Annotated in this window: 54 protein-coding genes, 2 tRNA genes and 1 other RNA gene (1 of these 57 running past the window's edge); 15 read left to right on the plus strand and 42 right to left on the minus strand. The window is 55.3% G+C overall.

What is annotated here, in order from left to right; translation table 11 throughout:
• Both AAC019_RS12710 and cysM read right to left on the minus strand, forming a co-directional pair.
• On the minus strand, window positions 1–277 hold a 277-nt coding region (locus AAC019_RS12710; protein WP_339899340.1), incomplete at its 3' end, for a TRAM domain-containing protein.
• Window positions 274–1,173, minus strand: a complete 900-nt coding sequence (gene cysM / locus AAC019_RS12715) for a cysteine synthase CysM (RefSeq protein WP_339899342.1) — start codon at window positions 1,171–1,173, stop codon at window positions 274–276. The genes cysM and AAC019_RS12710, both read right to left, overlap by 4 nt.
• A 167-nt stretch (window positions 1,174–1,340) precedes the next feature.
• On the opposite strand from cysM, the gene AAC019_RS12720 reads away from it, so the two are divergent.
• Complete coding sequence (locus AAC019_RS12720; RefSeq protein WP_339899343.1) at window positions 1,341–4,103, plus strand: response regulator; 2,763 nt, start codon at window positions 1,341–1,343, stop codon at window positions 4,101–4,103.
• A gap of 15 nt (window positions 4,104–4,118) precedes the next feature.
• Here the strand turns inward: AAC019_RS12720 and recO are convergent, their stop codons facing one another.
• The 6 genes from recO to lepA form a co-directional block, all read right to left on the minus strand.
• Window positions 4,119–4,814, minus strand: coding sequence for a DNA repair protein RecO (recO, locus tag AAC019_RS12725; protein WP_339899344.1), 696 nt, complete (start codon window positions 4,812–4,814; stop codon window positions 4,119–4,121).
• A 4-nt stretch (window positions 4,815–4,818) separates the two neighbouring features.
• Window positions 4,819–5,721 (minus strand): GTPase Era, encoded by a 903-nt coding sequence (gene era, locus AAC019_RS12730; protein ID WP_339899346.1) that lies wholly within the window; start codon window positions 5,719–5,721, stop codon window positions 4,819–4,821.
• A 2-nt stretch (window positions 5,722–5,723) separates the two neighbouring features.
• A complete protein-coding gene (rnc, locus tag AAC019_RS12735; protein WP_339899348.1) occupies window positions 5,724–6,401 on the minus strand; it encodes a ribonuclease III in 678 nt (225 codons plus the stop codon).
• 1 nt (window position 6,402) lies between these two features.
• Window positions 6,403–6,807 carry a DUF4845 domain-containing protein gene (locus tag AAC019_RS12740; protein WP_339899350.1) on the minus strand — a complete coding sequence of 135 codons (405 nt, stop codon included), beginning with the start codon at window positions 6,805–6,807 and terminating at the stop codon, window positions 6,403–6,405.
• A 65-nt stretch (window positions 6,808–6,872) separates the two neighbouring features.
• Complete coding sequence (lepB, locus tag AAC019_RS12745) at window positions 6,873–7,730, minus strand: signal peptidase I (RefSeq protein WP_339899352.1); 858 nt, start codon at window positions 7,728–7,730, stop codon at window positions 6,873–6,875.
• A gap of 17 nt (window positions 7,731–7,747) precedes the next feature.
• Entirely contained in the window at window positions 7,748–9,550 is a 1,803-nt protein-coding gene (gene lepA, locus AAC019_RS12750; protein ID WP_339899354.1) for a translation elongation factor 4, read from the minus strand.
• A gap of 156 nt (window positions 9,551–9,706) precedes the next feature.
• Here lepA and dapE point away from each other — a divergent pair, with 156 nt between their 5' ends.
• On the plus strand, window positions 9,707–10,849 hold the full coding sequence (gene dapE / locus AAC019_RS12755) for a succinyl-diaminopimelate desuccinylase (protein ID WP_339899355.1): 1,143 nt from the start codon (window positions 9,707–9,709) through the stop codon (window positions 10,847–10,849).
• Here the strand turns inward: dapE and AAC019_RS12760 are convergent.
• On the minus strand, window positions 10,846–11,724 hold the full coding sequence (locus AAC019_RS12760) for an ABC transporter substrate-binding protein (protein ID WP_339899356.1): 879 nt from the start codon (window positions 11,722–11,724) through the stop codon (window positions 10,846–10,848). The two genes, dapE and AAC019_RS12760, sit on opposite strands and share 4 nt — an antisense overlap.
• Before the next feature lie 145 nt (window positions 11,725–11,869).
• On the opposite strand from AAC019_RS12760, the gene AAC019_RS12765 reads away from it, so the two are divergent.
• The 3 genes from AAC019_RS12765 (at window position 11,870) to AAC019_RS12775 (ending at window position 14,720) form a co-directional block, all read left to right on the plus strand.
• Window positions 11,870–13,165, plus strand: coding sequence for an MFS transporter (locus tag AAC019_RS12765; protein WP_339899358.1), 1,296 nt, complete (start codon window positions 11,870–11,872; stop codon window positions 13,163–13,165).
• Window positions 13,166–13,239: 74 nt separating this feature from the next.
• The gene (locus AAC019_RS12770) at window positions 13,240–13,986 is read left to right on the plus strand and encodes a DUF1461 domain-containing protein (RefSeq protein ID WP_339899359.1); all 747 of its coding nucleotides are present in this window, start codon (window positions 13,240–13,242) and stop codon (window positions 13,984–13,986) included.
• Entirely contained in the window at window positions 13,983–14,720 is a 738-nt protein-coding gene (locus tag AAC019_RS12775; RefSeq protein WP_339899360.1) for a dienelactone hydrolase family protein, read from the plus strand. The genes AAC019_RS12770 and AAC019_RS12775 overlap by 4 nt, the downstream gene beginning before the upstream one ends.
• Before the next feature lie 345 nt (window positions 14,721–15,065).
• Here the strand turns inward: AAC019_RS12775 and AAC019_RS12780 are convergent, their stop codons facing one another.
• Together AAC019_RS12780 and AAC019_RS12785 are read right to left on the minus strand one after the other, a co-directional pair.
• On the minus strand, window positions 15,066–18,134 hold the full coding sequence (locus tag AAC019_RS12780) for an efflux RND transporter permease subunit (protein WP_339899361.1): 3,069 nt from the start codon (window positions 18,132–18,134) through the stop codon (window positions 15,066–15,068).
• Window positions 18,135–18,143: 9 nt separating this feature from the next.
• Window positions 18,144–19,220, minus strand: a complete 1,077-nt coding sequence (locus AAC019_RS12785) for an efflux RND transporter periplasmic adaptor subunit (protein ID WP_339899363.1) — start codon at window positions 19,218–19,220, stop codon at window positions 18,144–18,146.
• A 251-nt stretch (window positions 19,221–19,471) separates the two neighbouring features.
• Here AAC019_RS12785 and AAC019_RS12790 point away from each other — a divergent pair, with 251 nt between their 5' ends.
• Window positions 19,472–20,089 (plus strand): TetR family transcriptional regulator, encoded by a 618-nt coding sequence (locus AAC019_RS12790; RefSeq protein WP_339899364.1) that lies wholly within the window; start codon window positions 19,472–19,474, stop codon window positions 20,087–20,089.
• A gap of 9 nt (window positions 20,090–20,098) precedes the next feature.
• Here the strand turns inward: AAC019_RS12790 and AAC019_RS12795 are convergent, their stop codons facing one another.
• From AAC019_RS12795 to AAC019_RS12815, 5 genes are all read right to left on the minus strand, one after another.
• Window positions 20,099–20,566 carry an NADAR family protein gene (locus AAC019_RS12795; protein ID WP_339899365.1) on the minus strand — a complete coding sequence of 156 codons (468 nt, stop codon included), beginning with the start codon at window positions 20,564–20,566 and terminating at the stop codon, window positions 20,099–20,101.
• Window positions 20,567–20,663: 97 nt separating this feature from the next.
• Window positions 20,664–21,614: a DUF5655 domain-containing protein gene (locus tag AAC019_RS12800; protein ID WP_339899366.1), complete on the minus strand. Its 951-nt coding sequence runs from the start codon at window positions 21,612–21,614 to the stop codon at window positions 20,664–20,666.
• Window positions 21,615–21,705: 91 nt separating this feature from the next.
• The gene (locus AAC019_RS12805) at window positions 21,706–22,455 is read right to left on the minus strand and encodes an abortive infection family protein (RefSeq protein ID WP_339899367.1); all 750 of its coding nucleotides are present in this window, start codon (window positions 22,453–22,455) and stop codon (window positions 21,706–21,708) included.
• A gap of 94 nt (window positions 22,456–22,549) precedes the next feature.
• On the minus strand, window positions 22,550–23,098 hold the full coding sequence (locus tag AAC019_RS12810; RefSeq protein WP_339899368.1) for a hypothetical protein: 549 nt from the start codon (window positions 23,096–23,098) through the stop codon (window positions 22,550–22,552).
• Window positions 23,099–24,289: 1,191 nt separating this feature from the next.
• Window positions 24,290–25,897 (minus strand): YdiU family protein, encoded by a 1,608-nt coding sequence (locus AAC019_RS12815; RefSeq protein WP_339899369.1) that lies wholly within the window; start codon window positions 25,895–25,897, stop codon window positions 24,290–24,292.
• A 173-nt stretch (window positions 25,898–26,070) separates the two neighbouring features.
• Here AAC019_RS12815 and AAC019_RS12820 point away from each other — a divergent pair, with 173 nt between their 5' ends.
• A complete protein-coding gene (locus tag AAC019_RS12820) occupies window positions 26,071–26,817 on the plus strand; it encodes a proteasome-type protease (protein ID WP_339899370.1) in 747 nt (248 codons plus the stop codon).
• Here the strand turns inward: AAC019_RS12820 and AAC019_RS12825 are convergent.
• From AAC019_RS12825 to AAC019_RS12840, 4 genes are all read right to left on the minus strand, one after another.
• Entirely contained in the window at window positions 26,814–27,863 is a 1,050-nt protein-coding gene (locus AAC019_RS12825; RefSeq protein ID WP_339899371.1) for a putative zinc-binding metallopeptidase, read from the minus strand. The genes AAC019_RS12820 and AAC019_RS12825 overlap by 4 nt on opposite strands.
• The gene (locus AAC019_RS12830) at window positions 27,860–28,816 is read right to left on the minus strand and encodes an alpha-E domain-containing protein (RefSeq protein WP_339899372.1); all 957 of its coding nucleotides are present in this window, start codon (window positions 28,814–28,816) and stop codon (window positions 27,860–27,862) included. Before AAC019_RS12830 ends, AAC019_RS12825 begins: the two co-directional genes overlap by 4 nt.
• Window positions 28,816–30,264, minus strand: coding sequence for a circularly permuted type 2 ATP-grasp protein (locus tag AAC019_RS12835; protein ID WP_339899373.1), 1,449 nt, complete (start codon window positions 30,262–30,264; stop codon window positions 28,816–28,818). The genes AAC019_RS12830 and AAC019_RS12835 overlap by 1 nt, the downstream gene beginning before the upstream one ends.
• Before the next feature lie 91 nt (window positions 30,265–30,355).
• The gene (locus AAC019_RS12840) at window positions 30,356–31,021 is read right to left on the minus strand and encodes a 2OG-Fe(II) oxygenase (protein WP_339899374.1); all 666 of its coding nucleotides are present in this window, start codon (window positions 31,019–31,021) and stop codon (window positions 30,356–30,358) included.
• A gap of 119 nt (window positions 31,022–31,140) precedes the next feature.
• Here AAC019_RS12840 and AAC019_RS12845 point away from each other — a divergent pair, with 119 nt between their 5' ends.
• Complete coding sequence (locus tag AAC019_RS12845) at window positions 31,141–31,407, plus strand: hypothetical protein (protein ID WP_339899375.1); 267 nt, start codon at window positions 31,141–31,143, stop codon at window positions 31,405–31,407.
• On the opposite strand, the gene AAC019_RS12850 is transcribed toward AAC019_RS12845, so the two are convergent.
• Both AAC019_RS12850 and AAC019_RS12855 read right to left on the minus strand, forming a co-directional pair.
• Window positions 31,397–32,206, minus strand: coding sequence for a class I SAM-dependent methyltransferase (locus tag AAC019_RS12850; protein ID WP_339899376.1), 810 nt, complete (start codon window positions 32,204–32,206; stop codon window positions 31,397–31,399). The genes AAC019_RS12845 and AAC019_RS12850 overlap by 11 nt on opposite strands.
• A gap of 126 nt (window positions 32,207–32,332) precedes the next feature.
• Window positions 32,333–32,980 carry an OmpA family protein gene (locus AAC019_RS12855; protein WP_339899377.1) on the minus strand — a complete coding sequence of 216 codons (648 nt, stop codon included), beginning with the start codon at window positions 32,978–32,980 and terminating at the stop codon, window positions 32,333–32,335.
• A 96-nt stretch (window positions 32,981–33,076) separates the two neighbouring features.
• Between AAC019_RS12855 and AAC019_RS12860 the strand changes: the two genes are divergently transcribed.
• Window positions 33,077–33,619, plus strand: a complete 543-nt coding sequence (locus AAC019_RS12860) for a leucine-rich repeat domain-containing protein (protein WP_339899378.1) — start codon at window positions 33,077–33,079, stop codon at window positions 33,617–33,619.
• Between the two features lie 28 nt (window positions 33,620–33,647).
• Here AAC019_RS12860 and AAC019_RS12865 read toward each other — a convergent pair whose 3' ends face one another.
• The 10 genes from AAC019_RS12865 to queE form a co-directional block, all read right to left on the minus strand.
• Window positions 33,648–33,914, minus strand: coding sequence for a PilZ domain-containing protein (locus tag AAC019_RS12865; RefSeq protein ID WP_339899379.1), 267 nt, complete (start codon window positions 33,912–33,914; stop codon window positions 33,648–33,650).
• A gap of 123 nt (window positions 33,915–34,037) precedes the next feature.
• Window positions 34,038–34,820 (minus strand): MBL fold metallo-hydrolase, encoded by a 783-nt coding sequence (locus AAC019_RS12870; protein ID WP_339899381.1) that lies wholly within the window; start codon window positions 34,818–34,820, stop codon window positions 34,038–34,040.
• 44 nt (window positions 34,821–34,864) lie between these two features.
• Entirely contained in the window at window positions 34,865–36,031 is a 1,167-nt protein-coding gene (gene bamC / locus AAC019_RS12875) for an outer membrane protein assembly factor BamC (protein WP_339899382.1), read from the minus strand.
• A gap of 18 nt (window positions 36,032–36,049) precedes the next feature.
• Window positions 36,050–36,925 carry a 4-hydroxy-tetrahydrodipicolinate synthase gene (gene dapA / locus AAC019_RS12880; RefSeq protein WP_339899383.1) on the minus strand — a complete coding sequence of 292 codons (876 nt, stop codon included), beginning with the start codon at window positions 36,923–36,925 and terminating at the stop codon, window positions 36,050–36,052.
• Between the two features lie 132 nt (window positions 36,926–37,057).
• The gene (gene nadA, locus AAC019_RS12885; protein WP_339899384.1) at window positions 37,058–38,116 is read right to left on the minus strand and encodes a quinolinate synthase NadA; all 1,059 of its coding nucleotides are present in this window, start codon (window positions 38,114–38,116) and stop codon (window positions 37,058–37,060) included.
• A gap of 163 nt (window positions 38,117–38,279) precedes the next feature.
• Window positions 38,280–38,397: non-coding RNA, RtT sRNA (locus tag AAC019_RS12890), on the minus strand.
• Between the two features lie 13 nt (window positions 38,398–38,410).
• Window positions 38,411–38,486: transfer RNA gene (locus tag AAC019_RS12895), tRNA-Lys, on the minus strand.
• A 92-nt stretch (window positions 38,487–38,578) separates the two neighbouring features.
• Window positions 38,579–38,654, minus strand: a tRNA-Lys gene (locus AAC019_RS12900).
• A 174-nt stretch (window positions 38,655–38,828) separates the two neighbouring features.
• The gene (gene queC, locus AAC019_RS12905; protein WP_339899385.1) at window positions 38,829–39,503 is read right to left on the minus strand and encodes a 7-cyano-7-deazaguanine synthase QueC; all 675 of its coding nucleotides are present in this window, start codon (window positions 39,501–39,503) and stop codon (window positions 38,829–38,831) included.
• A 29-nt stretch (window positions 39,504–39,532) separates the two neighbouring features.
• Window positions 39,533–40,183 (minus strand): 7-carboxy-7-deazaguanine synthase QueE, encoded by a 651-nt coding sequence (queE, locus tag AAC019_RS12910; protein ID WP_339899386.1) that lies wholly within the window; start codon window positions 40,181–40,183, stop codon window positions 39,533–39,535.
• Between the two features lie 76 nt (window positions 40,184–40,259).
• Between queE and AAC019_RS12915 the strand changes: the two genes are divergently transcribed.
• Complete coding sequence (locus AAC019_RS12915) at window positions 40,260–40,586, plus strand: hypothetical protein (protein WP_339899387.1); 327 nt, start codon at window positions 40,260–40,262, stop codon at window positions 40,584–40,586.
• A gap of 25 nt (window positions 40,587–40,611) precedes the next feature.
• On the opposite strand, the gene AAC019_RS12920 is transcribed toward AAC019_RS12915, so the two are convergent.
• The 3 genes from AAC019_RS12920 to lpxL all read right to left on the minus strand — a co-directional run bounded on the left by AAC019_RS12920 (window position 40,612) and on the right by lpxL (window position 43,834).
• Entirely contained in the window at window positions 40,612–41,715 is a 1,104-nt protein-coding gene (locus AAC019_RS12920) for a phosphoribosylaminoimidazolesuccinocarboxamide synthase (protein WP_339899389.1), read from the minus strand.
• A gap of 156 nt (window positions 41,716–41,871) precedes the next feature.
• Window positions 41,872–42,825 (minus strand): magnesium/cobalt transporter CorA, encoded by a 954-nt coding sequence (corA, locus tag AAC019_RS12925; protein ID WP_339899390.1) that lies wholly within the window; start codon window positions 42,823–42,825, stop codon window positions 41,872–41,874.
• Window positions 42,826–42,874: 49 nt separating this feature from the next.
• Window positions 42,875–43,834: an LpxL/LpxP family Kdo(2)-lipid IV(A) lauroyl/palmitoleoyl acyltransferase gene (gene lpxL / locus AAC019_RS12930; protein ID WP_339899391.1), complete on the minus strand. Its 960-nt coding sequence runs from the start codon at window positions 43,832–43,834 to the stop codon at window positions 42,875–42,877.
• Window positions 43,835–44,031: 197 nt separating this feature from the next.
• Between lpxL and AAC019_RS12935 the strand changes: the two genes are divergently transcribed.
• Window positions 44,032–44,382, plus strand: coding sequence for a hypothetical protein (locus AAC019_RS12935; RefSeq protein WP_339899392.1), 351 nt, complete (start codon window positions 44,032–44,034; stop codon window positions 44,380–44,382).
• Between the two features lie 79 nt (window positions 44,383–44,461).
• Here AAC019_RS12935 and grxD read toward each other — a convergent pair whose 3' ends face one another.
• The 4 genes from grxD to AAC019_RS12955 all read right to left on the minus strand — a co-directional run bounded on the left by grxD (window position 44,462) and on the right by AAC019_RS12955 (window position 51,374).
• On the minus strand, window positions 44,462–44,791 hold the full coding sequence (gene grxD / locus AAC019_RS12940) for a Grx4 family monothiol glutaredoxin (RefSeq protein ID WP_339899393.1): 330 nt from the start codon (window positions 44,789–44,791) through the stop codon (window positions 44,462–44,464).
• A gap of 477 nt (window positions 44,792–45,268) precedes the next feature.
• Entirely contained in the window at window positions 45,269–47,335 is a 2,067-nt protein-coding gene (locus AAC019_RS12945; protein ID WP_339899394.1) for a TonB-dependent receptor, read from the minus strand.
• Window positions 47,336–47,361: 26 nt separating this feature from the next.
• Window positions 47,362–49,818 carry an ATP-dependent helicase HrpB gene (gene hrpB / locus AAC019_RS12950; RefSeq protein ID WP_339899395.1) on the minus strand — a complete coding sequence of 819 codons (2,457 nt, stop codon included), beginning with the start codon at window positions 49,816–49,818 and terminating at the stop codon, window positions 47,362–47,364.
• Complete coding sequence (locus tag AAC019_RS12955) at window positions 49,818–51,374, minus strand: hydantoinase B/oxoprolinase family protein (RefSeq protein WP_339899396.1); 1,557 nt, start codon at window positions 51,372–51,374, stop codon at window positions 49,818–49,820. The genes hrpB and AAC019_RS12955 overlap by 1 nt, the downstream gene beginning before the upstream one ends.
• 264 nt (window positions 51,375–51,638) lie before the next feature.
• Between AAC019_RS12955 and AAC019_RS12960 the strand changes: the two genes are divergently transcribed.
• The 4 genes from AAC019_RS12960 (at window position 51,639) to AAC019_RS12975 (ending at window position 55,852) form a co-directional block, all read left to right on the plus strand.
• Complete coding sequence (locus tag AAC019_RS12960; RefSeq protein WP_339899397.1) at window positions 51,639–52,799, plus strand: aspartate aminotransferase family protein; 1,161 nt, start codon at window positions 51,639–51,641, stop codon at window positions 52,797–52,799.
• A gap of 23 nt (window positions 52,800–52,822) precedes the next feature.
• Window positions 52,823–53,758: an ornithine carbamoyltransferase gene (argF, locus tag AAC019_RS12965; RefSeq protein ID WP_339899398.1), complete on the plus strand. Its 936-nt coding sequence runs from the start codon at window positions 52,823–52,825 to the stop codon at window positions 53,756–53,758.
• A gap of 133 nt (window positions 53,759–53,891) precedes the next feature.
• Window positions 53,892–54,935, plus strand: a complete 1,044-nt coding sequence (locus tag AAC019_RS12970) for a hypothetical protein (RefSeq protein WP_339899399.1) — start codon at window positions 53,892–53,894, stop codon at window positions 54,933–54,935.
• Window positions 54,936–55,015: 80 nt separating this feature from the next.
• Window positions 55,016–55,852 carry an HDOD domain-containing protein gene (locus AAC019_RS12975; protein ID WP_339899400.1) on the plus strand — a complete coding sequence of 279 codons (837 nt, stop codon included), beginning with the start codon at window positions 55,016–55,018 and terminating at the stop codon, window positions 55,850–55,852.
• Window positions 55,853–55,930: 78 nt separating this feature from the next.
• Here the strand turns inward: AAC019_RS12975 and AAC019_RS12980 are convergent, their stop codons facing one another.
• From AAC019_RS12980 to AAC019_RS12990, 3 genes are all read right to left on the minus strand, one after another.
• Entirely contained in the window at window positions 55,931–56,887 is a 957-nt protein-coding gene (locus AAC019_RS12980) for a DUF4862 family protein (RefSeq protein ID WP_339899401.1), read from the minus strand.
• Between the two features lie 63 nt (window positions 56,888–56,950).
• On the minus strand, window positions 56,951–57,526 hold the full coding sequence (locus tag AAC019_RS12985) for a DUF6151 family protein (protein ID WP_339899402.1): 576 nt from the start codon (window positions 57,524–57,526) through the stop codon (window positions 56,951–56,953).
• Between the two features lie 17 nt (window positions 57,527–57,543).
• A protein-coding gene (locus tag AAC019_RS12990) for a dienelactone hydrolase family protein (protein ID WP_339899403.1) crosses the window boundary here: on the minus strand, window positions 57,544–57,671 show its final stretch. It continues 772 nt past the right edge of the window; only the last 128 of its 900 coding nucleotides appear in the window; the start codon falls outside the window, past its right edge; it ends in the stop codon at window positions 57,544–57,546.

Raw genomic sequence — 57,671 nt, forward strand, 5'->3', positions numbered from 1 at the left:
GCTCGCTGGGCGTTATAACCGCAACCAGCTGCGCCTCACTAAAGCAGCTGGACTCCTGAACCACTCTGGCCTCTACCCGCTCACCCGGTAAGGCGCCCGCGACAAAGACAACTTTGCCCTCATGCTTGCTAACGCCACGGCCGTCATGCCCCAGGGCAGTAATATCGAGCGTTAGTGGCGGGCCAACGGGTGCAGGGCGATGGGGCTTATTGCGCCGGGAGCGATTGCGCTGGGATTGTGCTTGCGAGCGCCCGCGCGGCGGAGGCCGGCGACTCATAGTGCCGCCGTATCGAACAACCCGGAGGATAAATAGCGATCCCCCCGATCACAAATAATGGCCACAATGACAGCGTTCTCGACGCTCTGCGACAACTCTAGGGCCGCCGCAACCGCACCTCCCGAAGAAACACCACAAAATATGCCCTCCTCCCGCGCCAGCGCGCGCATCACCTGCTCGGCCCGACTCTGGCTCATACTCACGATGCGGTCGACACGATTCGCATCGTAAATAGCGGGTAAGTACGCCTCGGGCCAGCGGCGGATACCGGGTATGCTGGCGCCATCTTCCGGCTGCAAGCCAATAATTTCCACCTCGGGGTTTTGCTCTTTTAAATAGCGCGAGCAGCCCATAATGGTACCAGTGGTGCCCATAGAGCTGACAAAATGGGTAATACGGCCATGGCTTTGCTGCCAAATCTCCGGACCGGTCGTGCGATAGTGCGCATCGGGGTTATCCAAGTTGCCAAACTGGTCGAGCACTTTACCCTCGCCGTCAGCCTGCATCTTTAGCGCGAGATCGCGCGCGCCCTCCATGCCTTGCGTTTTGCTGACTAAAATAAGGCGGGCGCCATAGGCGGCCATCGAGGCTTTGCGCTCGGCGGTACTGTTATCGGGCATGATTAACGTCAGCGGGTAACCTTTTATGGCGGCCACCATGGCAAGCGCGATCCCGGTGTTGCCACTGGTCGCTTCGATCAAGCGATCACCCGGGGCAATATCACCGCGGGCCTCGGCGTTTTCGATCATTGCCAAAGCCGGCCGGTCTTTAACCGAGCCCGCCGGGTTATTGCCCTCAAGCTTTAACAGCAAGGTGTTGCTGCTCTCGCCCAACAAACGCTGCACCCGTACCATTGGGGTGTTGCCCACGTACGCGTCAATAGTTGGGAAATCCATGCTTACCTCACTGCCAAATTAAACACACAGGCACCACGCTTGCAGCACCGTACAAAAGCCGTCTATTCTACTCGGCAAATGAAACGCGGGAAACAGGCGCAAAAGGCTAAAATAACGGCAAAGCCCACGACCTGTCAGCTCACACAAACAAAGCGATACCCGGGCCCATGAAACCAAGCAGCGTAAAAACTGAAGTCTGGCGACTTATCCTACTCCCTGCCATCAGTATCACTGTGCTGCTGGCGGCCACTTTGACACTGCTGTATATCTCTAAACTCAACAGCTTTGTCGAGCAGCGCGGCTTACTATTAACCGAGAAAACCGCCCACCTGGTGCACGTAGCCTTAAGTAATAACGAGCCGCAACTGTTGCAAAGTTTGGTACAGGCGACCATTGAAGAGCCTATGGTACGCGCCGTACATATCTATGACTCGCGCCGCAACCACCACATCCACAGTGGCCCCCGGTTTGAAAACCAGCAAGAGATAGACACCAGCAGCAACAGCATTACCCGCACCGAATTCGGTTACCGCTTTCGCGCGCCGGTGGTCGATCTCAATAAGCAACAAAATCTCGGCTGGTTGGATATCGAGCTGGTGCTGTCGGCCTACTGGATAACAGTCTATCAAATGCTGCTTATCGTGGTGCTGGCTACCACCGCCTGCCTAGCACTGGCAGCCTATATGGCGATAAAACTACACGGCAATATTATCCAGCCGTTGGCCAGTATTGGGCAGGTGATCGATCAGCTGAGCAAAGGGCAATTAGATGCCCGGGTGAAAGGCAGCTTTGCCAACGAGTTTCAGCGTCTGGCCACGGCCGTAAACGCCATGGCCGACACCCAGGAGCATGCGCAACAAGATATGCAGCTGCATATTGATCAGTCGATGGAGGATTTGCGTGAAACGCTCGAGACCATTGAGGTGCAAAATATTGAGCTCGATATGGCTCGCAAAGACGCCCTTGCCGCCAGCCAAATAAAGTCGGAGTTTCTCGCCAACACCAGTCATGAAATTCGCACCCCTCTAAACGGCATTATCGGGTTTACCAATCTTGCGCTAAAAACCGAGCTCGACAGCCGTCAACGCAACTATGTACAGACGATTCACGACTCGGCTCACAGTCTGATGGCCATCATCAACGACATTCTGGATTTTTCCAAAATCGAGTCGGGCAAGCTGATGCTCGATTACGCCCCCATGATGCTGCGCAACCTCACTGAAAGCACCGTGGACACCCTGGCGTTTGAAGCGCAAGAAAAAAACCTGCAGGTTGTCACTATTATTGACAACAATATTCCGCCGCAACTGATGGGTGATCCTCTGCGTTTTGGCCAGGTGCTCTCTAACTTACTGAGCAACGCCATTAAATTTAGCCAGCGTGGCACCATCAGTATCGAGTGCAGTTTGCTGCATTTTGTCGAAAACCAGGTCACTATTAAAGTCGCCGTAAAAGACGAAGGTATTGGCCTTAGCAAAGAGCAGCAGTCGCAGTTATTTTCGGCATTTGCTCAGGCCGACACTTCCAGCAGCCGCGAACACGGTGGTACCGGCCTGGGTCTGGCCATATGTAAAGGCCTGGTTGACCGTATGCAGGGTGAAGTGGGCGTGGACAGCTGCCCCAACGAAGGCGCCACTTTTTGGTTTACCGCCAAACTTGGGGTCGACCCTAACTATGCCGCCCCCGAACAAAACCGACTAAAAAACAAACGTATACTGATTTGCAGCGAAAGCCAGCTGGCTTATCGCCAGCTCGAAAGTCTGGTTGAATGCTGGCAGGCGCAAACCCTTTGGATTGAATCCATTTACGATATTTTTCCGCGGCTGCGCAAAGAAGTTTTGGCCGGGCGCCCCTGCGATTTAATGCTGGTTGATGTACCACCCGATGAGCGCAAGATACCACCGACACTGTTGGGCAACATCGCCGAACAACTTGAGCTGGAGTTTTCCTGCAAGGTCATCGTTTGCTGTACCAACAGCCACATGGAAGTATTCCGCCAACACAGCAACGGTAACGCCATAGAATTTGTTATCAAGCCGATCACCTACGACCACACGCTCGCCGCCATCAGCCACTGTTTTGGCCTTGAGTTGGATGAAAGCGAACCTAAACCCGAGCTCACCAGCGGGCCGCAGCAACATGTGCTACTGGTAGACGACAACGCCGCTAACCTACAGCTCACCAGCGAGCTGTTAAAAGACCTAAACGTCGCCATCACCCAGGCCAGTAGTGGCGAGCAAGCTATCGAGCTTTTTAACCCGGGCGACTTTGATTTAGTTTTTATGGACATTCAAATGCCCGGCATGGATGGCATGGAAACCACACAAAAAATTCGTCAGCAAGAAGCCTCGCACCCCAAGCGCACCCCCGTGGTAGCCCTAACCGCCCACTCCCTTACCGAGCATAAAACCGACTTATTAATCGCCGGGCTTGACGACTGTATTCGCAAACCAGTAACCGAGGCGCAACTGGCACAAATGTTAAATCGCTGGACAGGGCTTGTGGTCAACCAGCAACGGCAAGCCCCCCTGCCCGCAATCGATACCAGTGAGCCCGAAGACCCGGGCAGCCCGGTTAACATTTCTCAGTGCCTGGCGCTGGCCAATCACAAAGCCGACCTGGCCCGGGATATGTTAGTGATGCTTATCGATGGCCTCAAGACCGAGCAAAGCGCTATTAACCAGGCTTACGAGGCAGAGGATTACCCACAACTACAAGAGCTCGTTCACAAGCTTTACGGCAGCTGCTGTTATACCGGTGTGCCACACCTGCGCAGCATTACCGGGCTACTCGACAAAGCCTTAAGCGCCGAACAAACCAACGATTTAGCGCCCACGATGACGTGCCTGAACAACGCCATTGATCACTTACTTATCTGGGGGCAAAACCAGCCGATCGATCAACTTTTTGGCTTTAGCACCCCGACGTAAACCGGTATGGTGCGGTTAAAGAAAAAGCTGACGCGACTGAAGTGGTTGATCGCCCAACAGCGGGTGCAGCAGAGTTCGGCTTATGTGTTTTGCCGCGCGCTTAGTCTCTGGCGACTCATAGGTATCTTCGGCAATGGCGATAAGGTGGGCGCCAAAGTAATAACGGTCGCGCTCATCCGGCACAGCCGCAATAAAACCTTCCTGCGGCTCGAGGCGATACCAGACATCAGCCGCTAACGCCTTACCGCTATGTGCCTCGCAGTGCCAATCAATGGCGTAACCCAACTCCTGCAGCAGCTGTTTTTCAAAGCGCCGCAGCACCAGCTCCACATCCTGATCGCCCGCGAGCGCATGCAGCGCTTCGGTATAGCGCTCAAACAAGCTCGGACAGCTGTCCCACTCGGACAGCACCCGACGCAGCAACTCGTTAAGGTATAAGCCAGAAAACAGCCGGCTACCCGTAAGCGGCAGGCCGTAACCGGTACTCTCGATAGACAACAACAGCTGCAATGAGCCTTTACCCTGGAAGGAGATTAACAGTGGAATAAACGGATTCAGCAGCGGGCGCTGACTGTTTTTGCCCCGCCTAACACCCCGGGCTACGGCGCACAGTCGGCCATAGTCGGGGGTAAAAAAGTCCACCAAAAAACTGGTGTCCCGGTAGGGTCTGGCGTGTACAACAAAAGCGGGTTGTAACTCGACGCGCTGCATGGGGTTATAGGTCGTCGTACCCTAAGCTGCGCAGCGCACGAGAATCATCGGACCAGCCGGATTTAACTTTAACCCAAAGGTTAAGCATCACTTTAGTATCCAGCAGTTTTTCCATATCAAGCCGCGCCTGCTGCCCGATCTGCTTAATTCGGTCGCCTTTATTGCCAATCAAAATGCGCTTTTGCCCCTCGCGCTCGACCAAAATAACCGCCCCTATATGCAACACGGGGCCGCGCTGTTTGTACTCTTCGATCTCTACCGCCATCTGGTGGGGCAGCTCATCGCCGAGCTGGCGGGTAATTTTTTCACGGACAATCTCGGATACCATAAAGCGCGCCGAGCGGTCAGTAAACTGATCATCGTCAAACATGTGCATCCCCTCGGGGATATAGTTGAGGATGATGCTCTCTAACCGATCGAGGTTAGCGCCACGCAACGCCGACAGCGGAATAATCTCGGCCACCCCTAAGCGGCTAGATAACTCCTGCAAATGTGGCAGCAGCTGGTTTTTGTCTTCTAGTAAATCGACTTTATTCACTACCAAAATAATGGGCGAGCTGGAGTGCTCAAGCTGCTGCGCCACCATTTCGTCCTCTTCGTTCCACACCAACCGATCCACCACAAATAAGACTAAATCAACGTCTTTCATGGCGGCGCCGGCAGCGCGGTTCATATAGCGGTTTATGGCGCGGGGCTCGTGTTTGTGCAGCCCGGGGGTATCGACAAATATCACCTGATCGGCGCCGTCGGTTTTAATGCCGGTGACGTTATTGCGGGTGGTTTGCGGCTTGCGGGAGGTAATACTGACCTTTTGCCCCAGCATATGGTTCAACAGAGTTGATTTACCCACGTTGGGCCGCCCGACAATGGCGACATAGCCACAGCGCGTTACGGGTTGATCACTCATGGTTAAACTCCAAGACGCTTTAATGCCTGTGCGGCAGATTTCTTTTCCGCAACCCGGCGACTACTGGCTCGCGCGCGCTCCGGGGTATCCAACAGTGAGACATGACACTCGACGGTAAAAACCTGCGCGTGGGCCTCGCCTTCGACCTCGGCTACGCGGTAATCGGGCAGCGGCTGCTGACGACTTTGCATGTATTCCTGCAGGCGCGTTTTGGCATCTTTGGCCGGGGTATCTAAGCTTAGCGAGTCAAGCCGCTGCTGATACCACGCCAGCACCCGCTCGCGGCAAGTTGCCATACCCGCCTCACTGTAAATAGCACCAATAATAGCCTCGACGGCATCGGCCAGAATCGAGTCGCGCCGGTGCCCGCCGCTTTTCATTTCGCCCTCCCCCAACAACAAACAGGGGCCAATATCAAATTCACGGGCGATCTCGGCCAGGGTTTCACCTTTAACCATCTGCGCGCGCAAGCGGCTTAACTGCCCTTCGCGAGCGTCGGCAAACTTAGTAAACAAAGCCTCACCGACGATAAAGTTTAAAATAGAGTCGCCCAAAAACTCGAGCCGTTCATTGTTGTGAGCACCGACACTGCGGTGACTTAACGCCAAACGCAAGCGTTCGGCTTGCTCAAACCGGTAACCTATTCGGCTTTGCAGGCGCTCAAATAAAATATCGTTCACACTAATATTCCGCAGCCTTACAGCATTCGTCCGGGCGATCGCTATCGAGCACGTTTTTAAAGCTCAATACTAAATCTATGTTGTGGATAAGCGGGACGCGAGATTCGTACTCATTCACCACCAGCACATTGCGCGCGTTGCGAATAACGTCAATCTGCTTGGCGCCTTCGCTGCGCACATTGTTAATAGAGTAATAACGGTTCATCGCGCTTTTGATTTGAGTGGTGCTCATTTTAGCGAGATCAGGGTTATCCTCTGCCAACGTTTTTAGGCCGGTGGTGATGTAGTAATTCTCGGCGTAAACCGGCACCACCTTAAAGGCGAACAGCATTAAAAATGCGCCGATCACCAACACCAACAGCAGTGATATCGCCGAAAGACCCGATTGTTTTAGTTTTGCTCGCATAACATTCCCCTGCGCAATGCGCTTTGCTATTACAACACCATAATCAATTTCAAACCCGGCCCGGGTTAATCGATCTTACCCACCCGGTCAAAGCTCGGCAGGCTGAGCAAGCTCTCCCAGTGCATCCACACCACAACGGCTTTGCCTACGATATTCTCTTCGGGTACAAAGGGGTCATCCCAACCGCGACTGTCAAAGCTGTTATCGCGATTATCACCCATCATAAAATAGTGACCCTGGGGGACGGTCCATGCACCGCGCACACTGTAACGCCCAGGGCGCAAATACTTGCGCGCGGTAAACTCGTGCTCGCCAATGGTTTCCTCTGTCAAACGAAACTGCGGCTGCCCGGCGGGCAGTACGGCCTGCAGCTGCTCAGAAATAGGTTCACCATTAATCGTCAGTTTGTGGTTAACATATTCTACTTTGTCGCCCGGCAGCCCTATAACCCGTTTAATATAGTAAGTATCTGGCAGGTGCGGCGGAAAAAACACCATAACATCGCCCCGCTCGGGCTTATTGACCGGAATCACCTCTTTATTGATGACCGGCAGCCGGATGCCGTAGGTGTACTTGTTGACCAGAATAAAATCGCCAATATCCAGCGTCGGCTCCATAGAGCTTGAGGGGATCTGAAACGGCTCGACCAAAAACGAGCGCACCACAAACACCAACAGCAATACCGGGAAGAAGGATTTACTGTACTCCACCAATACAGGCTCACGGCTCGCCTGGCCAATGGCCTGCTGATAGGTGGCGTCGGCGGGTGCCGCAGCGCTGTTATCATCGCGTTTAAACTGGGCGTTAACCGCCGCTACTTTTTCGCGCCGGGCACGGGCCAAAAAGATAATGTCATACAGCCAGACAACGCCGGTAAAAAATACACCCAGCGTTAAAATCAAAGGAAGGTTTATATTACCCATAAGACGGTAGGCCCTGCTTAATTATCAACTTGTAACACGGCCAAAAACGCCGATTGTGGTATCTCAACATTGCCCACTTGCTTCATGCGTTTTTTACCTTCTTTTTGTTTTTGCAGCAGCTTTTTCTTACGCGAGGCATCGCCGCCGTAACATTTAGCCGTCACATTTTTACGCAAAGCTTTAACGGTGGTACGGGCAATCACATGGCCGCCAATCGCCGCCTGAATGGCAACATCAAACATCTGCCGCGGGATCAGCTCTTTCATTTTCTCGGTCAGGTTACGCCCCATGCTTTGCGCGTGATCGCGGTGAACAATCAATGCCAGCGCGTCTACCCGGTCACCATTAATCAAAACATCTAAGCGCACCAGGTTGGCTTGCTGGAAGCGGGTAAAACTGTAATCGAGTGAGGCAAAACCGCGGCTCACTGATTTCAGGCGATCAAAAAAGTCCAGTACAACCTCGTTCATGGGCAGGTCGTACTTTACCGATACCTGTTTACCCATGTAGTGCATATCGCGCTGGATGCCGCGCTTTTCGGAGCACAGAGTGATCACCGAGCCCAAGTGTTCTTGCGGCACTAAGATGTTCGCCTCGACAATGGGCTCGCGCATCTCCTCGATAACGCCGATATCGGGCAATGACGAGGGGTTATCCACGTAGACAATATCGCCATTGCTCTTTACCACCTCGTAGACTACCGTCGGCGCACTGGTAATCAGGTCCAGGTCGTATTCGCGCTCTAGCCTCTCCTGGATAATCTCCATGTGCAGCATGCCGAGAAAACCACAGCGAAACCCAAAGCCCAGCGCATCGGAGCTTTCGGGTTCAAAGAATAACGACGCATCATTGAGGGTTAACTTTTGCAGGGCGTCGCGGAAGTTTTCAAAGTCATCCGAGCTGACCGGAAACATACCCGCGTACACTTGGGGCTTAATCTTTTGAAACCCAGGCAGCGCCGCTGTATCCGGGTGATTACTACTGATAATGGTGTCGCCCACCGGCGCACCCTGAATCTCTTTAATACCGGCAACAATAAAACCCACTTCGCCAGCTTTTAGCTCTTTAAGCTTAGTAAGCTTAGGGTTAAACACCCCGACGCTATCGACCACGTGGGACTTGCCAATAGATTTGGTAACAATTTTGTCTTTAACTTTAAGGGTGCCCTGAGTCACACGCACGAGCGACACAACGCCCATGTAGTTATCAAACCAGGAGTCGATAATCAGCGCCTGCAAAGGGGCATCCACATCACCCACCGGCGGCGGCACCAGGCGCACCAGCTCCTCCAGCACATCCTCCATGCCAAGGCCCGATTTGGCGCTACAGCGCACGGCCTCGGTGGCATCGATACCGATCACATCTTCAATTTCTTGCGCGACCCGGTCGGGCTCGGCCTGGGGCAAATCCATCTTGTTAAGTACCGGAATCACCTCCAGCCCTTGCTCGATGGCGGTGTAACAGTTGGCCACCGATTGCGCCTCTACGCCCTGAGCGGCGTCTACCACCAGCAGCGCGCCCTCGCAGGCCGACAGCGAGCGAGACACCTCGTACGAGAAATCCACATGCCCAGGAGTATCGATAAAGTTAAGCTGGTAGGTCTTACCGTCGCGGGCCGAGGTAAAGCTCAGGGTTACGCTCTGCGCTTTAATGGTAATGCCCCGCTCACGCTCAATATCCATCGAGTCCAGCACCTGCTGGTTCATCTCACGCTCGGTGAGGCCCCCGCACATCTGAATAAAACGGTCGGCGATGGTGGATTTGCCGTGGTCGATATGGGCAATGATCGAAAAATTGCGAATATGGCTTAGGTCAGTCACGAATTTGAGGCACACCTTGAGTTGAACATGTCCGGGCTCGTGCCCGTAAAGGCGGCAAGTGTAGCTTATTTACCCCTGCCGTGCTACGCGCCGCGGCGCGCTTTCGCACCGCAATTTTGCTAGAATCGCCGCTTTGCCAATTAACCGAGACGCCCCATGAGCCAGACGCCCCACTCCGCCACCGTGCAACTCGCCTGCGATTTGATCGCCCGCCGCTCTGTTACCCCCGAAGACGCCGGCTGCCAGGCCCTGATGATCGAGCGCCTGGAGCGCATCGGGTTTCAGGTAGAGCATTTACGCTTTGGTGAGGTGGACAACTTTTGGGCGGTACGTGGCAGCAGCGGGCCGATTGTGGTGTTTGCCGGCCATACCGACGTGGTCCCCACCGGCCCCGAACAGCACTGGCAGCACCCGCCGTTTGAGCCAGTCGTGCGCGACGGCATAATCCTCGGGCGCGGTGCCGCCGACATGAAAGGCTCACTGGCGGCCATGGTGGTTGCCTGCGAGCGCTTTGTTAGCGAGCACCCGGATCACAACGGCCGCATCGGCTTTTTAATCACCAGCGATGAAGAAGGCCCCGCCGCCAACGGCACCGTTAAGGTCATCGAGTGGCTGCAAGAGCACGATCAAAGTATCGACTGGTGCATTGTCGGCGAGCCCTCCAGCACCACTTTGGTAGGCGACGTGATCAAAAATGGCCGGCGCGGCTCTCTGGGGGCCGAGCTAACGGTAAAAGGCACTCAGGGCCACGTGGCCTACCCGCACCTGGCCGAAAACCCCATCCACAGCTTTGCCCCGGCCCTGGCCGAGCTTGCCAGCACTCACTGGGACAGTGGCAACGAGTTTTTTCCCGCCACGAGCTTTCAGGTGTCCAACCTAAACGCCGGCACCGGCGCCACCAATGTCATTCCGGGAGAGGCTCATGTGGTGTTTAACTTTCGCTTTTCGACCGAGCTAACCGACGCGGAGCTGCGCAGCCGCACCGAGGCGATTTTGGATCGTCACGGCCTGCAATACGATTTAACCTGGAAGCTAAGCGGCCTTCCCTTTTTAACCGAGCGGGGCAGTTTGGTTGATGCCGTGGTAAACGCGGTAGCCGACACCACCGGCCGCACGCCGGAGCTGTCTACCAGCGGCGGCACCTCAGACGGCCGGTTTATTGCGCCCACTGGCGCTCAGGTGATTGAGCTGGGGCCGATAAACGCCACTATCCATAAAGTGGATGAATGCATCAGCGCCGACGACCTGGACACTCTTACCACCATCTACTGCAAAAGTTTGGAGTATTTATTGGGCTAAGGGGTGGCTTCTGCCCAATCGCGCTCAAGTTCAATGACCTTGCGCTGCTCACTATTAAGCTGTTGCTCGGCCCACTGAAAGCGCGGAATCGACTGATACAGCGCGGCAAACTGACCTGTTTGCTGCGCTCGCGCCAGGCCCAGAGCCAGTCGCTCGGCCAGCGGCTGATCATCGCGGCGCACAAAAAAGTAGGTATAACTTGGGTACTTGAGCAATATATGCGGCTCAATGGCCAGGTCCAGCTCGGGGTAAAAATACAACTCTGAGGTGATTTGATGTATCCCGCGAGAGAAGTAGTCAAACCGCCCGGCCGCCAGCATCCGAAACAACTTGTCGTAACCGGTGACCGCCACATAGGGCAGCCCATTTTCAGCCATAATATTGGCATCCACCCACTGAGCGTTCATACCTCCGGTTAACCCTTGCAAATCCTCCAGGGTTTGGACAGCGGCAAACTTGCTTTCATCACCGCGACGAATCAGCAGCATCCGGTAGTGGTTAAGCTCGCCCAACAAAGGCACATGAATAGCGTGCATTTCCCGCTCGCTGGCTTTGTCAGTTACCAGCCAAATTACATCAACCTGCCCCTGCTGTAAGCTGGCTTTTAAGCGATCATCCGAAAAGTACACCGCGGGCGGCTTTAAGCAGTAGCCGCCATACTCATCGGCGGTCAAATCGAGGGCAAGCCTTAACAAACGGGTAAAGTAGTAGGCGTCATCGGTGGGCTCTTCGGCATGATAAATAGGTGCGGTAATCTCCGCGCACTCGCCCGAGCCGCCCCGCCCGCAGGTGCTGTCGCAACTGGCTGTCGCCGTACCGCACAGGGCACACATCCACACCACAAAGCTGCCCATCAAGGGCCATGTAAGGCGCACGCGGCCCCGCTGTACAGTCTTGCTGTCGCCGTTATTTTTTACCCACCTAAACACATTCACTAACCGGCTAAAGAATTGGCTTTTATTGAGTATAAACCGAATCCTTCACTATTGCCGGGGCTTCACCACCGTTACCGAGAAGCCTTTGGCCAAACTGCGGTACAATAGCGGCTTTATCCACGCTGTTGTTAACTCGCTTCGCTTACAAGGCTTTTCTTTGACGCTTTATCTGGATTTTATTCGCCGCAGCTGGCCGCTGTTATGTTTTGGTTTTGTCAGCATTTTTTGGGGCAATTTTGGCCAATCGTTTTTTGTCAGCTGGTACGGCGCTCATATTCAAGAGTCCCTCGGCCTTAGCGCGGCGGTGTACGGCAGCTTATACTCGGCGGGCACCCTTGCCAGCGCCATCACCATCATGACCGTGGGCGGCTATATTGACCGCTGGCCACTGCAACGCTTTGCCGCCGCCGTGGGTGCCGGCTTGATGCTGGCCTGCCTGGTGATGGTCGCCAGTTATCACGCCCTAACCCTGCTGCTGGGGTTTTACTTGCTGCGCTTGTGCGGCCAGGGGTTACTGCCCCACACCGCGCAAACCACCATGGCACGCTATTTTGATGCCGATCGCGGTAAAGCTTTAAGCCTATCGGCCAGCGGTGTGCCGGTCGGCGAGGTTATTTTGCCACTGTTAGCCGTTGCCCTCATTGCCGCCGTGGGCTGGCGCGGTAGCTGGCTGGTATTTGCCGCCTCGGTGCCGCTGCTTTACTTACCGCTTATTCTGTTCTTTTTACGCCGCGCGCCGCAAGACACCAACACCCCGCCGATACAACAAGCCAATACGCACCACGCCAGCAGTAAAGGCCGGCGCTATATGCTGGGCGATTACCGCTTTTGGCTGGCGTTGCCGGCCGTGCTGGCCGCGCCCTTTATTGTGACCGGTGTGTTTATTCAGCAAGGCTTTATTTTAAGCGCCAAGAGCTGGGACCCTCTGTGGCTGGCAAGCTGCTTCATTATGTACGGCGTGGCCCACTGGCTTGCCTCGCTATTGGCGGGTGTGCTGGTCGATTTGTTCAGTGCCCGGCGCCTGTTACCCGTGATGCACCTGTCATTAATTGCCGCCTTGGCGGTGCTCGCACTGTGCGAGGGTCAGTGGGTAGCACCGGTATTTATGATTCTTTTAGGCTCCAGCATTGGTGTGGTGGGCCCTATTACCGGATCACTTTGGGCCGAGGTTTACGGCACGGGCAAATTAGGCTCGCTGCGCTCGTTAATGACGGCGTTTATGGTGCTCTCTACCGCCATCTCACCGGTATTATTTGGCGCTTTAATCGATGCGGGTATTACGGTGCGCGACCTGTTTGGCAGTTGCGCCATTGGCGCCGTGGCTGCCAGTATTTTGGTGGCATTCTCTTACCCGCGTGCAACAGTAGACCAGCTCGGCTAACCGCTATGGCGCACTACTACCGGTTAGAGACTGCTGCTATCATGCGGACAAACGTTTAATCAGGGACTTATCTCGTGAGGACGCTATCGCGCATACTCTGGCCGGTGTTTTTACTGGGCCACTGGCTTAGTTGTGGCTTTATCGCCTGGATACTCCTGGCGCAAATAGACTTTGCTTACCCTCAAGCCTACCAGGCGCTGGACATAAACCAGCATATCGCCCAGTACGGCCCCGAAAATCGCTACCGCGATCACTTTGCCGATACCACCAAGCAGCAACACCTTGAGCTTTTTGGCCAGATTAACGCTGCCATCCATCACGCCCCCGATAAACTGGCGACAATCACGTTTACCCCATCCAATGGCGACACCCAAACGCTACTGCGCCGCGATGAAGTACTTCATCTAACCGACGTTGCCCATCTCATTGATGGCGTTTATGCGCTGGGCTATGCGTCGTTAGTTGCTATGTTGCTAGGCGGTTTTCTATTAGGCCGCCAGCGCAGCCCCTTACCCCAGCCTAAAAAAGTCGTTGCCAGTGTCTGCGGTAGTATCGCGGCCATTGTCGCGGTAGTGTTTATCGTTGGCCCCAAGAAAGTTTTTTACTATTTGCACACCTGGGTATTCCCGCCCGAGCACCCCTGGTTTTTTTACTACCAAGATTCCCTAATGACCACCCTAATGAAAGCCCCCGACTTATTTGGGTTTATCGCCGCCTTACTACTAGCGCTGTGGCTACTGCTGTGGGGCGCCTCATTACTTATAATCACGCGGCTCTGGCCTCGCCCGCACCTTAGCGCCACCCACAAGGACCTAACATGATTATTCAACAAGAAACTATCGACATACCTACACCCACCGGCGTGATGCGTACTTACGTACACCGCCCCCAAGCCGACGGTAAATTCCCCGCTATTATTTTTTACTCCGAGATATTTCAACAAACCGCGCCCATCGCCCGCTCGGCGGCGATTATGGCCGGCCACGGTTTTGTCGTGCTAGTGCCTGAAGTATTTCACGAGTTAAACCCCATCGGCACCGTACTCGGCTACGACGACGCCGGCAAAGACAAAGGCAACGCCGATAAGTTTGCCAAGCCCCTGCCCGATCACGACAGCGACACCCAGGCCATGATCGATTTTATTAATAACGCTCCCTACACCACCGGCGATGTCGGTACCATGGGAGTCTGCATTGGCGGCCACTTAGCATTCCGGGCCGCGCTTAACCCAAGTATTAAATCCGCCTGCTGCCTCTACGCCACCGACTTACACTCGAATACATTACCGACCTCTGACACAGATCAAACCCTAACCCGCGCGGCGGATGTAACCGGCGAGCTTATGATGATCTGGGGCCGCCAAGATCCACACGTACCCGATCAAGGCCGCGCCGAAATCAACCAAGCGCTGCGCAACACCGGCTGCAACTTTACCTGGCACGAAGTCAACGGCCAACACGCCTTTATGCGCGATGAAGGCGACCGGTTTGACCCAGAGCTAGCGCTTAGCTGTTATCAAATGGCAGTGGGGTTGTTTCGTAGGACATTGCGGTAGGGATTTAGATTCTGGCGAGCATATTGTTTACGAACGGATGTCGATGCCGCGGGCTTTTTATAGCCCGCCCGGCGATTGCGAGCAGACAAGACAGTAACCAACCAATACAGTCGTAAAGCACCGAAACACTTCGTAGCTAAAACGTCACTGGATGCCGGCTCAAGGCCGGCATGACGAGATAGCCCACCCGGCGAGTCGGGCTTATAAACTGAAGTCCGCGTTAGCGGCACCATGTAATCGCAGTCAACAAAGCCGCTGGGCACTGGCTCTAGACCGGCACGAAAGTGTCGCTAGTATGGCACCCTACAAACTACGAAGGCACCAACACCACCGACACCACGCCCCCTACTCCCTAACCCGATAAAACAACGCAAACAACACCGGCACGACAATTAAGGTCAGGATAGTGGCAAAGCCCAAGCCGGCCATAATGGTTACCGCCATGGGTTTAAAGAACACATCCCCCAATAGTGGAATCATACCTAAAATGGTTGTCAGTGCCGCCATACTCACTGGCCGCAAACGGCTTACGGCGGCGAGAGAAATGGCCTCGGCCCAGGGCACTTGCTCTTCGTCGTTGAGGCGCTTTATTTCTTCGACCAGCACAATACCGTTTTTAATTTGCATGCCCACCAAACTCAGCACCGCTAATAATGCGGTAAAGCTAAAAGGCGCACCCGCGACTAACAAGCCCCAGGCGACACCGACAATAGCCAGCGGCACAGTAAGCCAAATGACCAGAGTTTGCCGGATGGAGTTAAACATAACGATGTTGACGATGATCATCACCAACACCCCCAGGGGGACAAAGGCGAACACGGCTTTGTTGGCTTTTTCTTGCGCCTCAAACTCGCCGCCCCACTCCAGCCCGTAACCAAGAGGTAACTCCATAGACTCGGCGGGGCCGCGCAATTGTGCGTGCAACTCAAACGGGTTGCTGCTGGCGACCGGGTCAGCTAATACGGCCAGCGTGCGCTTTTTGTCGCGGCGCATAATTAATGGGTTTTCCCAGTCGAGCTCAACCGAGCGGACAAACTGACCGACGTTGACATACCCCTGGCTCACCGGGCTGTACACCTGTACGCGATCTAGCTGATCAACACCGTGACGTTCGTCGGCGGGCGGGCGAATAATAATGGGCAATAAGTCGGCGCCCTGACGGAATACCCCGATGCTTACGCCCTCGACGTTCATTTTAATGGCTTGATCTAAATTGGCCTGAGCAATACCCAACCTTTGCGCGGCGGCGGCATCAAACACGGGCCGTAAAACTTTGGTGCGCTCGCGCCAGTTTTGCCGAATGTTAGTGGCGTTAGGGTTATCGCTAAACAGTTTGATCATCTGATCGCCCAACTGGCGCAGTACCGCCGGGTCGGGCCCACTCAGGCGCGCCTCAATCTTGGCGGCGGTCGAGGGGCCCACCGACGAGCGTTTGATGCGGGTAAACGCCTGCGGGTACTGCTCTTTTAACAGCGCCTCTACCTTGCTAACGGCACCGTCTACCTGGGCAAAGGTTTCAGTTTCAATCAGCAACTGGGCGTAGCTCGGATAACTTTTTTCCGGGGCGTAGGTCAGCATAAAGCGCTCGGCGCCGCGCCCAATGGTGGCGGTCATTTGTTTAACGCCATCGATGGCAAGCACATCGGCTTCGAGCTTTTTCACGTCCGCCTCGGTGGCGCGAATGGAACTGCCCTCGGGCAACCAGTAATCCACCATAAACATGGGCAGCGAGCTATCGGGAAAAAACGCCCGGTTAACCTGAGAAAACGCCAGCACCGCCGAGACCAACAGCGCCACCATCAGCACCATGGTGAGCGCACGAAAGTGCAAACAAAAATGCAGCAGCTTGCGATACCAACGGTAGACCGCGCCCTTGTATGGGTCGTCCGCCACCGGGTTGTTCTTGTCGTCGGTTACGGTTGCTTCGCCGCCGCGTTTACCTAACAGCAAAAAGCAAAAGAACGGCGTCAGCGTTACCGCCAGTACCCAACTAAAAAACAGTGAAATCAACAGCACCCAAAATAGGCTACCGGTAAATTCGCCGCTGGCATCGGGGGATAACCCAATAGGCGCAAACGCGGTGATGGCAATAACGGTCGCGCCCAGCAGCGGCCAGCGCGTGTGCGAGACAATACGAATGGCGGCCTCGGCTTTGCGCATCCCCTGGCGCACATTAATCATAATGCCTTCGGTAACCACAATGGCGTTATCCACCAGCATACCCAAGGCAATAATGAGTGCACCGAGAGAAATGCGGTGCAGCTCAATACCAAAGATGTTCATCACAATAAAGGTGCCGGCAATGGTCAGCAGCAAAGTCGCGCTCATAATAATGCCGGGCTTAAGCCCCATGGTGAACATTAGCACCAACACGACAATAACAACGGCCTGCAACAGCCCCCACAAAAAGCTGTTGACCGAGGCATCCACCTGCCCTGGCTGATCGTAAATAGAGCTAATCTCCATACCCACCGGTTGCGCGTATTCCAGCTCCTGCAAGCGCGCTTTAATGGCCGAGCCCACCTCGACCACATTTACCCCGGAGCCAAACGACACTCCCAAAGTAAGCGCCTGACGGCCATTAAAACGGTATAGGTGGGAGGGTGGCTCTTGATAGCCTTTACTGATGGTGGCGACATCGGTGAGGTACACCAACTGGCCATTGGCATTACCCAGCAACAATGATTTAAGCGCTTGCAGCCCATCGCCGCCATGCAGCACCGAGCTAATGCGCAGGTACTCGCGCCCGACGTTAATGTGGCCGGCATCCGAGACGAGGTTTTGCCCCTGCAGTAACTGGCTGATGGTATCGACCGAAAAACCCGAGGCGGCGAGCTTGGCGCGATCAACCTCAATATACACTTGCTCGGTGCGGCGCCCGCCCACCACCACTTTACCAACACCGTCGATCAACACCAGCTCACGGCGCAGATAATCGGTGTAATCCCCCAGCTCGTCAAAGCTGTAGCCATCGCCGGTAACGGCAAAGAACATGCCGTACACATCGGCAAAGTCATCGTTAATGATGGGGGCACTGGCGCCGGGCGGCAGCATGCCCGACATATCGTTTACCTTGCGCCGCATCTCGTCCCAGATTTGCGCTAAATCATCTTTGCGGTAGATGCTTTTCATCTCTACCTCAACCTGCGACATACCCGCTGTCGTGGTCGAAACGATGTGATCCACATAGGGCAATTGCTGCAAAGCGTTTTCGATGGGAAGAGTGACCTCCTCTTCGACCTCCTGCGAGCTTGCACCTGGGTACTGAGTAACGATGATCGCCTGCTTAATGGTAAATTGCGGGTCCTCTAACCGGCCCAGGCCGTTAAAGGCAAACACGCCGCCCAACGCGAGCAACGCCACAACCATCCAGGCTACGGTACGGTTGGCCAGCGTATATTCTGTCAGTTGCATAGCGGCCCCCTAAATTCCACGCTCTTTCACCAGCGCGCGCACTTTATCGCCCTCGTGCAAATAGCTAACCCCTGCCGCAACCACAGAGTCGCCGGCGTTAAGGCCCTCCAGTAAGTACAGATAATCGCCCTGTACCTGCCCTACGTTCACCGCCACTTTATGCACCTGCTGCTCACTGTCGACACGCCATACATAGGCCTGCCCGTCCACTTCAAACACCGCCTCAATCGGCACCAGCACACCGGTTATATTATCCCCGACAAGAAACTGGCTAAGATCCAAACGGACCGTTACAGCCATTCCCGGCAGTGCCGGAAAATCCTGATTGCGCGCCATTGTATGAACCACGCTGTACGAGCGGGTTACAGGGTCGGGCTTGGTTTCGTACTCTTTAAAGCACGCTTGGTAGCTGCGATTGGGGTAGGCATTAAAACTGACCTGAGCGCAAATATCCTTAGGGTCGACAGTTGGCTTTATTTGCCCCAGCAAACTCTCGGGCACACTGTAGCGCACATCCAGGGTATCCACGCTTTGCAGCTCTAAAATCACCTGGTTGGCGGCGACGGTTTGATGGTTCTCTACCCCCACGTGGGCGATAACCCCATTAAAGGGCGCTTTGAGCGTGGTATAGGTTAAATTATCGCGCGCATCATCCAACGCCGCCTTAGTGGCACGCAAGTTGGCCTCCGCTTCATCCACCGCCGAATCACTGGTGTAGTTTTGCGCGAGCAGCGAGCTGATTTTGTCGTACTGAGATTTTGCCAAATCGTACCTGGCTTGCCGGTCCGCCAGATTATTGCGGTATACGGCCCGATCCAGCTGAGCCAACACCTCGCCGGTTTCAAACTTCATGCCCGGCTTAGCGGGTAGCGACTCGAGTTGCCCGCCAACCCGAAACGACAGCTCCGAGTGCCGTGTTGCCTCGGTCACCCCCGGAAAACTGCGCAAGGCGTTAAGGCGGGCCGAATGGGCCTGTATGATTTTAGCCGGGCGCACAGGCTCGGACTCAGGCTGCTCGGCAGGTGCTTTTTCACAAGCGCTAAGTGCCAACACGGCACCTAACAGCAATACAGACATCGCTTTCATTGGGCTTCCCAAGGGTTGAGGGTATCGGGCTGTGGCTCAAAGGCGCCTTTAACCAAGCCGCTCATACGGCTTATCCATCCGCAGCGCTCAGCATTAAGGGTTAAATACAGCAAAGCCACTTACATACATTCATGTATGTTTGTATTATACAAAAAGCCGATGACAACACAATGTATAGCACGTAAATTTACACAATTGATGCGGCGGCGAGTGTGGCTGCGCACAAACTCAACCAAAAGGCAAAACCGACTGTGGCCAGAAAAACCAAAGCCGAGGCACAAAAAACCTTAAATGAGCTGCTGGATGCGGCGGCCTGGCTATTTCAAACCAAGGGGGTTAACCACACCACCCTAAATCATATTGCCAGCCACGCGGGGGTTACCCGGGGCGCCCTGTACTGGCACTTTGCCAACAAAGACGCGGTCATTATGGCCCTGTGGGAGCGCGATGCCGCTGTGCCACACAGTCAAATTATCCAGATGCTCAGCAACGTTAGCGGCAACGCCGACGAGTTTAAACAGCTGATTAAATCCGAGCTGGGGGCGGCGCTAAACAACGCCGCCTTGATGCAGGCATTGCGTATGATTTTACTTGGCGTGGAGCGACTGGAAAACGACAGCGAGTTACAAAGCTTTTTGGCCGAGCGCCACCAACAGATGCGCGACGGCTTTAAAAAAGCGTTTATCGCCCTGCAGGCAGCGGGAAAAGTGCCACTCAACAGCCGACCCGAGGCACTGGCCACCAGCTTTTGGGCTTACTTAAAAGGCTTAATGCAGCTGCACCTGGAACCCTACAACCAGGATGTCGACCTGCTAAAAGACGGCGACGAGTTACTGAATATTTGGCTCGACGCCGTTATCAGTGATTGACGTTTTTATTTATTCCGCCGCCTGTTGGCTCAGCTTATCGCGGATATTCATCAACACCCGCCCATAGTGATTTTCACCGCGACGGTCGCGACCAATCCCCCAGTAATAATCAAACTGACTATCCTCCAGCAAGCGTTGCTCACCGGTCGCCAGCAACGCTTGCGCCATCTCCGGGTAGGTTAAGCACTGGGTATAAAGCGCGCGCGTCATTAGTACCGGCTGCTCGGCTTTCCAGCCGGCTCGTTTTTTCTTAAACCATCCACCAGCAAGCTTGCGCGCCCGCGCCAATGTTGGCGCCTGCCGAATCGCCTCGCGGTCAGCCTCACCCACAAACCGCATCGCCAGCACATAGTGCTCAGCCGTAGGCCAGACAACACCCTCAAGCTCAAAGGAACGCAAAGATACCCGCCCCAACAGCTCGTCGGGGTCTTTCATATTAATGCAGTGAGCCTCTTCGGCGCTTTGGGTAAAAAACACGGCATCTCCGTTTGGTTGATTACGGCCGCAATAAACGGCGCGAGAAACGAGTGTCCGGCGACCGAAAGGTGCGAATTTATTGCTTTGTTAGAAGCTATTATCCACCGACTTTGTTATAAGCCATGGCAATAAATTCCTTGACCGGCTCAAACTCAGATTCGGATGATACCGTGAACTCGACATCCCCCGTACCATAGTGACCAATTGAGGTTACATCCCGGTAGTTGGGCGTTCCACAAAGAACATCTGAAGGTTTAAGCTTGAGAAAAAGTTTTATGTTCTTGCCTTTGACCTCCATGCAGGCGATATTTTGGGAGACCTTGTAGGCGACATAGAATTTCTTCGGCACCTCTTCGATTGACTCATCCAAACCCAGAATGAACTCACGGATCGTTGCAGTCAACTCCCGAATTTCATCAGTTTTCCCTTCAAGCCGCTCATCAAATGTATAGATAGCAGTGGCACGAGTCTGTTCTGCTTTCTTACCTGCCTCAACCATAACAGGATTTTTGTATCCGGCCTCAGTCGTTATGGCCGCAGAAGATGTAGCCGCTGACTTTGAAGCGTGGAAAACCTCCTCAAGATACACTGAGTCGTTGGAGAACAATCGATATTTCCATAACTCGATATTTGCGCCCATGACTTGCACCGCGTGCAAGTCATACTTCTTATAGTTAGGCGCTATGCAGATTACCCTCACGTCAGACCAGTCAACTTTGACACCGCTTCCGAGCCTCTTTTGCACCGCGATCTCGAAATCACCTTTGTGGTCTTGAATCCAGTGCAGATAAAAAAGACTTTGGTTGATGAGCTCCGATGACTCGACTTTCTTGTATTCGATGATAACCGGATTATCTTCTTCTGATAAAGCAAGGCTATCAATTCGCCCAGCGTGCTGGGCGCCAGTTGAAAACTCGCTGGCGACAAACCGGCAATTGAAAACAGTTTCGAGGTTTTTCTCGATCAGCGTTTGCAAGTCCTTTTCCAGAGCAAAGTTCTTCTGCTCTACGGCAGATAGCTTATCCCCTGAAATATCAAATATCGGCACTTGATGATTGCTCCGTAGCTTTTTGGCTTCTAGTGCCGCCAGCAGAGGCGCGAGCTTGCGAACATCCTGCTGACTAGCATGGTTATGTATTTCACCCAGTGTGTGTGGATACGAGAAACAAAGCCATAGAACCTGCTAAATTTACAGCAAGCTCTGCGTGCCGCGCCTTGGGCTTAACCGGTAGCTTGACCTTCCCGTGCGCATCACCTAGTTTATTGCGCAGGGTCCCCAAGCCGTTCACGACTCCGGAACAACCGCCCAATATTTGCTTGAAGATTTGCTCGCCATGCTGCTCTGGCGCCATATTCAGTTCCTTGGCCGTAAGCTTATATAGTTCAGACAACTCAATGCTGCTAGCGTCGTAGCTGACGGAACGATCATCAAGAATATGTTTGCATACACTTTCAAGGATGGTTCGCGATATAGTGATTGCCCCTTCAGGATCACTAACTTTCCGTTCGAGTGCTTTTGCCCAAGCGTACTTGATGCTCTCAGAATCGAAATTATCTAGCACTTCAGAGATGGTTTTCTGGGCTGGCGATGCTTGTCCGGCCTCCAGAAATTCCATCAACGGAGTGAATTCGTTCCATATAAAGTGGCGACGAGCTGCATAATTGTCAAACTTGAATTTGATGAACTGCCAAAACTGGGGAAGGCTGCGATTCGTTTTTACCCAACGCGGCACCAAGTTTGAGCACAGAGGATTATCAAGAAGCTCCGCGCGCAGAGCTTGATAGTGATCGTTATCACCAGATCCTCCCGTAGCTTCGTCGATCAGAAGGCTTTGGAGATACTCCATCCGATCAAACGGCGTCTCTAAATGCTCTAACCCTGAAACCATCTATCTACTCTCGAATACATAACGTTGCCGACACGCGCAGCTTTGTAGTGGAGGCGAAGCCGGAACGAAAAAGCTGTCGCCGTGCTTGGCCTGGTTAACTTTTTGCGGCTGATATTACTGCGGCCCCTTTAACTGCCAACTCAAGATAGCGCTCAGCGTCTGATTGAGTTACAGCGAAATCTGGCAAATGTGACGCTTTATTTCTTATTTGCCTTAGCTCGTTCAACAAATTAATGCTTTCAGGCGAAAACTTACCAGACTCTTCAAGGCGGCTTAGTATCATTTTGGGGTTTGTTCGTTTTATAACACCGCCCATAACTAAGCCGTTTTTCATTGCCGCAGTTTCAATTAGTGTCCACGCTTCGACTACAGCAGCTCTAGGCGAGACCTCTGAAATCCTAAGAAGCTGCTCAATTTGAGAGCTTTCGGATTCTGAGCCGTTCGTCTTAACCGGTGATTTTATGTTTCTGGCCTCACTCTCAGCTTTTTCTAGGCTTTGCCCAAAACTTGCCTCTACATCTTTGTATTTGAAGGTCGAAACACGGCTAAGCAGAGCCCTGACTTCTGCACGAAATATAAAGCTCATCCAAATCACTGCTACAGGCCAAGCAAGCGCTTTTATGATTTCTACAAAATGCTCCATATTTCCTCGTGGAAGTTAACAGCAAATTAGTGTGACTGATTCACATTCCCCACGGAAACCTATCTCCGGTAGAGATTGAATCAAGAGTCGGCAGAGGGTCTTTAAATAAAAAGAGAAACATGACATTTCTGACGATTCCTTGTCCGGGAAAAGTGCGCTTGGCGCTTATGTTTAACGCAGAATATTACGCCATAGGAATAAACGCAACCGCACCTCCAAACCAACTACGGAGCAGCGCTTTTGGCCTCCCCCGTAGATACAGCCGAATGGAGACCTATTTTTGGGGGTACGCGCACAGGACGTGCGCACAAGCATCGCCACGCCATGGACGGCGTGTCGATGCGGCCTGCAAAAATCGGTTGGAATGAGGGCACCCGCAGGGCTGGATATGTGGGGGCGCGCCTTTTGAGTACTTTTCGTCGCGAAACGAAAAGTACTTCGCCACGCCCGGCGACTCGGGCATATAAACGAAAACTCGCCTTGGCGACACTCTATTTCATCCAAAAGTAAGTTAACGTCGTTAGACGTACAGCAGCCATACGACTTACAATCACCCGTCCTTCAATCTGCTTGCCCTCAGTCGCCGGGCGGGCGAATTACTTCTTGTTGTGCGACAAGAAGTAATCAATGCTGCTCCTGCGCCTCCATGCGCTCGCTGCATTAGCGCATCCATTCACGTCAAACGCACCCCGGCATCTCAGCCCTCGACAACTGCTCCTGCGTTGTTCTATTCAGCTACATCCCTGTAGCGATTCGGGTCCCCTCGCTCCGGCCAATTTTAGCGGGCCGCGTCGACACGCCCTCCATGGCGTGGCGATGCTTGCGCACGCTTCCATGCGTGCTTACCCCCTAAAATAGGCCTGCGCTCGGCTGGCTGCAGGAGATTGATAAGCGGTGCTTTGTAGCTACATCAGCCTGTCATTGAACTAAGCTAATCGCCATAAACCTGTACGGGAAAACTAAATAAGCTGCGAAAGCTCCAAGCAAAGAAAAGTACTTCGCCACGCCCAGCGACTAAGGCAACCAAACTGAAGACTAAACACGAGTAAGTCGTTTAACCTCACTACCTAAACGAAGTAACCGTAACTCAGCCGTTTAACCCAAAGCCACTGGATTCCCGCCTTCGCGGGAAAGACGGCAGTAAAGCGCCCACCGCTCCCATTAGCCCAATGTTACCGGGCTAACAAAAACTCACGAGCTACACGACAACGTCGAACAACCCGGCTTCGCCCTCGCCCACTCCGGCCGCTTTTGCGCATAGCGCTCCCACTCGGGTTGTTCGTCGTAAGGCCGGCGCAACACCTCCAGCAGCTCATCCACCGCGCCGGTATCGCCCTCTTCTACCCGCTCGACCACCTGTTGCGCCAAGTAATTGCGCAACACATATTTGGGGTTAACGGCGTTCATACGCCGTTGGCGGTCGGCGTTGGTTTCGCCGCTGTCGGCGAGGCTCTGCTGGCTGCGCTGGCGGTAATCGGCCAGCCACTGGCAGGTGGCGCTAATGACCTTGTGTGAGGGGGCTTGATAATAGGCGGTCATTAATGGCGCCAGCTGCTCGGCCTCGCTCAACTGAGCGGCTTGTGGGCTTATATCCACCTGCGCCAGCTGGCGAAAAAAGAGTGTCATGTCGGTTTCGGTCAGGGTAAGCAGCTCTAACAGCGACTCGATTAGCTCGCCATCGTCTTGCTGGTATTGAGCAAAACCCAGTTTGGCGGCCATATCCGCCGCGCGACACTGGGCAAAGGTCTCGCCGTAAACCTCCAGCGCTTCTTCCAGTGGCTTGGCCTCGCCCACCAAGGGGTAAATAGCATTGGCGAGGCGCACCAGATTCCACAGGCCAATATTGGGCTGCGCGCCGTAGCCATAACGCTTGTGCTGAGCATCAGTGGTGTTGGGCGTCCACTCGGGGTCATAGCCCTCTAGCCAGCCATAGGGGCCGTAATCGATGGTGTCGCCAATTATGGATAGGTTGTCGGTATTCATCACCCCGTGAACAAACCCCACCCGCATCCAGTGGGCAATGGTACGGGCGGTGCGGGCGGCTACTTCAGCCAACCACTCGACGTAGACCTCCGGGCCCGGCTCGCGGCCGGCCAGCAAGTCAGGAAAGTCGTTGCGCAGGGTAAAGTCGGCGAGCTGCTTAAGCACCTGGTGCTCGCCGCGGCTGGCAAAAATCTCAAATGAGCCAAAGCGCACAAACGAGCGCGCCACACGGCAGACAACGGCCCCCGGCTCGTACTCCGGGTTGCCATCGTAAAACATATCCCGCAGCACGGTATCGCCGGTGAGAGACAAGCTTAGAGCCCGGGTGGTGGGTACGCCCAAGTGGTGCATTGCCTCGCTGCACAGATACTCGCGCACCGATGAGCGCAACACAGCCAAACCATCGGCGTGGCGTGAGTAAGGGGTTAACCCCGCGCCCTTGAGCTGGAGCGTCCAATGCTGGCCCTGATGGGTAAGCTCGCCGAGGTTAATAGCCCGGCCGTCGCCCAGCTGGCCGGCCCAGTTGCCAAATTGGTGGCCGCCGTAGCACATCGCGTATGGCTCCATGCCCGCCAACTGGTGGTTGCCGGTAAGCACCCGGGCCAGGTTATCGCGCTCGGTCGCCGCCAAGTCCAACCCCAGCAGCTCGGCCACCCCGGGCGCCACCGATAACAACTGCGGCTTGCTACAGACTCTGGGAGTTACCCGTGAATAGCAGGCGCCGTGCACCTGCCGGGGCGTGTTATCGGCGCTTTCGTCTCCGGGCAGCTCGTGCACAAAGCGGTTATCGAACTCGAGCTGATCTAACCCCACCATAGTTCTGCCTCGCAAAAACGGGCATTGTAGCACCCGGCCAGTTGCGCCCCCAAAGCGGCCGTTAGAAACATGCGCCAACACACAGGATGCAAATGACAGTGAATCAGCCTTGACGCTACCGGGAACTCAACTTAATCTAGGCGGCCTTAACACTCCTCACGGTTGCCCGATTTATGACCTACTGCGTTGCCATTACCACCGATGCCGGCCTTGTCTTCTGCTCCGACTCGCGCACCAATGCCGGGGTCGATCAGGTCAGCACCTATGGCAAAATGTATCATTTTGAGGTGCCGGACGAGCGGCAATTTGTGATTTTGTCGGCCGGTAACCTGGCCACCACCCAGGCGGTGGTGTCGCAGGTCAAGCGCGATTTGCGCGATAACGCCGCCAACAGCCTAAAAACCATGCCCGACATGAGCGAGGCGGCCAGTTACTTAGGGGAAATCAGCCGGCAAGAGCAAGATCGTCACAGCACACCCGATGGCCCCAATGGCGGCGCCAGCTTTGAGGCATCGTTTATTATTGGCGGGCAAATAAGGGGCGACAAACCCCGTTTAGCGATGGTTTACCCGCAGGGCAACCACATCACCACCTCCAAAGACACGCCTTACCTGCAAATTGGCGAGAGCAAATACGGCAAACCCATTTTGGATCGTATTTTAACCGCCGGCACCTCGCTCGAGATTGCCGGGCGCTGCGCGCTGGTATCGATGGATTCGACCATGCGCAGTAACTTAACCGTGGGGCCGCCCATCGACCTTGGGGTTTACCCCGTGGACAGTTTTAGCCTGCAGCGCATGCGCTTTGAGGAAGACGACGACTATTTGCGCTCGTTAACCCGCAGTTGGAACCAGAACCTGATTGAAGCTTTTGACCGCCTGCCACCGCTGGCCGCGGACACCCCGCTCGAGCTGGATTAACCCGTACCCGAATTCCCCACCACCCGGTGAATAAAATCTAACTTGGCGTACACCGGGTCGGTAATGACAAACGGATAGGCATCGCGCATACCCATACTGCGATTCAGCGCATTAAGCTTTACAGACAACTCCAGCCAGGTATCCACCAGCTCGGCAAACGGCTTATTGAGTACGCCTCGCCCTTCGGCCGCCTCGCCTTTTAGCTGCATAACATCAAACTGACCGGCCGTTTCTAACGTGTCGATCATATGCAGATAGTGCGCCCAGGTTTCGGCCCAATCTTCTAGAGGGTGCGATTGCGCATAAGCGCTGATGTACTCGGGCATCCAGTTATTTTGCACCGCACCATAGTGTTGCTTTAACGCGCTGTTGTAGTCTTCATCGGGGTTGCCAAACAGCGCCTCAAAAGGCTCGCGCCACGCGGTAGATGCCACTAGCAGCTCGTAATAATAGTGGCCAATCTCGTGCCTAAAATGCCCCAGCAGCGTACGGTAACTTTCACCCAGCTGCTCGCGTACCCGCTCGCGGTAGGCTGTATCTGCCTCGGCCAGATTAATGGTAATCAGGCCGCTGCGGTGACCGGTAGAGACAAACGTATCGGCAAATTCGGCGTTGGTGCGGCCGTCTTCCAAAAACGCAAACTCTAGCTTTACGTTGCGGTTATTGGCCGGCGTTAGCGCCAAACCCAACCGCAAAATTGAGTAAAGCGTATGGCGTTTGGCCGACTCGAGACTAATCCAGCGCTCGACGTTAATACGATGGCTCAGGTCGGGAACAGTTTTATTCAGGCGGCAAGACACACAAAAGCGCTGGCGGCTAGCCACGGGCAGCAACCAGTTACAGGCATTGTAGTCGTAGTAGTTGCCGCAGTAGCGAAACTCTTTACCGGTGGCCTCATCGCGCAGTGTTTTATCGGCCTCTGCCACCGGGCGCAAAGACACCATGGTAAAACCCACCGAATCAAAACCCAGCAGCCGCTGACACGTTAAACACTGGGTATTACGAAAAAATACACGGGTGCCACACTGACAATGAAAATCTATCACGGGGCACTCTGCACAACGGGCAAAAACCAGGTGGCGGCAATCACTTTGTGAGTTTCGGCAACATCGGTTTGCACCGCATCGATGTACTCGTGCAAATTACCCTGATCAATTAACTCAGCAAACTGCGCCAATTTAATGCGGCGGCGCACGCCGGCCAATAAGCTTGTCGCATCTTCACTATTAGGCAACCGCGCAAAGCAATCGGCCACCTCACCCAAACAGTGCTCGACCGAGCGCGGAAAACTTTTATCCTGAAACAAAAAGGTCACCACATCCTCGGCATTAATGCGATCCTGCACATGTTGGCGGTACATCTGAAAACCACTGAGCGAGCGCAGCACACTCATCCACAAAATATTTTCAAAGGGCTCGGAGGTGTCATCGTCTTTTGCCGCCGGCTCTAAAATGCGGCGCGCCCCGACGTCCACAATACGCGAGGTCATATCGGCCCGCTCTAAATTGCGCCCCAGTTGTATAAAGCGGTAGGCATCGCTCTGGCTCATGCAGCCGGCCAACATACCGGTAAACTGCTGCACTTTTTCAATCACAGTTTCCAGTAAAACATGCCGTTCGCGGCGCGCCCCGCCCTTACTGAGGTGTTCATCCAAATACCAGTAGAGGTCATTAATTAGCTCGTACACCTCTGAGGGCATAATCTCGCGGGTTATACGGGCGTTCTCGCGAGCAAAACCGATAGAGTTTTTAATCGAACTGGGGTTGGCCGTATCCGACAACATAAAGCGCATAACCGCTCGCTCATCGGCCAGATCGGCATCCTTTTGAAAGTACTCAGTACCGCCGCTGATATCCACTAACGTACCCCAGCCGACTCTTACGCCGCGAGGTAAATCCAGCAGTAATTTGGTGTTGACGTTAACCAGCCGCGCGCTGCTCTCGCAGCGCTCCATGTATCGGCCCAACCAGTAAATTCGCTCTGCCACTCGGGATAACATTATTTGCCCTCCTCAACGACAACCCAGGTATCCTGACTACCACCACCCTGGGACGAATTAACGACGTACGAGCCTTTGCGCATCGCCACACGGGTTAAACCGCCGGCGGTTACACTGCTGGTCCGCCCCTGCAAAACAAACGGGCGCAAATCGATGTGGCGCGGCTCGGCATTTTTACTGCCAATAATTGGCGTTGTCGAGAGCGCAATAAGCGGTTGCGCAATGTAATTACGCGGTTCGGCTTTAATACGCCGGGCAAACTCTTCACGCTCTTTTTTGCTTGCCTGGGGGCCGATTAACATACCGTAGCCACCGGACTCATTGGCGGGCTTAACCACGAGCTTATCCAGGTTTTGCAGCACGTGGTCGCGCTGCGTTTTGTCGCAACACAGGTAGCTTGGCACGTTGGGCAAAATAGGATCTTCCCCCAAATAGTACTTAATCATTTGTGGCACAAAGGTATAGATAATTTTGTCATCGGCCACACCGGCGCCAGGTGCGTTGGCGATAGCCACGTTGCCTTTAAGCCAGGCACGCATCAAGCCCGGCACCCCAAGCACCGAGTCGGGGTTAAACGCTTCCGGGTCGAGAAATAAATCATCGATACGGCGGTAGATCACATCCACCCGCGACAACCCGTTAATGGTGCGCATAAAGACGTGGTCGTCCTCCACCACCAAATCGCTACCCTCCACCAGCTCGACCCCCATTTGCTGAGCCAGATACGAGTGCTCGAAGTAGGCGGAGTTATAAATACCGGGGGTTAGCACCACTATCTCGGGAAACTCGAGCGGCCTGGGAGAAATCGCGGCAAGCGTATCAAACAACTGCGCCGGGTATTCGGTTACCGGTAAAATATTGTGGTTTTCGAACAGCTCCGGAAAGACTCGCTTGGTGACTTTGCGATTTTCCAACATATAAGACACACCGGAAGGCACACGTAAATTATCTTCCAGCACATAAAACGCACCGTCGTTGTCGCGTATCAAATCGCTGCCGCAGATATGCGCCCACACCCCAAAGGCGGGCTTCATACCCACACATTCGGGGCGAAAATTGGCAGAGCCTGCAAGAATGTCCGCCGGTAAAATTTTATCTTTGACGATGTTCTGCTCGTTGTAGATATCATCAATAAAACAATTAAGCGCCTGCAACCGCTGAGTTAAACCTCGCTCGGTCACCTGCCATTCACGCTGCGGAATAATGCGCGGGATAATATCGAACGGCCAAGCCCGGTCAATATTGCCGGCCTCGGAATAGATGGTAAAAGAGATGCCCATGGTTTTGATGGCAAGCTCGGCCGAGAGTTTGCGCTCGGCGATATCGTCACCGGACAAACTCGCCAGATGCTTTGCCAGCATCCGCGCCGCCCGGCGGGGGTTGCCGGGGGTGCTGATTAACTCATCGTAAAATTCACCGCTTTGATATTCCCGCCAATCGATTTGCATTATGACTCCGTTAAACGGCTATGCCGTCACCTTGATGGCTTACTCGACCCAGTCTAGAGCTAATGCACAGCTTATACCACCTCAACAAAAACTAGGCCGGCGGATCGACCCTGCCCGTGGTGTTGCTATTAACGCGGTACCAGCCGGCCACACTGTAGCGCTCCCGCCGGGCGGGCAGTACCTCGTGGGGAAACCGCTCGCTTAAAAACACCACCAGCCGACCCGCTTCGGGGCACAGTTTCTCGACCACGGCTGCGCCTGCTTCATCGTAGAGCACCAGCTCACCACCGTCTCCTTCGGCCCAGCTGGGGTTTAGGTACAACACAGTCGAGAGCACACGGTTTGAGCGCCCCACAAAAGCATCCACATGCTTCTTGTAAAACGTACCCACCGGGTAGTACGCCAGATGACTCTCGTAATCAAATAGGCCCATAAACAAACGGCGGTTTAGCGCCAGCCGCAGAGTCTCCATAGCCGCCAAAAATGCCGCCGCCGCGGCCGAGCCGCCCTCTATCCAGCAAATACGGTCGCCGCGAATATCCAACGCGATGGCATGATCTTCTTCGCGACCAATGCCCGCCGTTTTAAACTGACAGTCTGGGTGGTCAAACTCCGCTCTAAGCGCCGTAATTAACGCCTCTCCCAAAAGGTTATCGAGCACCGCATAACCGCGCTCGACCAAAGCATCGGCTAACGCATCAAAAGTCGACTCTGGTATCGGTTTAGAAACAGGTTGGGAGTGGGCCGGATCGGGCATGGGGGAATCTCAGTAAACCGCCTGTATACGTCAGCCAGGGGACGGGCGCAAGCTTTTTTCAACCCGGCGACGATATGCTAGCCTAATACGCACTCGACCCGCCCAAGGAGACCTACCCTGTGCCATTAAGGCAGCGATTGTACCGCCATATTAACGTGCCACTGGCACAGAGCTTTCGGCAGTTTCGACTCGGCTGCATGATATTTTTTGCCGGTCTGGTGGTTATATTTGGCGCCTCGCAACTGCTTACCCCCAGCCTAACTCAGGAGGTGGTCACCCTGACAGGCTTGCTTATTACGGCACTGGGGTTTGTCATCGCAATGCTGGCACAAGTGCGTATGCTGCTGGGGCGACTTTACGCGTTCTGGCAAAAACCTAAGGATTGAGCTCATCGGGCAGTTTCTGGCGGGTATAAACGTCAAACCGACTAGCCTTGCCCTCCAAACGGTAATTCGGCTCGACATCAGCCAAGTCTGGCGCCTTGCGCGGCCTTTTAACCACCACCCGGTAGGTCGCTAATGCCCGCGCACTGCCCAGTAAATCCGCGGCATCGGTATCTGCCCCCACCACCTGATGAAACGCTTGCATCTCTTTTTTTACATCGGCCGACTTGCCCCGCGAGGGGAACATCGGGTCGAGATAAATCACATCCGGTGGTGCTACATCGGCAGGTGGCGCTTGCAGGTAATCGCGCGCGTCCATACTGGATAAACTCAAGCGCGCGACAATCTCGGCAAGCTCCGCATCCGCGTCCAATTGGGCGCGCTGTAAACCGTCGTTAAGCAGCGCCCACACCAATGGTGATCGCTCCAGCATAGCCACCTGACAACCCAGCGTTGCCAGTACAAAGGCGTCGCGCCCCAGCCCCGCGGTAGTGTCCAACACCCGCGGCTTAACACGCGCCTTAACCCCAACGGCTTTGGCAATCATCTGGCCCTTGCCGCCGCCAAACAGGCGACGGTGGTTTACGGCGCCCGATAAAAAATCGACTTTAACCGGCCCCGGCGCCTTGCGCCCGGTTTGCTGCAAGCTGACGCCATCGGCGGCAAACAGCAACACAAATTCGGGCTCGCGTAGCTCGCGCGGGTCCGCTTCGATTAGCAGCTCGCACCCAAGCGCTCGCGCGGCGCTGGCGGCCTCTGTGCGACGGCTGGAGTCATTAACGATAACAAGCGTGTTTACCATGATCTGGCCTTTACCAATAACCGCAAGCGCCACTGGGCAACCCGTAGCAATATTAGGGGTAAGCGGGCAATAAAAAGCCGCCTATTAAAGGCGGCTATAGTATCAAATCAAAAGCCGTGCGAACGACTATAAAGGCGACAACTGGATTTCGACCCGGCGATTTTGCTCGCGCCCGGCTGAGCTCGAGTTATTGGCCACGGGATAACGGGGGCCGTAACCGGTAGCGTTCATTCGGTTGTAAGCCACTTTGCGCTGGCCCAAATAATCGCGCACGCTTTGCGCCCGGCGCTCACTCAGCAGTTGGTTAAAATCATCAGAGCCGGTGGAATCTGTATGACCGCCAATGTTTACAGCGGTTTTATTAAATTCCACCAACACGGTTGCTACCGAATCCAATACATCGTGAAACTGCGGGCGAATATCGTATTTGCCGGTTTCAAAGGTAATATTGCCGGGCATAATCAGGTTGATCTGATCGCCATTGCGCTGTACCTGCACGCCGCTGCCCTGCAATTGCTGGCGCAACTCGGTTTCTTGTTTATCCATGTAGTAGCCCACACCACCGCCGATAGCGCCACCGGCCACGGCACCTGTCAGCGCACCTTTGCCGCGGTCTTTTTTACTGGACGAGGCCACACCTACCGCAGCACCCGCCACCGCACCGATAACAGCGCCAGCTGTGGAGTTAGATGTTTTGTTTTCACCGGTATAGGGGTCGGTTGTCGTACAGGCCGCCAGTGAACACACCAATGTTGCTGCTAGTAACTTTTTCATAGAGGTTTCCTTATCATCTGAGAACCAATCAGGGGTATGCTATACCATATGACGCCAAAATGACGCGCAAGTTTTCACATTTATACGGATCTGAGCATGTTTTGTTCTTCACCTAACGTAAGCCGCTACCGAGGCTACGTAGTTATAGCCACAATTGGATTGCTCTGCCTGGTTAGCGGCTGCAGCCATTACGATGTTTCAATTAACGACAACGTGGTTTATACCCCTAAACCTCTGCTGCGCGACTACCAGGTCAGCGACCCAAACCTGGCCCGCTGTATCGAGCAAACCGTTAGGGACGAGCGCATCACCCGCGCGGTGGACTTAACCCGCCTGCGCTGCACCCACGCCGGCATTGAGTCACTCGAGGGAATTGCCACATTTTACGCGTTGGTACAGCTAGATTTGGGCGACAACAGTATCGGGGATATCAAACCGTTAGAAAAGCTGGGGCGGCTAGAGGTGGCCCTATTGGGCAATAACAACATTGCCAGTGCCGAGCCGTTACTGCGCTTAATTAAGCTGGTCGAGCTGGATCTGGAGGGCAACCCCATCGCCGACTGTCGGGATGTGGCGCAGCTGGAGACGGCGGTTAAAGAAAACCGCGGCATGTTACTCGCCCCGCAAAGCTGCCACTAACCTGGAGGCCCGATCTGGCTAAAAAAGGCTAGGCGACAAACACCAGCCCGAGGGTGTTACGAAACTGACGCACCACACGCATTGTGACAGGCTCGGAGTTAATCGGGCCCACCACTTTGCGAAACAGCACTGCCACCTCAGTGCCCACAGGCGGCAGAGGCTGGTTATCTACCTTAACCTGAGCACCGCCATCCGAAATATCCATGGTAAACCCTATTAGGGTGCCAAAGGCGGGGTGGCGCATTTCCACCCGAATACTGCGGCTGGTGCGCTCGTGCTGGCGACGCTCTATCACCGGTAAACTCCTTAGATACAGTTGATTCTGGCAGACAGAACCTTAATATGCAGGGCCTTTGCTACACCGGAGCGAGCAAAAACAACCTGCGTCACTGTTATATTAGCTAATTTTGACGCCGACTCAAGCGCTGAGCTCAGCTGACTTGGGCGCCAGTGATAACCAGCCAAAGCCTTCATCCTGGCAGGCGTAAATCACCTCGGGGATATCGGCCGTCACAGGCAATAAAGTCTCGCGGGCTCGCTCAACCGAGTTATTTTTTTGGCTGATATGGGCAATCACTAAGTATTGCAGCCGGCTGCGATCGATTCGCGCCAAAAAACCTGCGGCCTGCTGGTTGCTCAAGTGCCCCCAGGGCCCGCCCACCCGATTTTTTAACGACGGGGGGTATGGCCCACCCGCCAGCATCATCGGGTCGTGGTTTGCCTCTAGCACCAGCGCATCGCAATCTTGGTATCTATCTTCCACGTGAGGCGAGACGGTGCCCAAATCGGTTAGCACCCCCAAGCGCAAGCCGCCACAGCTAAAAATAAATTGTGCGGGCTCACGCGCATCGTGGGGCACCGCAACGGGCTCGACCATTAACGCCCCCAGTGCAAAGCTCTGGTAAGCCTCAATTAAGTGGAGCTTAGGTAATGTGCCGAGATCGCGGCTGTGGTAGGTGCCTGGGGTCATGTACACAGGCAAGTTAAAGCGCCGCGCCAAAGCGGCAACGCCTTTAATGTGATCGGTATGCTCGTGAGTAACGATAATGGCACTGAGATCTGTGCCCGACTTGCCCAGCCGCTGCAGCCGGGCACTGGTTTCTTTAACGCTAAAACCGCAGTCGATCAGCAGTGCGCCGTCGGACCACTCGACCAAAGTAGCATTACCACGACTGCCACTACCGAGGGACGCCACCCGCATATAGGTTCCTTCGTTGAGCCTGGCGCCGTTAACGGCGCCGGATATTAAATAAGATTTTTACGCAGTAACGTCAGCAAGTCGCGCGACTTGCGCGGATCCAAACGCTTGCCGTAAGGGTCGCGTAAACGCACAGTGTAGTTATTGGCCTCGCCTTCGATAAACAGCAAGTAACCGGGCGCGTCGGGAAAGCTGGATTCTGCCGCACGGTTCGACAACGGCGCCTTGGCAAAAGCTTCACCTTGCGGCACCACCGTTAACAGTTGTGCCACGCTGTAGGGGCTTGTGGCCACGAGCTCTTTATCGCTCGAAAACCAACCGCTAAACCAGCTGTCGTTTTCCGGCTCGACCGGCTGATAATGCAGGTAGTAGACACCGTCGTCCGGCTGGCTGTCGTAAATGGCAAAACCGTCCTGGCGCATGGCATGGTAAAGCGTTGCGTTGGCACGCGCCTCACTTAAGCGAATTTTCATGACCGGCTCATTTTGCTCAACCACTAACGCCGACTTGGCGTCGCCACCAATCGCCTGAGCCAACAAAGAAGTGCCGCCAATGGTTTCATCGCGGGCCAGCGCTGCCGCCAGCTCATCCAATAACCACGCTTCGCGCTCGGACGAGCTAGAGGCGGCGGGCCACTGCAAATCGTCGCTTGGGCTATCGCCTTGAACACTTTGGTGAAGTACATGAATTTCACTGGTCTCGGGCTGTACCCCCTGATCGATCTGCACGCGATAGCGATCAGACGTACTCAGGTCCGACTTAAACTGCAGCCAATAGCTGTCGATTAAACCGCGCTCAATATCGGCCGTGGCGACATCGACGTTGTTTTCATTTAAGAAGGCGCGCACCCGTGGCCAGACTTCACCGGGGGAGACATTCATCAAAATCCAGCGCTCGTCGGCAAGCCGCTGAATCTTAACGTTCTCTTGCATCAGGTTGGTGGCAAGTGGCTGTGGGCGCGGCACTTCCGCACTGCCCTCTTGGGCGATATCGTCAAACTCACTCTCGGTGATCGGCGGGATTGGGTAGCGCTCACCGAGTTTTTCGCCCTGCATACCCTGAGGTACTTTTAACGGCTCAATATTGTCGGCTTTTTGATAGTCGCCCTCGCGATTGCGAAAGTACGCCTCATCGCCCCAAAAAACTCCACAGCCCGATAGCATCGCCACCAAGCCCAATACACTTACGCCCCGAAGGGAAGTTGTTTTTATCATCTTGACGTCTTCAATCTTTTAAATCAGTCCAGCTTCACGTAATGCGGTGCGAACCTGCTCGTGGTACACCTCAGACAACTCTGTCATCGGCAAGCGAATACCGGGGTTAATAATCCCCATTTCGGCCAGCGCCCACTTAACCGGGATCGGGTTGGCCTCGAGAAACATCGCGCGGTGTAGCGACATCAGTGAGTCGTTAATCGCACGGGCTTCATCGGCTTTGCCGGCAATGGCCAGCTCGCACATTTGTGCCAGCTTGCCGGGTATGACATTGGCAGTCACAGAAATATCCCCATGACCGCCCAACAACATCAATTCAACGGCGGTTTCGTCGTCGCCGGAAATAACCTTAAAGCCATCGGGAGCCGCATCAATAATGGCCTTGGCGCGTACCATATCGCCCGTCGCCTCTTTAATACCAATAATATTAGGCAGCTGTGCCAGCTCTAACACCACATCGGGCTGCATATCCACCGCCGTGCGCCCAGGTACGTTGTACAGCAGTTGCGGAATATCAACAGCCTTGGCAATGGCCTCGTGGTGTAAGTACAAGCCTCGCTGGGTCGGCTTGTTGTAGTACGGGGTCACCAATAGGCAGGCGTCGGCACCGGCCTGTTTTGCGCCCTCGGTCAGCTCGATGGCCTCCGAGGTTGAGTTGGCGCCCGTACCGGCAATAACGGGTATCTTACCAGCCACTTGGTTAACCACATGGTTTATCACCGCCAAATGCTCATCGACATTTAATGTGGCGGATTCGCCAGTGGTACCCACCGCGACAATCGCGTGAGTGCCCTGCTCCAGATGCCAGTCCAACAGCCGGGACAAGGCCGGCCAGTCAACACTGTTATCGGGGTTCATGGGGGTTACCAAAGCAACCATACTGCCTTGAATCATAGGTTCTCCAACTCAGGGGTACACACAGGCGCGCTAACGGCGCTCTAAGTTTGGGGCGGACAGATCGCCACACAAACACACTGCGATAAGCTCTGGCGACATGTTACGCACCGCCAGAGGCTCACACAAGCGTCATTTTTTAAAGTCGAGCATCCGCTGCAGGGGTTTCATGGCCCGCTCTGCCAGCCCCGGATCGACAAAAATCTCGTTGTCATCGCGCTCGAACACAGAGGCCAGATTATCCAGCGCATTAAGCGCCATCCACGGGCAATTAGCGCAACTGCGGCAAGTGGCACCGCTACCGGCCGTTGGCGCAACATGAAACACCTTATCGGGGCAGCGCTGCTGCATTTTATAAAAGATACCCTGATCTGTCGCGACGATAAACTCGCGATTGGGCAGGGTTTCGGCGGCATTAATCAACTGCGAGGTAGAGCCGACCACGTCCGCCAGCTCAACCACCGATTGCGGTGACTCGGGGTGCACCAGTACCGCCGCGTCCGGGTAGAGCGTCTTTAAGTCTTCTATGCCTTTGGCTTTAAACTCTTCGTGCACAATACACGCGCCATCCCACAGCAGCACGTCGGCACCGGTTTGCTTTTGCACATAGGCACCCAAATGCTTATCGGGGGCCCAGAGGATTTTCTCGCCCAGCTTATCCAGATGATCAACCACGTCCAGCGCAATACTGGAGGTAACTACCCAATCGGCACGGGCTTTAACCGCCGCCGAGGTATTGGCGTACACCACCACGGTGCGATCGGCGTGAGCATCACAAAACTCCGCAAACTCATCGGCGGGGCAGCCAATATCCAGCGAGCAGGTCGCCTCGAGCGTTGGCATCAGCACGCGTTTATGGGGGGTAAGGATTTTCGCCGTCTCGCCCATAAACTTGACGCCGGCCACCACCAACGTAGAGGCGCTGTGCTCTTTACCAAAGCGCGCCATCTCTAGCGAGTCTGAGACGCAGCCGCCGGTTTCTTCGGCCAGCTCCTGGATGACCGGATCGGTATAATAATGTGCGACCAGCACCGCGTTGTGCTCTACGAGCAAACGCTTGATCCGCGCTTTAAGCTCGGCTTGCTGCTCTGGGGTCAATTCCGGCTCGGAGCTAATGCCCGCCAAGTGATCCTGCACCACTTTGCGGTCTGACGCCAAAGGCGGTACGGCGGAAATAGTATCTTGGGACATATTGATTACCACGGTCACACCCGCCGGTTGCGGGTTCTAGCAAGGGCCTACGGCCTATAAAGCGCGTTATTCTAACATATATGAGAAAGGGAATACGGATGCGACAGAGCGAAAACCCAGCCAATAAAAAAGGGCCAGAGGAGATCCTCTGGCCCTTCTAATATGGTGGGTCGTACTGGATTATTCGGCTTCGCCTCACCCTGCGGGCCGTCGCCTCCGGCGACGTTATCTCGCTATCGCTCGACTCGAACCGGTTCTCATCCAAACAACCGCTGCTGCCCTGCGGGCTAAATATGGTGGGTCGTACTGGATTCGAACCAGTGACCAATTGGTTAAAAGCCAACTGCTCTACCAACTGAGCTAACGACCCAAAACTTTTACATGCAGCGCTAAAGCGCACTTTCTATCTGTCGTACTGAATTGCAAAAAACACCCAGCAGACACGCCCTTGCGGGCTAAATATGGTGGGTCGTACTGGATTCGAACCAGTGACCAATTGGTTAAAAGCCAACTGCTCTACCAACTGAGCTAACGACCCATTTTACGGCGTTTACGTGTTTTGGCAGACGGCCAAAACGTTGCTGCTATCGCCCTAAAAGAGGCGCACATAATAATGATTTGATCAGAAAAAACAAGCGGTTTTTTGCAATAGTTTAGTAATAAATGGCAATTGATCAATAACTTACCAACCTAGCTGAAAAAAACACCGGCACTAGCGATACCTGGTGGGGTCTGCCACATTCGCCGCCGCAAAACCAAGGCGACGCAACCGGCAGCTATCGCAACCACCACAGGCGCGCCCATCATCGTCGGCCTGATAACAGGACACCGTCAAACCGTAATCAACCCCCAGAGCAATGCCCTGCTGCACAATTTCCGCTTTACTCAAATCGATCAGCGGGGTGCGAATTCGCAGTTTGTGACCCTCTGTACCGGCCCGTGTAGCCAGGTTTGCCATGGTTTCATAGGCGGCTATGTAATCGGGGCGACAATCCGGGTAACCGGAGTAATCCACCGCATTAACGCCGATAAAAATATCGTCGGCCTCCAGCACCTCGGCCCAACCTAAAGCAATGGATAAAAACACGGTATTGCGTGCCGGCACATAGGTGACGGGCACCCCTTGAGTTTGCTCTTGCGGCACATCAATACTGGTGTCGGTTAAGGCCGAGCCGCCAATGGCCCCCAAATCCAGCTTAATCACCTTGTGCTCTACACTTCCCAGTGAGCGAGCAACACGCTCGGCGGCCACCAGCTCGGCACGCATTCTTTGGCCGTAATCAAAACTAATACTGTAGCATTCAAACCCTTCGGCCCGGGCAATAGCCAGCGCGGTGGTCGAATCCAAACCACCGGACGCTAACACGACTGCTTTTTTCTGGCTCATGACGTACTTTCTCAATCAATTAACAAAATTTAATGGCCCGGGCTGTCATCCCACAGCAGCTTATGCAGTTGCAACTGATAGCGCACGGGCAAATTATCGGCCACAATCCACTCGGCCAGCTCACGCTCGTCCACCTGACCGAAGCTTGGCGACATCAGCACATCGTCAACCCGCTCCGCCAGTTGCCGCTCGTCGATTTTCAGGCGCGCCCAGTCGTAATCGTCACGGGAGCAAATCACAAATTTAATTTGATCGCTCGACTTTAACGTCGCGAGATTCTCCCACAGGTTGCGGTGCGACTCACCTGAGCCCGGCGTTTTTAGGTCCATCACCTTAACGACCCGCTCATCGACAGACTCCAGGGACATAGCACCACTGGTTTCCAGTGAAACCCGATAGCCGGCATCACACAAGGCTGTCAGCAGCTCGGGGCACGTGCGCTGCGCCATAGGCTCACCGCCGGTTACACACACGTAGCGCGGCTTGTAACTGGCAACCTGCTCTAGTACAGCCGCGATACTCATCCGCTCGCCGCCGTAAAAAGCGTATTCGCTATCACAGTACTGACAACGCAACGGGCACCCCGTTAAACGCACAAATACGGTGGGCCGGCCAGAGGTATTAGACTCCCCCTGCAGCGAGTAAAAGATTTCAGTGATTTTAACGGTTGCTGCATTCATAAAGTGATCTGCTTGGCGCCGGGCGCCGGGAACTGATATTCTAAGCGGCTATGCGACAACTGCCGCAGGACCATTGATGAAACCGGCCAAATCCAAAAAGGAGCAGCGCCAAGAACTGGACGCGCAAATGCGCGAGTATCTTGAGCATGGCGGCGCCATAAACGAAGTGCCGCGAGGCATCTCGGGGCGTACTGATAACCGCCAGCCCCTACCCCATGTATTTGATAAAAAGGCCGAATCAGACACCCGTACACCGGTGTCTGAGGCGATCGCGGCCATTGAACAGCGCCGCAAACCCAAGCCCCCAGAGCGCATCGCGCAACCTAAAAAGCACAGCCGCGCTCGCAAAAAAATTATTTACGACGAGTTTGGCGAGCCGCTGCGCTGGGAGTGGGAGAGCTAGCCCGCCCCCAGTTGCAGCCAATAGCCTAGTCGATAAGACCGTAATCGTTGCGCAGAATATCAATAATCTCCTGCTTAGGATTATCGCTTAACACAATAGCCTCACCGGTAATTTTCTCGGCGATATCGCGGTAGGTCTCCGACACCTGCAGCAATGCCGCCTCGGGTAGCGCATTCTCTTTAGCCAGCGCCTGGCGCTCAGCCATACGATCTTTATTCAGCAAAATGTCTGGGTCGGGAAAGTAGTTCAGCAGCTGCTGGCGAAACGCTTCTTTTGATTTCTCGACCACTTTGCCTTCACGGTAGCTCGGGCCATCCCAAATACGCGATGAATCCGGGGTACCCACCTCGTCCATGTAAATCAGCTTTTCTTTACCGGCGGCGTCGGTGACGTACCCAAACTCAAACTTGGTATCGACGAAAATTTGATCCCGCTCGGCCAGCGCTGCACTGATTACAGCAAACCCCTCTTTTAACAGGCGCTCGTAGTATTCGATGTCATCTTTGCTTTTAAAGTTAAAGGCCTCGTAGTTGGCCTCTATATCCGCGCGGGTGATGTTTACATCATCCGCCTCAGGCACGCCGGGGATGCCACTCAAAATACCTTTGGTCGACGGCGTAATTAACAGCTCCGGCAACTTTTGATCTTTTTTCAGGCCATCGGGAAGCTCGATGCCGCAAAACTCACGGCCGCCTTTTGCGTAATCCCGCCACATAGAGCCGGTAATGTACTGGCGGCAAATCGCCTCAATCTTCACCGGGCGAGCTTTCTGCACGATCCAGACAAACGGGTGCGGAATATCCAGAATATGGCTATCGGCCAGCCCCTGCTCGCGAAACAAACGAAACCAGTGATTGGAAATCGCGTTAAGTGCCGCGCCTTTTCCCGGCACACCTTGCATGCCGCCCTCACCGTGCCAGATGCAATCGAATGCAGAGATCCGGTCACTGATAACCATAATCGCCAGCGGCGCATCGGCGGCCACATCGTAGCCTTTTTCGGCAATCAGGCGGCGGCTATCGGCGTCAGTCAGCCAGTACACACTGCGCACCTTACCGCTGTGAACCGGCTGCTTGGTGCGAATGGGTAAATCGTTATTAACGGCGAGCACTCTGTCTGCCAGACTCATAAGCAAAGCCCTTTCGCTGCGCAAATTAGGGGAGGTGAAAAAGCGGCGATATTAGCAGATTAGCGCACCGGAGGCACGCTTTTGCTGCAAACGGCACGCTGACAACACCAGCCGTTGCCCGGGTGGGCAACCGGAACAGGCGCAAGCATCTGAGCCTTAAAGCCAATCCTTCCACTTGAAGTACCACAGGGGCGCAATCGCCGATACCAGCATAATTGCGGTGCCGGTCATATAGCCCCACTCCCAGTGCAAACCGGGGATAAACTCAAAGTTCATCCCGTAAAAGCTGGCCACCACCGTGGGCGGTAAAAAGATCACCGCCGCAATCGAGAAGGTTTTAATGATTTGGTTTTGCTCGATATTGATAAAACCCTGAGTGGAGTCCATCAGGAAGTTGATCTTGTCGAACAAAAACGCCGTGTGTGACATTAGCGTATCCACATCCCGTTTAATCTCGCGGGCTGTTTCCTGCAGCTCAAAATGCTCCCGCAAATGGCGCTGCAAAAACGAGATCGAGCGCTGGGTATCCATCAAGCACAGACGAATTTTACCGTTACTATCCTCAAGCTTAGCCAGCCGATCGATCGCATCTTCCAGGTCGGCGTCGTCATCCTCCAGCACCGTGTGACTCACGTCTTCCAGCTTGCGGTGAATATCCTCCAGCACATCGGCGAGGTTCTCGACCTTTTGCTCGAACATGGTAATCAGCAAATCTTGCGGCGAGTGAGCCTGAACCTGACCGCGCCGGGCGCGCATGCGCAACAAGCGAAAATCAGCCAGCTCGCCGTCGCGCAACGTAATCAGCCGTTTATCCTGCAAGATAAAGGCAACGGTGGTCGTAGAGTGACGCCCCTCTGTGGGTGACAAGAACAACGAGTGGACGTGAATGCCGGCGTTATCCTGAAAGTAGCGCGCCGAGAACTCAATCTCCTCAACATCGTCCGACTCAGGCAACTCGGCCCGCAAAAAAGTGTTTAGCTCTTCACGCTCGTCATCCGTGGGCTCTGCCGCATCAATCCATACCGCCTCGGCCATCGCCGCCCGAACATTTTCCGGGTCGACGTTCTGGTCCCGTAATTTTGCGCCCTGAATATCGAACATTCTTAGCATGCTTCACACTCCATACGACTGACCCAATAAGTGTACTCTGTTACGCGGCTTATTTCTTACTCCGAGACTTCTTGCGACGCGGCGGATAAGGCGAGGCCTCACCCTCCGGCCGGGTCTTAAATCGTCGATGCACCCACAAATACTGCTCGGGGTGACGCTGCACGACCGACTCCACCACAGCATTAACCGCACTGGCATCAGCCACATCATCCCCGCAGGGGAAGTTCTCCAGCGGCTCTTTAAGCTCGACGTGATACACCCCCTGAGCATCGCGGTAATGCTCAAACGGCACCACAGCCGCCCGCCCCATTTGCGCCATGCGCGCCGTCGCCGTCACGGTAGCCGCCTGAATACCAAAAAACGGGGCAAACACGGTATTTTGCACACCGTAGTCCTGATCGGGTGCATACCAAATACGGTGACCTTTACGTAAATTTTTAACCAGCTGGCGCACCTCGTCGCGCGGAATGGTGACCCCCGAGTAAGTCTCGCGAGCGCGAGCCATAGCCGCCGCCAACAGCGGATTGCGATCCACCCGGTAGATCATGTCACACTCGATGTTCAGCCCCATAATCCGGCCTGCCACATCCAGCGTAGAGTAATGCCCCCCTAGCAGCAGCACGCCCCGCCCCTCGTTTTGCAGGCGGTGCAAAATATCCAGCCCTTTAAGGGTATAGCAATTTTTAAATTTTTGATCGGGGCCCCACAGGGCGATGGCCGTCTCGACAAAACTTAGCCCCACGTTACGCAAAATATCGCGCACCAGGCGCTCTTGCTCGGGCTCGGACAACTCGGGAAAACACAGCTTGACATTGACCCGCGCGATCTCGCGGCGCGAGCTGGCAAGGTGAAACAACAAGGCACCCAACCACTCGCCAAGCTTGCGCGACACCACCCACGGCAAATGCGCCACCAGCACAAACAGGCCCAGCGCCAACCAGGTAATCCAGTACCGCGGATGCCCATAACCTTTTAAACTTGTTCGCGCATCGTACGCTTCTTGCGTCATTGCCTAACCACCCTATCGCGGCTTACCCGCAACCGTTAATATAAAGCCATAATAATGTGGCGCGATTATAACAAGAGCCGTCACATCTTGTGATTAATCTATTGCAATCTGTTAGGGTATTTCAGCAAACACAGGTGCACAGTGGCGCAAGCTATAAAGGCCATAACCACTCACAACAACAGCAACGAGACCACACTTTGGACCCCAAAGCCGACAAACGACTAACCGAATTAAGCGCCAGGCTCGACAAAACTCACGCCGAGATGACCCGCAAACTCGACGAGCTATATCGCCTGCGCGAAGCATCCGAGGGCGAACAGTGGCGCGAATACGAAGCCCAGATACGCGCCCTAAAAGAGCAAGAAATCCGCCTGCTAAAATCCAAAAACACCGCCTGGATGGCACACTGGCTGCGCACTGACGGCGAGGTAGAAGTGGTTGAGGCGCCGCACCGGACACTCGGCATGATACTGATTGGAATCAGCGTGATAGGCGCCATTGGGCTTGGCTTGCTGTGGTGGTACCTACAAAGCTCGGGAAAGCTATAACGGCAACAGAGAAATGCGGGGGACAGAAAAAGAAATGGGCAGCCCCCGCAAGCGAGAACTGCCCCAACAGGAGCATGAATCAATCTGAAGAATCGGCGGGTACCGCGGCGTCAATTAACGCTTGAAGTTCACCATTCTCATACATCTCGGCTACGATATCGCAACCGCCTACCAACTCGCCCTTTACCCACAGCTGCGGATAAGTTGGCCAATTGGCGTACTGCTTCAGAGCTTCGCGAAGGTCTTGGTTTGCCAAGATATCCACGTATGCAAAGCGTTTACCGCACCCCATTACCGCCTGCGAGGTACGCTGCGAAAACCCACACTGAGGGGCATTTGGCGAGCCCTTCATGTACAAAATAACCGGGTTTTCAGAAAGCTGCTGTTTGATGGTATCCAGTACATCCATAATGCTAATCATTGCCTCATTTAGATCTGTCCGCGACACATAAAGCCCGTCGGACTGGGTGGATAGTGAAGGCCTTAAGCACCACAGCGGCTAACACCAACTGCTTCAAGCTCAGAACCTACAAAATCGAGATAAACCGAAATTTAGTACAGCCAGATAAATGTTTAAGCCGGCCATTCTACCGCAGCGCGGCATTCGATCCAAACACACCTGACGCTAATGCATCAAATCTAAGCGGCCTAGCTTTACACAAACCAAGGCTGGCAGCATCAACTTCACATCGACTAACAAGGAGGGGAAACTGATAAAGCCTGTTACAGCAAACCCACCAAACAGTGGCCTATCATAACTCAAGTCGCGGGTAAATGGGATCCCAAAGTGACAACAATTTGCCACTTTATGGCTAATTTATTGTATTTTAACTGTGTAAAATGCCACTTTATTGGGCACTCCCCCAAATCATCACCGGTGACAGCGCTACCAGCGATAACGCACACTCACCCCCACATCCAGCTGCCGACCCGGCGCCGGCTCAATGGTTCTGCCGCGACTTTGGTTAACGATTACCGAGCCGGCGTATTTTTTATCGGTCAAATTGCTAACCTTAAACCATAAAGCGATAAGACTGCGCCCCAGAGAGTGCTCCGAGCGAGCCGCCAAATCCCAGGTGAGCGCGCCGGGTACGATTTCACTGTTGTCGTCCGAGCTGGCCACATCGCCCCGATACTGAGTGGCCAGAGTTAATTGCAAAGGTACAGCATCAGCCTGCCATGCGAGCTGACTGTAAAGGTTCTCACGCGCGACCCCCGGCAAGCGCAAACCGGCGTAGGGGCCAGCACTGTACTCGGCGCTCATTAAGGTGCCACCCAGGCGCCACTGCCACTGGCTTGCCAACTGCCAACTCAACTGCCCCTCCAGCCCTTCCCGCTCGGTTTTGGCTCCGTTGCGATAGGTGGTGCGGCCACCGGCAGACTGATCCACCACCAGCTCATCGCGACTGCGCACCACAAAACCGGCAATGCTGGCGCTTAACTCGCGGGCCTCGATGCGCCAACCAAACTCGGCCTGCCGATTATGGGAGGGCTGCAAATCGTTATTCAGGCCGGTACCCTCGTTGCGATACGCCATCTCGGTCAAGGTTGGCGTCTCAAAACCCGAGCCGACGCTGGCAAACAAGCGCCAGGGGCCGTCACCGTAACTACCGCCCAGCGCCAGACTTGGCTCAGAAAACTCCAGCGAGCCCGAGTCATCGGGGTTGCCACCCCGAATAAAATAATCATTAACGTCAAACGCCACCGTGTTGTAGCGTGCCCCACCCTGCAGAGTCCAGCGCGGGTCAGGCTGCCACAGCAGCGCGGTATACACATCGCGACTTTGCACTTCGCCCACCTCGTCGCGTTTTAGTGCGCCCGGCTCGCCTCGCACGTTAACAAAGCCTTTACGTCGATCGCGCATTTGCCCCAACTCTACCCCGGCCGACAGCTCGAGCGTTGCCAGCTGGCGCGCCACACGAAAATTGGCACCGCCAAACTCGCGCTGTAAATCAATCACAGCGCCGCTGCCGTTTTCGTCATCACCGGGAAAACTTAAATACTGCTCGATCTCGCGCTCACCCATCCAGCCGGTGGCCTGCCAACTGCCCCAAGAGGTTTGCTGGCGCGCGCCGAGAGAGGCCTGAGCATGCGCTATGGATTTGCGCGGATTAAACAGCGCCGCCTCCGGGTGGACTTGCGTATCATCCTCCTGCCACTGCTGATAGGTTAAGCCCTGTGGGTCTAAGGTTTCCGGGTCACGACTTATATCGACCCGCGCGAGCAAATCCACCTCACTTTCGGTTTGGTAGTACCACTGCCCCGCCAACTGATTGCGCTCGGCACTGGAGTGGTCGCGAAAGCCATCGGTACTAAACTGGCTGAGCAACACCCGGGCACCCGCGCGCTCGCCGGCCCACTGCCCTTGCAGCTGGTAGCGCCGCTGTTTGGCATCGCCGCCGGCCAGCGTGGCCGTTAGCTCGCTCTCTTCCGGGCGAACACTGTAAAAAGCAATCGTGCCGCCGGCGGCATTGCCGTACAAGCTCGCCATGGGGCCGCGCAGCACCTCGACCCGATCAATAGCCCCAAGGGCGATACTCGAGGTCTGGCTCTGACCATCAGGCATGGTTAAAGGCACGCCATCGATGCGTAAATTAATGCCGCGCACCCCAAACGCCGAGCGCGCGCCAAAGCCACGCAAGGTGATGCGGGTATCCTGGGCAAAGTTGGCGCGGCTATCGGCCTGCACCCCGGGCAAGCCGGCCAACAGCTCGGCACTGTCAAAACGAAACCCCGGCATTTGCTCACTCACAGCCACCACATCAACAGCGGCTGCGGCATCGTACCAGCGCCCGGGCTCGCGATTAGCCGTTACCACCACCGTCTCTTGCAGCCTACTCGCGGGTTCGGCACCAGTATCAACGGCAAATACCGAGGGGCAAATACCGGCCAGTAACAGCACAAAAAAACAACCGGCTTTACGGGGGTCATCGCAAATCATTAAATCGTCCAAGCTTTTCACATTAGATAAACAAGAAGTTACAAGCGGCGCTTAACCAGCGCCGTTGCCTGATGGGTTAGCGGGTCTTCGGGCCACGGATGTTTGGCGTAGCGACCGCGCACTTCACGCCTAACCTCGGGGTAAACATCGCGCCAAAAATAGGCGAGATCGCGGGTAATCGCCAGCGGCCTGCCCGCGGGCGAAAGCAGCTCAATCACTAAGCTGACACCGGGCGCTGGCAGGGTAAACGTTTGCGCGCCAAAAAACTCCTGTAACTTGGCGGCGATACGCGGCTCACATAGCACCTCTTCGCGCAGCCACTCGGCGGCCGAGTGACCGCCAAGATAATCCACCCGCAAGGTTCGGCCACTGGGCAGCTCAAGCGTCTCGGGCAGCCAGCGGCTGACCTCGCGCGCGCCATCAAACCCTACATAAAACTGCAAAGCCTGTAATAACGGCAACTCGTGCAAGCTGGAGTCGGCATTCAAAAAACTGCCCAACCACAACTCTAGGCTGTCCAGTAACGCCGCCTCCGACATCTCCGGCAACTCTACAACGCCCTGTGCTTTTAGTAAGCGCGCACGCAGTAACAAGCTGAGAGCCGCCGGCGGCCAGCTAACCTCGGCTAAGCCCTGGCTGCGTATAAACTGCAAAATCGCCTGGGGCACCTCGGCGTCGGATAGCCCCCTTTCGGTTTCATCCACCAACTGCCCGCCCACGCGGTAACGGGTGCGCTCCACCCAGCGCCGGCGTTTGCCGCTACCAAGCTGCTCTAAACTAGACTCGGCGCTGGCCAACTGCCGTACCTGCGCCGGGCTTAAGTTCACTGCCAGCCCAACCCCAAGCTGTTCACGCCCTCGCGCCATTACTTGGAACACCAGCGCCCACTCGCCCACATCGCCCAGCTGAACACTAATACCCGAGTTAATACGATAACGCCCCGACTCCCGTCGGTGGGCGATGCGATCGACAAATACCTGGGCCAAGGTGCCGGCAAGCTCGGGCGACAAATGGTTTACCTCCGGTGCCGGTGTCACCGTTACACCCAACGCTTGTTGCCAGCGCTTAGCAAGCTTGCGCCACTGGGCGTTATGGCGATACTCCCGGGCTGCATTGCCGAGCCACTGCTCGAGGCTCGCCTCTACGGGCAAATCAAAGTGCAGCGCAAGCGCCAACAATAACAGCCACGGATAATCGCTTAGGGACTCCGCCCCGGCGCTATCGAGCTGTAGTAACAGCGCCGCAATACGCGGATGGGTGCCGAGTGCGGCCACCCGTTCTCCCAAGGCCGTTATGCCGCCATTGGCATCCAGTAATTGCCAGCGCGTTAAATGCTGCACGGCATGATCCAGCGCCAGCGCGCCCGGCGGCTCCAGCCACGGCAACTGCGCCGCTGGCGTCCCCCAGTGAGCCAACCGCAATGCCAAAGGTAAATAGTCGGTACGGCGAATTTCCGGCAGAGCCTGCGGCGCAAGCGCCTCTGATTCCGCCCACAGGCGAATACAATCACCCGCCTGGACCCGGCCGGCGCGGCCGCGGCGCTGCTCGGCACTGGCGCGAGAAATACGCCGCGTCTCTAGCCGGGTAACGCCGGTGCGCTGCTCATACACCGGCTCGCGGGCAAGCCCCGAATCCACCACCAGAGTCACATCGGCAATAGTGAGCGAGGTCTCGGCAATGTTGGTAGCCAAAATAATCCGAGGCCCGCGCGTTACATCGAGCGCATCCAGCTGCTCTTTTTGCGCGACCCGGCTATGCAAACAAAAAATAGAGTGATTGGGGTGTGCCGCATTAAGTGCTGCGCGACAATCGTTGATCGCTCGCCAGCCGGGTAAAAACACCAACACGGTACGCGCACGCCAATCGTGTTGCGTACCCAGCGCGCGTAATAAATGCTCCGCTAATGGTTCGCCACGCGGGCTACCCTCACGCGGCGGGCAATAACTGAGCGCCACCGGAAAACACCGCCCCGCCGAGTACAAAGAGGTATCCACTTGCTCGCGCAATGCCGCATCGGGGGTGGCAGACATGAGCACCAGCTGCAGCTGGTCACGCAAAATGGCCGCCTCTTGCAGCAGCGCCCAGGCGGTATCCTGCTCGACCGAGCGCTCGTGAATTTCATCCAGCATCACCACAGCCACACCCTTTAGCTCGGGATCAGCCAGCAATCGCTGCAATAAAATACCCGGCGTCATCAGCAGCAAGCGCGTGGCGCTCGAGCGCTGGCGATCAAAAGCCACCTGATAACCTACGGTTTGACCGACCTCTTCACCCAGCAGGGCCGCCAAACGTCGCGCCAAGGTAATGGCAGGCAACACCCGGGGCTGAATCAACCACACTTGAGCATCCGTTTGCTCTAGCGCCCACAGGGGCGCCAAGGTCGATTTACCGGCACCGGGCTCGGCCTCAAGCAACAGGGTACCGTGACTTTTAAGTGCGGCGTCAAAGGCGTCGCGCAACTCACTCAGTGGTAACTCTGGGTATTGAATACGCATCAGCCGGGCAACTTACCCCAGCCGCCGCCACCCGCGCTGGCCAAACTCAGACGATCGCCGGGCTGAACCTGCAGCTCAACTTTGGCCGGCAATAGCTGATTGTTTAAACGGTTTTCTCCGCAGATGCCGGCCTCGCCACCGGCCAGACCCCACGGGGCGTATTTGCGCCGCTCGGTAAGCAAGGTGACCTGTGCCGGCGCTAAAAATTCGTACTCGCGAATCAACCCCTCGCCTCCGGCGCGCACCCCCGCCCCACCCGAGCCGGTGCGCAACTGATAGCGGGTAACCCGCAGCGGGTAGTGTTTCTCCAGGCTCTCGATGGGCGTATTGAGTGTGTTCGTCATATGGGTTTGCACCCCGGACCAACCGCCACCGTGCGCGCCGGCACCCATGCCGCCGCCGTTGGTTTCGTAGTAATCCCAGCGCTCGCGGTCACGGGTGGCGTTAGCCCCCATGGCGATATTATTCATCGAGCCGCTGCTGGCCGCCGGGATACGCTCGGGCAACGCCTGAGCCAGCGCACCGAGCAGGGCATCCACCATCCGGGTAGAGGTTTCCACATTGCCGGCGGCAACCGCCGCTGGCCGACGTGCATTGACCAAGCTGCCCTCCGGGGCGCTAATGCTAATAGGCCTAAAGGTACCGGCGCAGGCGGGCGTTTGCTCGGGCATTAAACAGCGCAGGGCATAAAAGGCCGCTGCAGCGGCCACCGATAGCGGGCAGTTGATGTTGCCCGGCACCTGTGCTGCGGTGCCCGCGAAGTCCACAGCAACGACACCCGCGGTAACGGTCACAGCCACCGCAATAGCAATGTTCTGCTGCCCCAGCCCATCGTCATCCATATAATCGGTAAAGTGATAGCAACCGTCGGGAATATCCCCAAGCGCGGCCCGGGCCAGGCGCTCGGCGTAATCATTTAGCTCGGCCAGTGCCGTGCGATACGCGGCCACGCCTAGCACCTTTATATGCGCCTGCAAGCGCTCGACACCCACCCGGCAGGCACTGATTTGCGCGGCAAAATCACCGCGCGCCTGTATGGTGTGAGTCGCACCGGGCTCGGTGCCACATAACCTTGCCAGCACGGCCTCTACTGGTACGCCATTATCCACCAACAGCGTTGGGGCAATGACTTCGCCCTCCTCCTCTAAACGGCGCGAGATCGGCATCGAGCCCGGGCTCACGGCGCCAATATTGGCATGATGCGCCCGGTTAGCCACAAACCCCAGCAGCGTGCCGGCGCTAAAAACCGGGGCGATCACCGTAACATCGGGTAGGTGAGTGCCACCTAAGTAAGGGTCATTTACCACCAGCATATCGCCCTCGCGCCACTCGGCCGCGCCGACAATATCGGCCATGGCGTAGGCCATACTGCCCAGATGCACAGGGATATGTGCCGCCTGGGCGCTCAGCAAGCCCTCGGCATCAAACAGCGCGCAGGAAAAATCCAACCGATCTTTAATATTGGGCGAAAACGCCGCGCACTTAAGCACCGCGCCCATCTCATCACAGATGGCGGCCATTCGGCTGGCAAAAACACTCAGCTCTATCGCATTCATGAAAAGCTCAAACTCAAATTCACTTAGGGTTCCCGCAAAGCCGCGAGTTTACCATTACCGTCGCACGGCGTCGGCCCAAAGGCGGCTATTTGCCAAGGCGTGCGTTTCGCTATAGTATCGGCTGTTTGGTTTTTGCCACGTTCTGGCGCCACCCGGCGCAAACTGCGCGCAAACCGCATGACACACTCTTGGATGAATCCCTGATTTGCCTCCTCCAGAGCCTTAAAACCAGGCTCGGGCGGCACTGTTTTTGGAGAAAAACAAATGTCTACATTGATGAACACCTACGGCGAACGGACCTTAACCCTGGTAAAGGGTGAAGGCAGCCGAGTGTGGGACGATGCAGGCAACAGCTACATCGATGGCATCAGTGGCATCGCGGTCTGTGGCCTTGGGCACTCGCACCCCGCCGTTACCCGCGCCATTACCGAGCAAGCGGGCACGCTGCTGCACGTATCCAACTTATACAATATTCCGCCCCAGCGCGAACTGGCCGACAAACTGTGTCAGGCGTCCGGGATGGAAAAAGTGTTTTTCTCTAACTCCGGTGCCGAGGCCAACGAAGCAGCCATTAAGCTGGCGCGCAAATACGGCAACGATAAAGGCATCGAAAACCCCACCGTGGTGGTGATGAACAGCGCCTTTCACGGCCGCACCATGGCCACCTTAACCGCCACCGGCAACAGCAAAGTACAAGAAGGTTTTGCCCCTTTGCTGCCGGGCTTTGTGCGCGCGCCGTTTAACGACGTTGCCGCCATCGAGGTATTAGCCGCCGAGCACAAAAACATTGTGGCCGTTCTGGTTGAGCCCGTACAGGGCGAAGGCGGTGTTCGGGTGCCGGCCAGCGATTACTTAAACAAGTTGCGCGAGCTGTGCGACCGGCACGAGTGGTTGTTAATGCTGGATGAAATTCAAACCGGTAACGGCCGCACCGGGCAGTACTTTGCCTACCAGCACAACGGCATTAAACCCGACGTGGTCACCACAGCCAAAGGGCTGGGCAACGGCGTACCCATTGGCGCCTGCTTAACCTACGGCAAAGCGTCTGAGGTGTTCGGCCCCGGCAACCACGGTTCCACCTTTGGTGGCAACCCACTGGCGTGTCACGCCGCGTGCGCGGTGGTCGATGCGCTCGATCGCAACATGCTCGATCAGGTGGCCGAGCGCGGCGAACAAATTCGCGCCACGCTGGCGCAAAGCATTGGCGAGCTGGAGCAAGTGGTCGAGATTCGTGGCCACGGTTTAATGATTGGCATCGAACTGAGTGAGCCCTGCCCCGGGCTTGTGGCCAAAGCGCGCGAGCTTGGCTTGCTGATTAACGTCACCGCCGGCAATACCATACGGTTATTGCCCACCTTTGTGATGACAGATGAAGAAACCGATGAGCTGGTGAACGGTATTATCGCTCTGGTCGAAGCACTTTAAATTAAGATTGTTAAGGCATATTTATGGTTGCAGTTAGCGCACCAAAAAACGGCAAAAAAACCCGGCACTTTTTAACGCTAAACGATATTAGCGCGGAAGAGTTAAGCAGCATTATCGCAAGGGCCATCGAGCTCAAGGCCGAGGTTTACAACGGCACCTCTAAGCCACTGCTTGAGCGCAAAGTCATGGGGATGATTTTTGAAAAGTCATCGACCCGAACGCGCGTCTCGTTTGAGACAGGCATGGCGCAACTGGGCGGACACGCGCTGTTTTTGTCCTCGCGCGACACTCAGCTTGGCCGCGGCGAACCCATTGAGGATTCCGCCCGAGTGCTGTCGCGCATGGTAGACATCGTCATGATTCGCACCTTTGGTCACGACATCATCGAGCGCTTTGCCGAGTTCTCACGGGTACCGGTTATCAATGCGCTAACCGACGACTACCACCCCTGCCAACTACTGGCAGACATCCAAACCTTTGTCGAGTTGCGCGGCTCTATGCAGGGCAAAAGTGTGGCCTGGGTGGGCGACGGCAACAACATGTGCAACTCTTATATCAACGCTGCACGCCTGTGCGACTTTGAACTGCGCATTGCCACACCGGAAGGTTTTGGTCCCACCGCCGAGCGTATAAACAGCGCCAACGCCCGCGTTAAAGTGTGCGCCACCCCGACCGAAGCGGTTAAGGGTGCCGACCTTGTGGTAACCGACACCTGGGCCTCTATGGGGCAGGAAGAGGAAAAACAATTGCGCGAGCGCGCCTTTGCCGACTATCAGGTTAATGGCGAGTTAATGAGTCACGCGGCCTCGGATGCGCTGTTTATGCACTGCCTACCGGCGTACCGCGGTAAAGAGGTCAGCGCCGACTTGCTCGACGCGCCCGACTCCCCCGTGTGGCAAGAAGCCGAGAACCGCCTGCACGCACAAAAAGCACTGATCGAGTTTCTGCTAACGCAATAAGTTCGCAGCAAACCCCGCCGCCACGCACTCGGCGTTGGCGGCCCCTTCCTTTAGCCTTGGCACAGTTCTATGATGGGCAGCGGTTAACCGGGCGCCCAAAGCACCCGCCGATCAGCACAACAGCGAGAGATTTATGAGCAACTGGCAAGACTTTCTCGACACTCAGGGGGCTACCCGCAGCGACAGCGGTGGCATCCGTTTTACCCCCGACGATGCGCCAACTACTGCCAATCCGGCTACCTGCCTGACCGAACTCGGACACCTTGGGCTGCTCGCCTTTAACGGACCAGACGCCGCCAAGTTTTTGCAGGGCCAAATTACAACCGATGTTCGCGAGTTGGCCGACGGACACTGGAAGCTCGGCGCCCAGTGCAATTTAAAGGGCCGTATGGAGGCAAGCTTTGTGCTGGCTCAACCCGAGCCAGAGCAAATACTACTGCGCTGCCACGCCAGCCTGACAGAGGCGTTGGCGCAAAGCCTGCAAAAATACGCCGTATTTTCTAAGGTTAGCATCAGCGATGTCAGTAACAGCTGGCGCCGGCTGGGCCTCTTTGGCCCACGCGCTTGCGAGCTGATCCGTGCCGCGACGGACCTGCCCACCATAGAGGTGGGCCAAATGAAAACCTGCGATAACATCATTGCCCTGCGCTTAGAGCCGCAGCGGTACGAGCTGTGGGTGCACGATGAACAGGCCCAATCACTTTGGCAACAGCTGGCGAGCGGCTGCCAGCTCGCCGGCAGCGACTCGTGGCGGCTGGCCGACATCCGCGCCGGCTGGGCCGAAATCACCGCCGCCAACGCTGGCGAGTTTAGCCCCCACGAGCTGCACTACCCATTGATCGGCGCGGTAAGCTTTAAAAAAGGCTGCTACACCGGCCAGGAGGTAGTGGCCCGCCTGCACTACAAAGGCAAACTTAAAAAGCACATGGCGCACATTAGCCTCAGCGGCGCCGAGCCAACCCTTGCCGCGGCGGTGGTGGACACTGCCGGCACCCGACGCGGTGCGCTGGTAAATTTAGCGCCCTCTGGCCCCGCTAGCTGGGAGGCGCTCGCCGTGATCCCCGATGACACCGACACCGAGCTGCACCTTGCCGGCGGCGAGGAGGGACAGCCGGTCAGCAAAGTAGAGCGAATGAGCTTGCCCTACCCCCTGCCAACATCGGACAATGCCCCATAAGTGAGTGCTAAGCGCCGCCGGCGCGCTTCGGGCCACAAAACGCGAATAACAAACGCGCAGAGACACCAACAGGACTATCCATGAGCCAAGTTGTAGATACCGTCCGTCAGGACATTATTACCGCTATTAAAACAGACAAACTGGTACTGCCAACACTGCCCGAGGCCGCATTGCGCGTGCGTGAAGTAGCCGAAGACCCAGAGGCCGACTTAAACCAGCTGGCCGATGTGATCGGCTCTGACGCGGCCCTCTCGGCGCGTATCGTGCGCGTTGCCAACAGCCCGCTGCTGCGCGGCAACCGCGCTATCGACGATTTAAAAATGGCGTTGTCACGGCTCGGCATGGAATACACCTGCAACATTGCCACCGGCCTTGCCATGCAGCAGATGTTTCAGGCCACCTCCGACATGGTCGACAAGCGCATGCGTGACAGCTGGACGCGCTCCAGCGAGATCGCCGGTATCAGCCACGTACTGTGCCGCCACTACACCAACCTGCGCCCCGATCAAGCCACCCTCGCCGGTCTGGTGCACAAGATCGGTGTATTGCCAATTCTGACGTACGCCGAAGAGCACGAGTATTTACTGAAAGACAGCTTCACCCTGGATACCGTCATCAATCAGCTGCAGGGGCCTATCGGCGATTTGATTCTAAAATCCTGGGACTTTCCCGCGGAGCTGATTAAAGTGCCCACCCAACACATGAAATTTGATCGCGAAGCGCCCAGGGCCGATTACACTGACATTGTTACAGTCGCCATGCTGCAAAGTCACCTGGGCAGCGACACCGCCCTGGGTAAAGTCGATTACCACTCGGTAACGGCTTTTAGCCGTCTGGGAATGGACCCGGATATGCAAATGGCCGAGGCGGAAGATTTATCAGCCGAGATGGAAGCGGCCATGGAATTTTTACAGTAAACTTTCGCTTTAGCGCGCACAAAAAAGCCAGAGCTGTTTGCTCTGGCTTTTTTATAGGCCTGCAGCCTACCTAAGGCATTAAGCGCGTTCGATCATATCCAGTACCGCCTGATTGTAAGCAACGCGATTGGCAACCGTTTCGTCTTTTGGCCTAATCCCAATTTTTACCCCCACTATCGGCAACGCTTTACCGCCCGCCGCGGCAATACATTGGTGAATGTGCGCTTCGGTCATTAACGATCCATCGGCGCCAATGCTGGCGGCGGCAGATTTAGCCGCAGGCATGTGGGTATCGGCCCAGGTACCGTAAGGCGTGTCCTGATCGGTTACCCCAGAGAACATCACACCGGCTAACACACCGGCCTCTTTAGCCTGTTTAATATGCTCGATCGCGCCAGTTTCAGAGCGAGTCTCAATGACCGAGCGGCCCCAGTTAACCACAACCCCGACATTAGCACTTAGCTTGTTATTGATCGCACGCACAGCTTCAATCTCTTCGGTTATGGTTAAAAAGCCTTTGGCCGGAGTTTGGCCTTCGACATAGGTGTCGCAGTGCTCAATCACGATGCGGGCGCCCTGCCAATCCCAGCTAAGCATGGCTTCTAGCGACTCTTGCAGTGACGCCGCCGACGACTTGGATTTGCTGCGGTTGGGCGCGGTTTGCACCTCGATGGCCTGCACCACCTGACGGCCTGCGTGGGCATTTAATTTAGCAATAGCGTCACAGGCTTTTTCAAAAAACGCCAGCGCCCGGGCGCGGCCGGCTTCGTCGTCCGAGGCGATACCAAACTCTGGATTTTTACCCATAGCCGCCATAGTGCCGGGTACGCAGGTAAACACAAAACGCCAGTTGGGGTCGATATTGTCTAAAAACCATTGGTCGTCATGATTGTGCAGGGTTTCGCCCAAAAACGGGTGCTCTAGCCCTTTAATATAATGACAGGCTTTTAGTTGGCGATAATAGCTCGACTCCAATTCCGGGTCCCAACCCGAGGTGCACGGAGACGAGGCGTAAGCGCCGACAAAATAAGACATGGTGACTCTCCTGATGAATCCATTACAGTGGCCAACGGCCACAGAGCGCCCGCAGCGGGCGGCTTAATACAGCGTACGCACCGGCGCCACCGGGTTTGTAGCATTAAAAAACGGGGATGGTTTATGCTTGCCGGTTAACCTTCCTTTGATCATAAAGCCGAGTATTTTTGGCATAAACGACACTGGAAACCTCGGATGCGCATCCTCCGGTATATTGCCTTTAGCGTATTTGCCAAAGGCTTTTAGGGTAACTGGCCCAAGCGCCGTTAACGTTTCTTGCTCATTGGCAAATTGCATAAAGGTTACCGAGACCCCGACAAACGGCACACCGGCCGATTTAACCGTGTTGGCCACTGGCATCTGACAACAACGGGTATGCCAACGATAAATACCCTTGGGCGTAAGCTGCACAGCCTGAATATACTCGTGCCCCTGGGTTATTTTCATATAGGCCGGATAGGTCTGAAACAGCTCCGTAGCGCCATACTCATCTAACATCGCCGCCTCGTTACCCAGGTGCCTGGCGTAGCGCTGACAATCGCAGCACAAACAATGCACATGAAAATAATCCCCGGCCACAACATCAAGCTCACCTTTTACCGCGCCACACGCGCAGGCTAACGCCACCTTACTGACCATAACGAGTCCTTTATTTTTTAAGCTAACGTTTCTTTCAGAAATGCCAGAGTGCGCCGCCAGGCGAGCTCGGCACTGGCTTTATCAAACCGGCTGGTCGAGTCATTGTGAAAACCGTGGTGAGCCCCCTGGTACATAAACATCTGAT

The sequence above is a fragment of the uncultured Gilvimarinus sp. genome, assembly GCF_963975215.1.
Classification (GTDB): Bacteria; Pseudomonadota; Gammaproteobacteria; order Pseudomonadales; family Cellvibrionaceae; genus Gilvimarinus.

Excerpts from the sequence above, each read along its gene's own strand:
- cysM (WP_339899342.1), bottom strand. The coding sequence starts at position 1,173 with ATGGATTTCCCAACTATTGACGCGTACGTGGGCAACACCCCAATGGTA.
- AAC019_RS12720 (WP_339899343.1), top strand. The coding sequence starts at position 1,341 with ATGAAACCAAGCAGCGTAAAAACTGAAGTCTGGCGACTTATCCTACTC.
- recO (WP_339899344.1), bottom strand. The coding sequence starts at position 4,814 with ATGCAGCGCGTCGAGTTACAACCCGCTTTTGTTGTACACGCCAGACCC.
- era (WP_339899346.1), bottom strand. The coding sequence starts at position 5,721 with ATGAGTGATCAACCCGTAACGCGCTGTGGCTATGTCGCCATTGTCGGG.
- AAC019_RS12740 (WP_339899350.1), bottom strand. The coding sequence starts at position 6,807 with ATGCGAGCAAAACTAAAACAATCGGGTCTTTCGGCGATATCACTGCTG.
- lepB (WP_339899352.1), bottom strand. The coding sequence starts at position 7,730 with ATGGGTAATATAAACCTTCCTTTGATTTTAACGCTGGGTGTATTTTTT.
- dapE (WP_339899355.1), top strand. The coding sequence starts at position 9,707 with ATGAGCCAGACGCCCCACTCCGCCACCGTGCAACTCGCCTGCGATTTG.
- AAC019_RS12775 (WP_339899360.1), top strand. The coding sequence starts at position 13,983 with ATGATTATTCAACAAGAAACTATCGACATACCTACACCCACCGGCGTG.
- AAC019_RS12780 (WP_339899361.1), bottom strand. The coding sequence starts at position 18,134 with ATGCAACTGACAGAATATACGCTGGCCAACCGTACCGTAGCCTGGATG.
- AAC019_RS12785 (WP_339899363.1), bottom strand. The coding sequence starts at position 19,220 with ATGAAAGCGATGTCTGTATTGCTGTTAGGTGCCGTGTTGGCACTTAGC.
- AAC019_RS12805 (WP_339899367.1), bottom strand. The coding sequence starts at position 22,455 with ATGGTTTCAGGGTTAGAGCATTTAGAGACGCCGTTTGATCGGATGGAG.
- AAC019_RS12810 (WP_339899368.1), bottom strand. The coding sequence starts at position 23,098 with ATGGAGCATTTTGTAGAAATCATAAAAGCGCTTGCTTGGCCTGTAGCA.
- AAC019_RS12815 (WP_339899369.1), bottom strand. The coding sequence starts at position 25,897 with ATGGTGGGGTTAGATCAGCTCGAGTTCGATAACCGCTTTGTGCACGAG.
- AAC019_RS12820 (WP_339899370.1), top strand. The coding sequence starts at position 26,071 with ATGACCTACTGCGTTGCCATTACCACCGATGCCGGCCTTGTCTTCTGC.
- AAC019_RS12830 (WP_339899372.1), bottom strand. The coding sequence starts at position 28,816 with ATGTTATCCCGAGTGGCAGAGCGAATTTACTGGTTGGGCCGATACATG.
- AAC019_RS12835 (WP_339899373.1), bottom strand. The coding sequence starts at position 30,264 with ATGCAAATCGATTGGCGGGAATATCAAAGCGGTGAATTTTACGATGAG.
- AAC019_RS12840 (WP_339899374.1), bottom strand. The coding sequence starts at position 31,021 with ATGCCCGATCCGGCCCACTCCCAACCTGTTTCTAAACCGATACCAGAG.
- AAC019_RS12850 (WP_339899376.1), bottom strand. The coding sequence starts at position 32,206 with ATGGTAAACACGCTTGTTATCGTTAATGACTCCAGCCGTCGCACAGAG.
- AAC019_RS12855 (WP_339899377.1), bottom strand. The coding sequence starts at position 32,980 with ATGAAAAAGTTACTAGCAGCAACATTGGTGTGTTCACTGGCGGCCTGT.
- AAC019_RS12860 (WP_339899378.1), top strand. The coding sequence starts at position 33,077 with ATGTTTTGTTCTTCACCTAACGTAAGCCGCTACCGAGGCTACGTAGTT.
- AAC019_RS12870 (WP_339899381.1), bottom strand. The coding sequence starts at position 34,820 with ATGCGGGTGGCGTCCCTCGGTAGTGGCAGTCGTGGTAATGCTACTTTG.
- bamC (WP_339899382.1), bottom strand. The coding sequence starts at position 36,031 with ATGATAAAAACAACTTCCCTTCGGGGCGTAAGTGTATTGGGCTTGGTG.
- dapA (WP_339899383.1), bottom strand. The coding sequence starts at position 36,925 with ATGATTCAAGGCAGTATGGTTGCTTTGGTAACCCCCATGAACCCCGAT.
- nadA (WP_339899384.1), bottom strand. The coding sequence starts at position 38,116 with ATGTCCCAAGATACTATTTCCGCCGTACCGCCTTTGGCGTCAGACCGC.
- queC (WP_339899385.1), bottom strand. The coding sequence starts at position 39,503 with ATGAGCCAGAAAAAAGCAGTCGTGTTAGCGTCCGGTGGTTTGGATTCG.
- queE (WP_339899386.1), bottom strand. The coding sequence starts at position 40,183 with ATGAATGCAGCAACCGTTAAAATCACTGAAATCTTTTACTCGCTGCAG.
- AAC019_RS12915 (WP_339899387.1), top strand. The coding sequence starts at position 40,260 with ATGAAACCGGCCAAATCCAAAAAGGAGCAGCGCCAAGAACTGGACGCG.
- AAC019_RS12920 (WP_339899389.1), bottom strand. The coding sequence starts at position 41,715 with ATGAGTCTGGCAGACAGAGTGCTCGCCGTTAATAACGATTTACCCATT.
- corA (WP_339899390.1), bottom strand. The coding sequence starts at position 42,825 with ATGCTAAGAATGTTCGATATTCAGGGCGCAAAATTACGGGACCAGAAC.
- lpxL (WP_339899391.1), bottom strand. The coding sequence starts at position 43,834 with ATGACGCAAGAAGCGTACGATGCGCGAACAAGTTTAAAAGGTTATGGG.
- grxD (WP_339899393.1), bottom strand. The coding sequence starts at position 44,791 with ATGGATGTACTGGATACCATCAAACAGCAGCTTTCTGAAAACCCGGTT.
- hrpB (WP_339899395.1), bottom strand. The coding sequence starts at position 49,818 with ATGCGTATTCAATACCCAGAGTTACCACTGAGTGAGTTGCGCGACGCC.
- AAC019_RS12955 (WP_339899396.1), bottom strand. The coding sequence starts at position 51,374 with ATGAATGCGATAGAGCTGAGTGTTTTTGCCAGCCGAATGGCCGCCATC.
- AAC019_RS12960 (WP_339899397.1), top strand. The coding sequence starts at position 51,639 with ATGTCTACATTGATGAACACCTACGGCGAACGGACCTTAACCCTGGTA.
- argF (WP_339899398.1), top strand. The coding sequence starts at position 52,823 with ATGGTTGCAGTTAGCGCACCAAAAAACGGCAAAAAAACCCGGCACTTT.
- AAC019_RS12970 (WP_339899399.1), top strand. The coding sequence starts at position 53,892 with ATGAGCAACTGGCAAGACTTTCTCGACACTCAGGGGGCTACCCGCAGC.
- AAC019_RS12975 (WP_339899400.1), top strand. The coding sequence starts at position 55,016 with ATGAGCCAAGTTGTAGATACCGTCCGTCAGGACATTATTACCGCTATT.
- AAC019_RS12980 (WP_339899401.1), bottom strand. The coding sequence starts at position 56,887 with ATGTCTTATTTTGTCGGCGCTTACGCCTCGTCTCCGTGCACCTCGGGT.
- AAC019_RS12985 (WP_339899402.1), bottom strand. The coding sequence starts at position 57,526 with ATGGTCAGTAAGGTGGCGTTAGCCTGCGCGTGTGGCGCGGTAAAAGGT.